General features: G+C 65.0%; 52 protein-coding genes and 2 pseudogenes (1 of these 54 cut by a window edge). 23 read left to right on the top strand and 31 right to left on the bottom strand.

Annotation, left to right across the window (positions count from 1 at the left end):
* The 5 genes from H5V43_RS17100 to H5V43_RS17120 all read right to left on the bottom strand — a co-directional run.
* Positions 1–448 carry the 5' portion of an ATPase domain-containing protein gene (locus H5V43_RS17100; protein ID WP_025548727.1) on the bottom strand. 1043 nt of this gene lie to the left of the window's left edge, so 448 of the gene's 1491 nt are visible here — the first part of the coding sequence; the start codon lies at positions 446–448; the stop codon falls past the left edge of the window.
* A gap of 104 nt (positions 449–552) precedes the next feature.
* On the bottom strand, positions 553–750 hold the full coding sequence (locus H5V43_RS17105) for a hypothetical protein (RefSeq protein ID WP_025548725.1): 198 nt from the start codon (positions 748–750) through the stop codon (positions 553–555).
* 56 nt (positions 751–806) lie between these two features.
* Positions 807–1517 carry a Crp/Fnr family transcriptional regulator gene (locus H5V43_RS17110; RefSeq protein ID WP_025548724.1) on the bottom strand — a complete coding sequence of 237 codons (711 nt, stop codon included), beginning with the start codon at positions 1515–1517 and terminating at the stop codon, positions 807–809.
* Between the two features lie 150 nt (positions 1518–1667).
* Positions 1668–2570 (bottom strand): NAD(P)H-hydrate dehydratase, encoded by a 903-nt coding sequence (locus tag H5V43_RS17115; RefSeq protein ID WP_025548722.1) that lies wholly within the window; start codon positions 2568–2570, stop codon positions 1668–1670.
* Entirely contained in the window at positions 2567–3331 is a 765-nt protein-coding gene (locus tag H5V43_RS17120; RefSeq protein WP_025548721.1) for a histidine phosphatase family protein, read from the bottom strand. Before H5V43_RS17120 ends, H5V43_RS17115 begins: the two co-directional genes overlap by 4 nt.
* A 138-nt stretch (positions 3332–3469) precedes the next feature.
* On the opposite strand from H5V43_RS17120, the gene H5V43_RS17125 reads away from it, so the two are divergent.
* On the top strand, positions 3470–3949 hold the full coding sequence (locus H5V43_RS17125) for a pyridoxamine 5'-phosphate oxidase family protein (RefSeq protein WP_025548719.1): 480 nt from the start codon (positions 3470–3472) through the stop codon (positions 3947–3949).
* Between the two features lie 128 nt (positions 3950–4077).
* Positions 4078–4731, top strand: coding sequence for an HAD-IA family hydrolase (locus tag H5V43_RS17130; RefSeq protein WP_244968700.1), 654 nt, complete (start codon positions 4078–4080; stop codon positions 4729–4731).
* Between the two features lie 52 nt (positions 4732–4783).
* On the opposite strand, the gene H5V43_RS17135 is transcribed toward H5V43_RS17130, so the two are convergent.
* The 4 genes from H5V43_RS17135 to H5V43_RS17150 form a co-directional block, all read right to left on the bottom strand.
* Positions 4784–6325 carry a carboxylesterase/lipase family protein gene (locus H5V43_RS17135; protein WP_025548715.1) on the bottom strand — a complete coding sequence of 514 codons (1542 nt, stop codon included), beginning with the start codon at positions 6323–6325 and terminating at the stop codon, positions 4784–4786.
* Between the two features lie 58 nt (positions 6326–6383).
* A complete protein-coding gene (locus tag H5V43_RS17140) occupies positions 6384–9290 on the bottom strand; it encodes a TonB-dependent receptor domain-containing protein (protein WP_193666855.1) in 2907 nt (968 codons plus the stop codon).
* A gap of 321 nt (positions 9291–9611) precedes the next feature.
* A complete protein-coding gene (locus H5V43_RS17145) occupies positions 9612–9929 on the bottom strand; it encodes a hypothetical protein (protein ID WP_025548714.1) in 318 nt (105 codons plus the stop codon).
* A 65-nt stretch (positions 9930–9994) separates the two neighbouring features.
* Entirely contained in the window at positions 9995–10693 is a 699-nt protein-coding gene (locus tag H5V43_RS17150) for a pirin family protein (RefSeq protein WP_025548712.1), read from the bottom strand.
* A gap of 123 nt (positions 10694–10816) precedes the next feature.
* Between H5V43_RS17150 and H5V43_RS17155 the strand changes: the two genes are divergently transcribed.
* Positions 10817–11746 carry a LysR family transcriptional regulator gene (locus tag H5V43_RS17155; protein WP_025548711.1) on the top strand — a complete coding sequence of 310 codons (930 nt, stop codon included), beginning with the start codon at positions 10817–10819 and terminating at the stop codon, positions 11744–11746.
* On the opposite strand, the gene H5V43_RS17160 is transcribed toward H5V43_RS17155, so the two are convergent.
* The 5 genes from H5V43_RS17160 to H5V43_RS17180 all read right to left on the bottom strand — a co-directional run bounded on the left by H5V43_RS17160 (position 11747) and on the right by H5V43_RS17180 (position 16266).
* The gene (locus H5V43_RS17160) at positions 11747–12442 is read right to left on the bottom strand and encodes a YoaK family protein (protein ID WP_140043183.1); all 696 of its coding nucleotides are present in this window, start codon (positions 12440–12442) and stop codon (positions 11747–11749) included.
* Positions 12443–12506: 64 nt separating this feature from the next.
* Complete coding sequence (locus H5V43_RS17165; protein ID WP_025548709.1) at positions 12507–14432, bottom strand: amidohydrolase; 1926 nt, start codon at positions 14430–14432, stop codon at positions 12507–12509.
* Positions 14429–14659 (bottom strand): DUF1427 family protein, encoded by a 231-nt coding sequence (locus tag H5V43_RS17170; RefSeq protein WP_025548708.1) that lies wholly within the window; start codon positions 14657–14659, stop codon positions 14429–14431. The genes H5V43_RS17165 and H5V43_RS17170 overlap by 4 nt, the downstream gene beginning before the upstream one ends.
* Before the next feature lie 20 nt (positions 14660–14679).
* Positions 14680–15519 (bottom strand): alpha/beta fold hydrolase, encoded by an 840-nt coding sequence (locus H5V43_RS17175; protein ID WP_193666856.1) that lies wholly within the window; start codon positions 15517–15519, stop codon positions 14680–14682.
* A gap of 87 nt (positions 15520–15606) precedes the next feature.
* Positions 15607–16266, bottom strand: coding sequence for a hydrolase (locus tag H5V43_RS17180; protein ID WP_025548706.1), 660 nt, complete (start codon positions 16264–16266; stop codon positions 15607–15609).
* Between the two features lie 283 nt (positions 16267–16549).
* On the opposite strand from H5V43_RS17180, the gene H5V43_RS17185 reads away from it, so the two are divergent.
* The 8 genes from H5V43_RS17185 (at position 16550) to H5V43_RS17220 (ending at position 25978) form a co-directional block, all read left to right on the top strand.
* The gene (locus H5V43_RS17185) at positions 16550–17275 is read left to right on the top strand and encodes a GntR family transcriptional regulator (protein ID WP_103001103.1); all 726 of its coding nucleotides are present in this window, start codon (positions 16550–16552) and stop codon (positions 17273–17275) included.
* A gap of 159 nt (positions 17276–17434) precedes the next feature.
* Positions 17435–18805, top strand: coding sequence for an amidohydrolase family protein (locus H5V43_RS17190; RefSeq protein ID WP_025548704.1), 1371 nt, complete (start codon positions 17435–17437; stop codon positions 18803–18805).
* The gene (locus tag H5V43_RS17195) at positions 18802–20124 is read left to right on the top strand and encodes an MFS transporter (RefSeq protein WP_025548703.1); all 1323 of its coding nucleotides are present in this window, start codon (positions 18802–18804) and stop codon (positions 20122–20124) included. The genes H5V43_RS17190 and H5V43_RS17195 overlap by 4 nt, the downstream gene beginning before the upstream one ends.
* Before the next feature lie 85 nt (positions 20125–20209).
* Positions 20210–20608 carry a c-type cytochrome gene (locus H5V43_RS17200; protein WP_025548701.1) on the top strand — a complete coding sequence of 133 codons (399 nt, stop codon included), beginning with the start codon at positions 20210–20212 and terminating at the stop codon, positions 20606–20608.
* A complete protein-coding gene (locus H5V43_RS17205; protein ID WP_025548700.1) occupies positions 20605–21840 on the top strand; it encodes an iron-containing alcohol dehydrogenase in 1236 nt (411 codons plus the stop codon). The genes H5V43_RS17200 and H5V43_RS17205 overlap by 4 nt, the downstream gene beginning before the upstream one ends.
* Before the next feature lie 20 nt (positions 21841–21860).
* A complete protein-coding gene (locus H5V43_RS17210; protein WP_025548699.1) occupies positions 21861–23345 on the top strand; it encodes an NAD-dependent succinate-semialdehyde dehydrogenase in 1485 nt (494 codons plus the stop codon).
* Positions 23346–23398: 53 nt separating this feature from the next.
* The gene (locus H5V43_RS17215; RefSeq protein WP_044660931.1) at positions 23399–25468 is read left to right on the top strand and encodes an outer membrane protein assembly factor BamB family protein; all 2070 of its coding nucleotides are present in this window, start codon (positions 23399–23401) and stop codon (positions 25466–25468) included.
* A 33-nt stretch (positions 25469–25501) separates the two neighbouring features.
* Complete coding sequence (locus tag H5V43_RS17220) at positions 25502–25978, top strand: c-type cytochrome (protein WP_025548698.1); 477 nt, start codon at positions 25502–25504, stop codon at positions 25976–25978.
* Between the two features lie 33 nt (positions 25979–26011).
* Here H5V43_RS17220 and H5V43_RS17225 read toward each other — a convergent pair whose 3' ends face one another.
* Both H5V43_RS17225 and H5V43_RS17230 read right to left on the bottom strand, forming a co-directional pair.
* Positions 26012–26794, bottom strand: coding sequence for an enoyl-CoA hydratase (locus H5V43_RS17225; RefSeq protein WP_025548697.1), 783 nt, complete (start codon positions 26792–26794; stop codon positions 26012–26014).
* Positions 26791–27978 carry a CaiB/BaiF CoA transferase family protein gene (locus tag H5V43_RS17230; protein ID WP_025548695.1) on the bottom strand — a complete coding sequence of 396 codons (1188 nt, stop codon included), beginning with the start codon at positions 27976–27978 and terminating at the stop codon, positions 26791–26793. The genes H5V43_RS17225 and H5V43_RS17230 overlap by 4 nt, the downstream gene beginning before the upstream one ends.
* Before the next feature lie 147 nt (positions 27979–28125).
* Here H5V43_RS17230 and H5V43_RS17235 point away from each other — a divergent pair, with 147 nt between their 5' ends.
* Complete coding sequence (locus H5V43_RS17235) at positions 28126–30051, top strand: pyrroloquinoline quinone-dependent dehydrogenase (protein ID WP_193666857.1); 1926 nt, start codon at positions 28126–28128, stop codon at positions 30049–30051.
* Between the two features lie 9 nt (positions 30052–30060).
* A complete protein-coding gene (locus H5V43_RS17240) occupies positions 30061–30390 on the top strand; it encodes a c-type cytochrome (RefSeq protein WP_025548694.1) in 330 nt (109 codons plus the stop codon).
* Positions 30391–30435: 45 nt separating this feature from the next.
* Here the strand turns inward: H5V43_RS17240 and H5V43_RS17245 are convergent, their stop codons facing one another.
* On the bottom strand, positions 30436–31452 hold the full coding sequence (locus H5V43_RS17245; RefSeq protein ID WP_025548693.1) for an SMP-30/gluconolactonase/LRE family protein: 1017 nt from the start codon (positions 31450–31452) through the stop codon (positions 30436–30438).
* A 58-nt stretch (positions 31453–31510) separates the two neighbouring features.
* Positions 31511–32425 (bottom strand): cupin domain-containing protein, encoded by a 915-nt coding sequence (locus H5V43_RS17250; RefSeq protein WP_244968701.1) that lies wholly within the window; start codon positions 32423–32425, stop codon positions 31511–31513.
* Positions 32426–32533: 108 nt separating this feature from the next.
* Between H5V43_RS17250 and H5V43_RS17255 the strand changes: the two genes are divergently transcribed.
* Positions 32534–33859 carry an MFS transporter gene (locus H5V43_RS17255; RefSeq protein WP_244309871.1) on the top strand — a complete coding sequence of 442 codons (1326 nt, stop codon included), beginning with the start codon at positions 32534–32536 and terminating at the stop codon, positions 33857–33859.
* On the opposite strand, the gene H5V43_RS17260 is transcribed toward H5V43_RS17255, so the two are convergent.
* Positions 33837–34298 carry a hypothetical protein gene (locus H5V43_RS17260; protein WP_025548688.1) on the bottom strand — a complete coding sequence of 154 codons (462 nt, stop codon included), beginning with the start codon at positions 34296–34298 and terminating at the stop codon, positions 33837–33839. The two genes, H5V43_RS17255 and H5V43_RS17260, sit on opposite strands and share 23 nt — an antisense overlap.
* Before the next feature lie 104 nt (positions 34299–34402).
* On the opposite strand from H5V43_RS17260, the gene H5V43_RS17265 reads away from it, so the two are divergent.
* Complete coding sequence (locus tag H5V43_RS17265; RefSeq protein ID WP_193666858.1) at positions 34403–35359, top strand: cupin domain-containing protein; 957 nt, start codon at positions 34403–34405, stop codon at positions 35357–35359.
* Positions 35360–35472: 113 nt separating this feature from the next.
* Positions 35473–38439, top strand: a complete 2967-nt coding sequence (locus tag H5V43_RS17270) for a TonB-dependent receptor domain-containing protein (protein ID WP_061937418.1) — start codon at positions 35473–35475, stop codon at positions 38437–38439.
* 77 nt (positions 38440–38516) lie between these two features.
* Here the strand turns inward: H5V43_RS17270 and H5V43_RS17275 are convergent, their stop codons facing one another.
* Together H5V43_RS17275 and H5V43_RS17280 are read right to left on the bottom strand one after the other, a co-directional pair.
* Complete coding sequence (locus tag H5V43_RS17275; RefSeq protein ID WP_025550669.1) at positions 38517–38927, bottom strand: VOC family protein; 411 nt, start codon at positions 38925–38927, stop codon at positions 38517–38519.
* Positions 38928–38932: 5 nt separating this feature from the next.
* On the bottom strand, positions 38933–39532 hold the full coding sequence (locus H5V43_RS17280) for a pyridoxamine 5'-phosphate oxidase family protein (RefSeq protein WP_025550667.1): 600 nt from the start codon (positions 39530–39532) through the stop codon (positions 38933–38935).
* Positions 39533–39608: 76 nt separating this feature from the next.
* Here H5V43_RS17280 and H5V43_RS17285 point away from each other — a divergent pair, with 76 nt between their 5' ends.
* Positions 39609–40502, top strand: a complete 894-nt coding sequence (locus H5V43_RS17285) for a LysR family transcriptional regulator (protein WP_025550665.1) — start codon at positions 39609–39611, stop codon at positions 40500–40502.
* A 122-nt stretch (positions 40503–40624) separates the two neighbouring features.
* Here the strand turns inward: H5V43_RS17285 and H5V43_RS17290 are convergent, their stop codons facing one another.
* Positions 40625–41674, bottom strand: a complete 1050-nt coding sequence (locus H5V43_RS17290; protein ID WP_025550663.1) for an NADP(H)-dependent aldo-keto reductase — start codon at positions 41672–41674, stop codon at positions 40625–40627.
* Positions 41675–41821: 147 nt separating this feature from the next.
* A pseudogene (locus tag H5V43_RS17295) lies at positions 41822–42425 on the bottom strand (transposase); the annotation flags it as partial.
* 258 nt (positions 42426–42683) lie between these two features.
* Here H5V43_RS17295 and pabB point away from each other — a divergent pair.
* Positions 42684–43898, top strand: coding sequence for an aminodeoxychorismate synthase component I (gene pabB, locus H5V43_RS17300; RefSeq protein WP_244968702.1), 1215 nt, complete (start codon positions 42684–42686; stop codon positions 43896–43898).
* A gap of 8 nt (positions 43899–43906) precedes the next feature.
* On the opposite strand, the gene H5V43_RS17305 is transcribed toward pabB, so the two are convergent.
* Entirely contained in the window at positions 43907–44050 is a 144-nt protein-coding gene (locus H5V43_RS17305; RefSeq protein WP_193666859.1) for a hypothetical protein, read from the bottom strand.
* Between the two features lie 60 nt (positions 44051–44110).
* A complete protein-coding gene (ribB, locus tag H5V43_RS17310) occupies positions 44111–45232 on the bottom strand; it encodes a 3,4-dihydroxy-2-butanone-4-phosphate synthase (protein ID WP_037483489.1) in 1122 nt (373 codons plus the stop codon).
* Between the two features lie 439 nt (positions 45233–45671).
* Here ribB and leuC point away from each other — a divergent pair, with 439 nt between their 5' ends.
* The 3 genes from leuC (at position 45672) to H5V43_RS17325 (ending at position 48930) form a co-directional block, all read left to right on the top strand.
* Positions 45672–47066 carry a 3-isopropylmalate dehydratase large subunit gene (gene leuC / locus H5V43_RS17315; RefSeq protein WP_025550659.1) on the top strand — a complete coding sequence of 465 codons (1395 nt, stop codon included), beginning with the start codon at positions 45672–45674 and terminating at the stop codon, positions 47064–47066.
* On the top strand, positions 47066–47683 hold the full coding sequence (gene leuD, locus H5V43_RS17320; RefSeq protein WP_025550657.1) for a 3-isopropylmalate dehydratase small subunit: 618 nt from the start codon (positions 47066–47068) through the stop codon (positions 47681–47683). Before leuC ends, leuD begins: the two co-directional genes overlap by 1 nt.
* A 263-nt stretch (positions 47684–47946) precedes the next feature.
* Positions 47947–48930, top strand: coding sequence for an alpha/beta hydrolase (locus H5V43_RS17325; RefSeq protein ID WP_025550656.1), 984 nt, complete (start codon positions 47947–47949; stop codon positions 48928–48930).
* Positions 48931–48972: 42 nt separating this feature from the next.
* Here H5V43_RS17325 and H5V43_RS17330 read toward each other — a convergent pair whose 3' ends face one another.
* From H5V43_RS17330 to H5V43_RS17340, 3 genes are all read right to left on the bottom strand, one after another.
* Positions 48973–49980, bottom strand: a complete 1008-nt coding sequence (locus tag H5V43_RS17330) for an LLM class flavin-dependent oxidoreductase (RefSeq protein WP_025550654.1) — start codon at positions 49978–49980, stop codon at positions 48973–48975.
* A gap of 89 nt (positions 49981–50069) precedes the next feature.
* Entirely contained in the window at positions 50070–50819 is a 750-nt protein-coding gene (locus H5V43_RS17335) for an SDR family NAD(P)-dependent oxidoreductase (RefSeq protein ID WP_025550652.1), read from the bottom strand.
* A 22-nt stretch (positions 50820–50841) separates the two neighbouring features.
* Positions 50842–51834: an isopenicillin N synthase family dioxygenase gene (locus H5V43_RS17340; RefSeq protein ID WP_162195983.1), complete on the bottom strand. Its 993-nt coding sequence runs from the start codon at positions 51832–51834 to the stop codon at positions 50842–50844.
* 271 nt (positions 51835–52105) lie between these two features.
* Here H5V43_RS17340 and H5V43_RS17345 point away from each other — a divergent pair, with 271 nt between their 5' ends.
* On the top strand, positions 52106–52549 hold the full coding sequence (locus H5V43_RS17345; protein ID WP_025550649.1) for a MarR family winged helix-turn-helix transcriptional regulator: 444 nt from the start codon (positions 52106–52108) through the stop codon (positions 52547–52549).
* A gap of 352 nt (positions 52550–52901) precedes the next feature.
* Positions 52902–55136, top strand: coding sequence for a TonB-dependent receptor (locus tag H5V43_RS17350; RefSeq protein ID WP_157846872.1), 2235 nt, complete (start codon positions 52902–52904; stop codon positions 55134–55136).
* An 86-nt stretch (positions 55137–55222) separates the two neighbouring features.
* Here H5V43_RS17350 and H5V43_RS17355 read toward each other — a convergent pair whose 3' ends face one another.
* The 3 genes and pseudogenes from H5V43_RS17355 to H5V43_RS23945 form a co-directional block, all read right to left on the bottom strand.
* Positions 55223–56170, bottom strand: coding sequence for a 2-hydroxyacid dehydrogenase (locus tag H5V43_RS17355; protein WP_306303102.1), 948 nt, complete (start codon positions 56168–56170; stop codon positions 55223–55225).
* A 66-nt stretch (positions 56171–56236) separates the two neighbouring features.
* On the bottom strand, positions 56237–56788 hold the full coding sequence (locus tag H5V43_RS23690; RefSeq protein WP_025550643.1) for a LysR substrate-binding domain-containing protein: 552 nt from the start codon (positions 56786–56788) through the stop codon (positions 56237–56239).
* Between the two features lie 204 nt (positions 56789–56992).
* Positions 56993–57190 (bottom strand): annotated as a pseudogene (locus H5V43_RS23945) (LysR family transcriptional regulator); the annotation flags it as partial.
* Between the last annotated feature and the right edge of the window lie 134 nt (positions 57191–57324).

A 57324-nucleotide genomic window follows, 5' to 3' on the forward strand; every position in this document is an offset into this window, starting at 1 on the left:
GGTAGCGCAGCGAGCTTTGCGCCAGGAGGCGGATTTCAGACAGGCTGTCCAGCACCACCCGGTCCGGCCGGACCCGCTCGAACGCATCGAAGATGCGGCGGGTGGTCTCGCCCAGTTCCAGGTCGGACGAATAGAGCAGGCTTTGCTGCTGCTGCTCGTCCAGCAGGCTTTCGGGCGGCACCAGTTCGAACAGGTCCACCCCCTCCAGGGTCCAGCCATGCGATGCCGCGCTCTCGCGCATCTCGTCCTCGGTTTCGGACAGGGTGATGTAGAGGCAGCGTTCGCCGCGCCGAGCGCCCTCGATCAGGAACTGCATCGCGATGGTGGTCTTGCCCGTGCCCGGACTGCCCTCCAGCAGGAAGACCCGGCCGCGGGTCAGCCCGCCGGAGAGAATGTCGTCAAGGCCATCCACGCCCGCCAGGGCCTGTTCGGTCGAATAGGTCTCCACGTCATCTCCTTTCAGGACAGGAGCATCGGCGATTACCATGGGAAGCGGCCGCCCTGAATGCGTCGCAGATTGATTTCGATCAAGTCAAGCCTGTAAGACGCGCGTCACGAGCCGGACGCGCCTGTCTCCCTGTCGTCGATCTGTTGCCGCGCCTCCGACGCCGCCCTGATGAGTTCGTTCGCCGTCTCTTCCGCGGCATCCGGCGTCATGCTGATGGCGACCCCGTCCGGGCCGTCGAGCATCACCTGTCCTTCCTCTGCATAGGCCTTGCCGGATTCATCGAAAACGCCGTCTCGGGGCATGGACCATCCTCTTCCGTTCATGTGCGAAGGACGCTCCGCAGGCGGATGCGGTTCCCTCAGCCGCCGATGAACAGGTAGGAGGGATCGTAATCGCATAGCCGCCGCAGCGCGGCGAGATCGGAAATGGTGACCCTGCCGCGCTGGACCTGGAGCAGTTCCCGTTCCCGGAGTTCCCGCAACATGCGATTGATGTGCACCGACGTCATGCCGCACGCCTCGCCCAGATCGGCCTGGGTCAGCGGCAGCGCGAACCGGCTGCCGTCGCTCAGCCCCACGGCGCGCAGCTTCGCCTCGATCTCGCAGAAGAAATGCGCGATCCGCGCGACGGCGTCGAGCCGGCCGAGGCGGAATATCCATTCCCGGTGCATGGCGGCGTCCAGCAGCGTGCTGAACCACAGCAGCTTCGTCAGATTGGGCCGCTGGGCCAGCAGGCCGTCCAGCGCCTCATGCGGGACCATGGCGATCTTGGAAGCGCTGAGGGTCGCGACATCATGGTCCAGCCGCCCCAGCGGATAGCCGTGGAGGTCGACGAAATCGCCGGGGACGTGGACGGCGACGAGCTGGCGCAGGCCGTTGCGGTCGTCCATGTAGCGGCAGATGAACCCTTCCATCAGGTAAGTGCTGCATGCGATCGGTTCGCCCGCATGGGCGAGGAGCTGGCGCGCATGGGTCTTGCGGACTTGGCTGACGCTGGCCTCCAGCGCCGCGAGATCCTGATCCGACAATTGCTCGCGGCGACGATTGCGGAGGAAGTCGGCAAAGATCATCGGCGGCATGTCTCCCCAGGGCATGGAGGCCCGGCCAATGGCTTATCAGCAGGGCCTGCCGGCGGCCAGCCTCTTCTCTCCGGCCTTTGGTCCCATGGCCCGGCCGGGATGAGGCGGGACGAGGGCAGCGAAGCGAAGTCCGCTTCCGTCTCACCCATCCTGCGGCGCGGTCATCGTCTCATCCAGCAGGCGGGGGACGATGGCGGCGAGTTCGCGCGCCAGGAAACCGATCCTGCCGATCTCTTCCGACAGGGCCCGTCCCGCCGCGCCGTGCAGCCAGCAGCCCCAGGCGGCGGCGCGGAACGGATCGGCCCCACGCGCCAGCAGGCCGCCGATGATGCCCGCCAGAACATCGCCCGATCCCGCCGTGGCCAGGCCTACGCAGCCCCCGTCGAAGCGGAGCAGCCGGCCGGACGGATCGGCCAATATGCTTTCCTGCCCCTTGAGCAGGATGACCGACCGGAAGCGGCCGGCCATGTCGGCTGCGACGCCTTCGGGATCGGCTGCGACGGCGGCTTCATCCATCCCCGCGAAGATCGCCATCTCCCCGCGATGGGGCGTCATGATCACGCGGCCCTCATGGCTGGCGATGACGGCGGCCAGGTCGCGGGCGGAGGTCAGCGCCGCCGCATCCAGCACGACGCCGAGGCCATGGCGCGGGGACGCGAGCAGGCGCGCCACCAGCGTGTCGGTGCGGTCGCTGACGCTCATCCCTGGTCCCAGGACCATGGCGTCGCATCGTCCGACATGCGCCTCCAGCATGGCCACGGCCTGGGCGGCGATCTCGCCATTGCGGTCGGACGGCAGCGCCAGCATCGACGCCTCGGGCACCAGCACGCCCAGCGCGGTCGCGACCGACTGGACCGTCGCCAGCTGCACCTTGCCGGCCCCCGCCCTGAGCGCCGCCTCGCCCGTCAGGCGCAGGGCGCCGGGGACGAATTCGGCGCCGCCGATCACAACCACGCGGCCGCGCTCATTCTTGTCCGATGCGTCCGCGAGCCCCGGCAGCGGATGGTCGCGCAGCCAGCGGCGGTCGATCCGTGGCGGGCTCATCCGCGCGCTCCCGCAATGGCGTCGGGCGCCTTGGTGACGGGCGTGCGGTCCTCCTCCATCGGCGCGGTGACATTGTAGCGCTGAAGGACCAGCCGGCCGTCGCGGCCCGCATCCGCCTCCAGCCGATAATCGGTCACGGCGCAGTTCGCGACATCCCCTCTAGCGTCGATGGCGAGAATCTCGGTTTCCGTGAGGCTCTCCAATATATAGCGCATGCACAGCACCACGACCTGATGGCTGAAGATCATCACCCGCCGCCCGGCATAGTGGAGCGAGATGGTGTCCATCACCGACCGCAGGCGAAGGATGACGTCGCACCAGCTCTCCCCGCCGGGCGGGCGATGATAGAATTTCCCCAGCAGGCGGCGGAATTCGGCCTGATCGGGGAAGATGTTGCGGATGCCGCCGGTGGTGAGGCCGTCCAATATGCCGAACTCCTTTTCGCGAAGCCGCTCGTCGAAGCAGATCGGCTCCTCCCCCGCCGCGCCGCCATGGTCGCGGAAGAGCCGGGCGGTCTGGCAGGCGCGCAAATAGGGAGAGGACAGCAGCACATCCGGACGGCAATCTTCTGGCTGCCGCGCGAACCAGCGGCCGAGCGAAGCGGCCTGTTCCCGCCCCAGATCGCTCAGCGGCACGTCGGCATCGCGGATGGACAGGGCGATGCGGTCGGCCGCCGCTTCATGGGCGGCGTCCCGCGCGACATTGCCGGCGCTCTGGCCATGGCGCGCGATGATCAATTGGGCGGGCCAGCGGATCGTCATCTGACTTCTTCTCCTTCCCTTCTTCCCTGCATCGGGGGGACAACGCCCGGGCGGCGGATCGGCTTCATCCCGCCGCGCGGGCGGACCCTTCGCGCCCGCCATTCGTATAGTCCGTTCCAAAATCGGGAGATGATGATCATGAGCGATGCGCATAAGCTGAAGGAACATCTGTGGGATCGCATGTCGGACAGCCCCTTCATGATGCTGGGCCTGACCGGCAGCGGGCAGCATAGCGAGCCGCTGACCGTCCAGTTGGACAAGGACCAGGTGGATACGCTGTGGTTCTTCGTGGGCAAGGACAACCGTCTGGCCGGCGGCGGCGCGGCGATGGGCCAGTTCGTTTCCAAGGGGCACGATTTCTTCGCCTGTTTCGCCGGTCGCGCGCGCATCGACAATGATCCGGCGATGATCGACAAGCTGTGGTCGACGACGGTCGAAGCCTGGTTCCCGGGCGGCAGGTCGGACCCCAATCTGGCCCTGCTGCGCTTCGACATCGACGAGGCGGAATTGTGGGAGGCGGACGTGTCGCTGACCGGAAAGCTCAAGATGCTGTTCGGCGGCAGGATACGTCCGAGCGAGGAGGGCAGCCACGCCAGGGTCGAGACGACGGCGAAGTGACCTGGCGATCCGGCGGCGAGCCGCCGGATCGAAACGGGCGTGCGTTTCGCGGCGGTCCTGTGTAGGAGGCGGTCGGGGGGCGGATGCCGGTCCGCCCGCATGGTCTTTTCGCAAGGATGGCGGTGCCGATGGAACACAGGTCCGTGGATGCGGTGCTGCTCGACATGGACGGCACGATCCTGAACTCCATCAAGGTGGCGGAACGGGTCTGGGGCGAATGGGCGCTGCGCCATGGACTGGATGTCGAGGCTTTCCTGCCGACCGTCCATGGCGTGCAGTCGGTGGAGACGATCGGGCGGCTGGGCCTGCCCGGCGTCGATCCGGTGGCGGAGGCGGCGCTCGTCACCCAGGCGGAGATCGATACGGTCGACGGGATCGAGGCGATCGAGGGCGCGGCGGCGTTTCTCGCGGCGCTGGCCGATTGCCGCTGGGCCGTCGTCACCTCAGCACCGCGGCAGCTTGCGCTGCGCCGCATCCAGGCCGCTGGGCTGCCCGTTCCGCCGCTGCTGATCGCGGCGGAGGATGTGGAACGCGGCAAGCCCGCCCCGGACTGCTTCCATCTGGCGGCCAAACGTCTGGGAACGACGGCGGACCGCTGTCTGGTGATCGAGGATTCGGTGGCGGGGATCATGGCGGCGGAGCGTGCGGGCGCAAGCATCCTGGTCGTCACCGCGACCCATCACCGGCCGATGGAGACCCCGCATCCCGCCATTGTCGACTATCGCGGCCTTGGCGCGGTTCCTGCCACCGGCGGGTCCGTCCGCATCGGACCCATCGGCTGAGGCCAGGAGGACGCTGCGTCAGATCGGACGACGCGCCATCGTCTTCCTTCGCTCAGGGCAGGGTCTGGCCGGTGCGGTCGGCCCAGAGTCGCCACCAATAGGCGATCTGCCCCGCCCGGAAATTAGGGGCGACGGCGGTCCTGCGGTCGATCAGCAGCGGGCCGCGATGAGGGCCTTCATATTCCGTCCAGCGCGGCAGAGCCCTGTTGCCCGACCCAAGGCCGTTGGGGTCGCCGTCCTTGATGAAATTCGCCCAATAATCCTGCATCATCGCGGCCAGACGCGCATTTTCGGCGCCCTGCGACGCCTTGGCCGCGCCCAGCGTATAGCCGAAATCGGCGCAATGCGGCGCGCCCGCCGCCTTGCCGCGCTCGGCGGGGGGGACATAGGCGAAATGATAGGACCAGCTTGGCTGCCAGCGCGCCGCGAGAGCCGCCGTCGCGGTCGCCGCCGCGGTGAAGATGAAGTCGGTCTGCACCTGCCGCAGCAGTTCCGCCGGGGGCAGCCTGCCCTGCGGATCATAGACCTTCCGCACCGCCGCCATGTCGATGCCGAAGCGGTCCTTCAGCACCCTTTCGTCAAAGCCCATCAGGCCGAAGATGCTCGCTTCATTGCTGGTGGAGCCGGCGATATAGGGGACGCGGGCGATATGCCCCCTGGCGAAGGCGATGGCGGTTTCCTCCGGGATCATCTCGCCGTCGACCACCGCGCCGAAATTGGGGGGGCCGGGATCGGCCGCCATGACCGCCGCCGGATCGAGCCTGCGCAGGGCGGCGATGGCCTCCTTGCCCTCGCCGGTGACGCCCGCGCGCCCGGCGAAGGCGACCCCCTCCCGCTCCGCCTGCGCCTGCGGACGGGTCGCATTGTTGATGCCGCCGCCGCTATGCGCGCTGGCGCGGGCGAACAGGCCGCGCGATCGGGGCGAGGCGACCAGCGCGTTGATGCTGGAGCCGCCCGCCGAGCAGCCCATGATCGTGACCTTGTCCGGATCGCCGCCGAAGCGCGCGATATTGTCGCGCACCCAGTTCAGACCGGCGACCTGGTCCATCAGCCAGTAATTGCCGGTCGGCGCCCCCGGCTGCTCCGCGCGCAGGCCGGGGTGCGAGAAGAAGCCGAGCCGCCCCAGCCGATAGTTGAGCGACACCACCAATATGCCGCGCCTGTTATAGACCCGGGCGGCATCGTCGAACAGTTCCGCGCCCGAACCCACGAAGAAGGCGCCGCCATGGATCAGCACCAGGACCGGCATCCTGCCCTCGAACGAGGGGGTGGCGACATTGATCGACAGGCAGTCCTCGCTTTGCGGAGCGCCGCGTTCATGGGGGGTCTCGGGCTGCGGGCAGATCGGGCCGAAGCGGGAGGCGTCGCGAGGGGTGGTCCAGGGGGCGGCCGGGCGCGGCGGCGTCCAGCGATGGTCGCCGCCGGTCGTCCGGGCGAAGGGGATGCCCTTGAAGACGCCGCCTTCGCCCTGCGCCACGCCGCGCACGGGTCCGGATGCGGTCGCCACCACCGGACCTGCCGGAGCCGCCGCGACCAGGCTGCCGCCGACCAGCGAAAGGCAGGCGGCGCCCGCCAGAAATGCTGCTGCCTTCACCCCATCTCTCCCCAGGAAGGGCAGGCGGCGTCCCTTCGGTGCGCCGCCTGCCCCGTGATCAGAATTTGAACCGGACGCCGGCGGTGAACGCCCGTCCCACCGTATCATAGGTGGAGATGATCGTCGGCAGGTTCACACCCGGAATATCGGCGGCCACCAGCGGCGGATCGCGGTCGAACAGATTGTTGATCGTGATGAACGGCTCCAGGCTGCCGCCCCAGCCCTCGATCTTCTGGCTGATGGTGAGGTCGGTGTACCAGACCGAAGGCGCCTTCGCCCCGGAATAATTGTTGTTCGGTTCGCGCGATCCGACCTTCACCGGACCGGTATATTGTTCGGAGACGAAGATGGTGAGCCCGCCGTCGCTGACATAGTTGAGGTTCAGCGTGCCGCGCCATTTCGGCCGGGCGATGGGACCATTGTTGATGCCGTAGCCCGCGGAGTCATAGGCGGGGACCGCCGCGCTCTGCTGCGTCACATATTTGTCGAGCCAGCTGACATAGGCGCGGGCGCTGAAATTGCCGTTGCCAAGGCGCGTCGCATAGCTGGCGTCGATGTCGATGCCCGCCGTTTCCAGCCTGGCGATATTGGCGGCCGCGATGCGGACCAGGCTGGGGAAGGCGGTCGGGCTTGGCCGGGTGATCAGCGCGCATTCGGGCGCGGAGGCATTGGCGACGCAGTTCTGCACGATCCGCGTGGTGTCGAGCGTGCCGATGGCGCCGTCGATCTTCAGGTTGAAATAGTCTGCCGACAGGCTGAAGCCGGGCAGGAAGCGCGGCGTCAGCACGAAACCGAAGGTCCTGGTCTTCGCCTTTTCCGGATCGAGCAGGCGGTTGCCGCCCGACACGGTGGAGACGTTGCCGCTCTGGCCCGACACCGGATCGGTCAGCAGCCCGATGCCGCTCTGGTCGCCCGCGAACAGGTCGAACAAGGTGGGCGCACGGATGTCGCGGGAGATGGTGCCGCGCAGCAATATGTCCTGTACCGGCTTCCAGGTGAGGCCGACCTTCCACGTTTCGACCTGGCCCGACGTGCTGTAGTCGGTGATGCGGCCCGCGCCGTTCAGTTCCAGCGAGTTGAGGAAGGGCATGTCCTTGACGATCGGCAGGTTGATTTCACCGAAGGCTTCCTTGACCGTCACGCTGCCCTGCGCCTGGCCCACATTGGTCAGCCAGTAGAAGAGAGAGGTCGAGGACACGCCGCGCAGGCCGGCGAAATATTCGCTGCGTTCAGCGGCGGTGTCGAGCCGCGAGGGGTCGCTGTTGCTGGTGAGGTCCAGCGACTGCTTGCGCCATTCGCCGCCGACCACGATGTCCACCGGACCGCCCGGCAGTTCGAAGGGCGAACCCTGGAACTGCAGCGCGGCGGCGTCATGCTTGATCCGCGCGTCATAGGACATGGTGCCGGTCGCATAATCATAGCCCGGCTGGTTGGTATAGGCGTCGCCGGTCAGGAAGATGTTGAGCGGCTGGCATCCGGCGAAGCGCGCCCGGATGACGGGATCGGCGCTCAGCGTCGGGCGGCAGACGATATTGCCGTTGGTGTCGCGCACGGCGTCCAGCGCGGCATAGGCCTTCTGATAGTCGTAGAGGCCATGCTGGTCGACGCTGTGCCTGGAACTGCCATGGGTATAGTTGACCGACCATTTCCAGCCGTCGCCCAGATTGCCTTCGAGGCCCGCCGTCGCCATCCAGAAATCGGTGCGTTCCTGGGTGAAGGGCTTTTTCGCGCTGTCGCCCGAATATTTGCCGATGTTGAACTGCTGGCCGGGGGTCAGCGCCGCCTCGATCCGGGCGGGGATGAAGGGGTTGCCCTGGAAGACGGGGGCGTTCTGCGTGCCGACCCAGGCATTGGACTGGCTGATATAGCTGAGTTCGCTGCGGGTGAAATTGCCCTGCACGAAGAAATTGATGTCGTCCGTCACATCGTAGCTGAACCGGCCGAAGGTCTGGTAGGTGCGCAGCGGCGCGACCGCATGGACGTCCGACGGGATGACGAAGCCGTCGCCGCCGATGTTGAACGCCGCCGTTCCGGTCGGCGTGCCGTTGTCGAAGGGCCGGATCGTGCCGTCGCCGTTGATCTGGTAATTGGCGAAGGGGCCGTCCAGTATCTTGCCGTTGTCGCTGGCGAAGATCAGGTGGATATTGTCCTGAAGGATGCGTGGATTGGCGTTGGAACCCGGCGTCGCGCTGCTGCCGGGCACGCTGCCGACATAGACATAGTTGGAATTGCCGCCCTTGCGGTCGGATCGCAGCATGCCGTCATTATTATAATATTCGCCCGACAGCAGCAGGTGGCCGCGCCCGCCGAACAGGTCCATGCCGCCGGCCAGGCTGATGCGCTGATTGCCATTGTCCCCGCGCTGCGACACGCCGGCCTGGACGCTGCCGGTGAGGCCGGTGAACTTGCGGTTGAGGACGAAGTTGACGACGCCCGCCACGGCGTCCGACCCATAAGCGGCCGATGCGCCCGCCGTCACGATGTCGACGCGCTGGAGCAGGGCGTTGGGGATGACATTGGTGTCGACCGTGCCCTGATAGGTGGTGGGCGGCACGCGCATGCCGTCGAACAGGATCAGCGTGCGGTTGCCGCCGACGCCGCGCAGGTTGAGGACATTGCCATGGCTGGCGCTGTTGGCGAAGTTGTGGGAACTGCGCGAGGGGCTGGAACTGTTCTGGAACTGCGGCAGCTTGTTGAGCGCATCGGGCACGTTGGTGGGCGTCGCCTTGACCAGATCCTCCGTCGTGGCGACCGTCACGGGGGTGGGCGCGGTATAGCCGTCGCGCACGATGCGGGATCCGGTGACGATGATGTCGCTGGTGCCGGCGTCCGTGCCGGCGTCGGCCGGGTCTTCCGACCGGACCTGGGCGCCGTCGACCTGGGGAGCGGTCTGCGCCATGGCCGGAGCGACAAGTGCCAGCAAGCTCACACTGACGCATGTGGCGGACGCAACGGACAGCTTCATCCCAAGTCTCCTCTCGCTGGAAGGGTTTGTTATTCAAATATATACTGTGATGCATAATTCGCTAGAAGCATAAAAAGTGCATGTCAATGCATTTTTCGCAAGCGGTCGCGCCGGGTGTCCGCCGCCATGCGGGCGGCGTCGTCGCGGCGTGACAGGGCAGGGAGTTTCGCCGGTGCATCGCAGGATCGGCCTGAAGGGCAGCCGCAACGGCTTCGTCGCGGCCACCCCTTTCATCTGGAGGCCGCGTTGTGTCTCTATCGCTCGGACGCGCTTTTCATCGCCGGTTCGACCGCGCTCCCGCTGTGGGCCGTCGCGACGAAATCAGGCGCCCAGGAGCGCCAGCGCATCGATCTGCCGCCGGGAAAAGCCTCTTTCGTAAAGGGCTGGCATGTGCCGTTCGGCAATCTGCCGCGTGCGGCCGGTCTCGCACAGGAAATCGCGCAGGGGCAGAAGATCGGCGGGCGGCGTGCGGGCGGCCCGGGGCGCGCCGATGATCGCGTTCAGCGCATGGGAAAGGCGCGCGCGCAGCGGTCCGGCGGGCGCCGGATCGCCGCAGCCGCAATCGGCCACCGCGATCAGGGCAGCCTTCACATCGCGCCATTCGGCGGGGCTGAGCTCGGGCGGGGCGATATTCAGCATGGCCGTCCTCCTCATGCGCAGGGTGAAGGGACACGGCCTTTGGGCCGCGTCCGCTCCTGCTTTCGTTATGCCGCGTCCACCAGGACGATCTCGCTGTCCTCGATCGCGGTGACGCGGATCACGTCCATGTCGCTGATCGCCGCGCCGTCGCGGGCGTTGACGCGCACGTCGTCGATCCGGATCGCGCCGGTCGCCGGCACCAGATAGGCCTTGCGGTCGCGGCCGATCGGATATTCCGCGCTCTCCCCGGCCTTCAGCGTCGCCGCCACCACCCGCGCATCGGTGCGGATCGGCAGGGCGTCATTGTCATTGTCGTAGCCGGAGGCAAGGGTGACGAACTGACCGGCGCGGTCGCCCTTGGGGAAGGGCCGGGCGCCCCAGCTCGGCGCTTCGCCGTCGCGGGTGGGCAGAATCCAGATCTGGAAGATCCGGGTCGTCACATCCTCCAGATTATATTCCGAATGGCGGATGCCGGTGCCCGCGCTCATCACCTGGACGTCGCCGGCCTCTGTCCGGCCCTTGTTGCCCAGGCTGTCCTGATGCGTGATCGCGCCTTCGCGGACATAGGTGATGATTTCCATGTCGCGGTGCGGGTGCGGCGGAAAGCCCGTCTGGGGCGCGATGGTGTCGTCGTTCCAGACGCGCAGATTGCCCCAGTGCATGCGGGCGGGATCGTGATAGCCGGCGAAGGAAAAATGATGCTTGGCATCGAGCCAGCCGTGATTGGCGCCGCCGAGGCTGTCGAAGGGACGCAGTTCGATCATGTCTTGTCTCCTCATCGGGCGGGGGCCGGAAATGGCCTTGCCCTGTTGAACATCTCTTTACAGGCGTGCGGCTTTCCCGTTCAGTGGGATAAATTGCATCGAACCGTTCGAGGAAATGGAACAGTGAACAATCCGGGCATGCCGACCTTCGACCAGCTGCGCATCTTCCTGACGATCGTGGACAGCGGCAGTTTCGCGGCGGCGGGGCGCAGGCTGAACCGCGCCGTGTCCGTCATCAGCTATGGCATCGCCAATCTGGAGGCGCAGCTTGGCCTGACGCTGTTCGACCGGGAGGGGACGCGTAAACCGCAACTCACCGTCGCGGGCCGCGCCCTGCTGGCGGAGGCGCGCAGCATCGCCGACGGCGTCGACGGCCTGCGCGCGAAGGTGAAGGGGCTGCTCGACGGGCTGGAGGCGGAGGTCGACCTGGCGGTCGACGTGATGCTGCCGTCGGAGCGCCTGGGCCGCGTGCTGCGCGCCTTCGCCCGCGAATTCCCGACGGTCCAGCTTCGCCTGCATGCCGAGGCGCTGGGCGCGATCACCGCGATGGTGCTGGACCGCGCGGCGGTGGTCGGCATATCCGGGCCGTTGTCCGCAGGGGTCGAGGGGATCGAGAGCCGGACGGCGGGAGCGGTGGCGATGGTGCCGGTCGCCGCGCCCGATCATCCGCTGGGACGGATGGAGGCCATCGCGCCGGGCGCCGGGCGCGACCATATACAGCTGGTGCTGACGGACCGTTCGCGATTCACGGAGGGGCGGGATTATTCGGTGCGCAGTCCCAAGACCTGGCGCCTCGCCGACCTCAGCGCCAAGCATGCGCTGCTGCGGGAAGGCATCGGATGGGGCAATATGCCGCTGCCGATGATCGAGCCGGATCTGGTCGCAGGGACGTTGGTGCGGCTCGCCATGCCCGACCATGACGGGGGCATGTACCGTTTCTCCGCCATCTGGCGGCGCGACACGCCGCCGGGGCCGGCCGCCTCCTGGCTGCTCGATCAGTTCGTGGCGCTGGGCGCGCTGGACCGGGATGTGGAGGGCATGGGCGACATCTGATCAGGCGGGCGCCTTGGCGTCCGGGTGCAGCGCGCAGGCGGCGGTGCCGAAGAGGACCAGCGCGCCCGAGAGGATCAGCGGCGCGACGAGACCGGCGCGATTGACCAGCAGGGCCCCGATGGCCGCGCCCAGCAGGATGGCGGCGACGCCGCCGATGCGGCGGCCGCGATTGGGGCTGCTGCCGCCCGCCAGCGCGGAATCCGCCGCCAGCCCGGTGAGCGTGAGGGTGAGAACCGTGGTGGTGAGGTCCGGCACCTTGAGCTGGCGCACGGTCGCGTTGCGGAAGCCCATGGCAAGGCCGGTCAGCGCGATGATCGCATAGAGCGCGCTGCCGGGCGACTGGCTGGCGATGTCGAAGCCGGTGGCGACGCCCGCCGCGATCCAGAGCAGCACAGCCTCTGCCAGCGCGGCCACCATCAGCCAGCGGCGCAACGGCAGCCCGACATGATGCCTGCCCACGCGCCCCGCCACCAGCGCCCCGATCAGGAAGGCGGCGATGGCGGCCAGATAGGAGAGCGCGTGGAACCCCGGCGTACCCACGGCGGCGAAGCCCAGGAAGACGATGTTGCCGGTCATATTGGCGGTGAACACCTTGCCCAGGCCCAGCACGCTGATCGCGTCGACCAGGCCTGTGGTGACGGAGAGCAGGAGGAGCAGCCAGGGCAGCGGCGCGGCGGGGCCGTTGGGAGCGGTCATGATGTCCTCGAATCGCTTGGCTGTTAAAGGGGGCTGGGCGCGTTTATCCGGTCGGCAGGCGAAATCACACTGCCCAGCAGCCGCAGCCGAGCGCGCCCCAGAAGCTCTGGACATCGGCGGCGGGAACCGATGCGCCCAGCGCCGCTGCATGGTCATGACCGTGGACGGCGCAGGCGGAATGGCAACCGCAGGCCGACGCCATCTTCCTGGCCGTCGCATCCTTCCGATAATGGCCGCCGAAGGTCGCGACCGGCGACCAGTCGGGCATCGCTTTGGGCGCGGCCGGGGCAAGCGGGCCATAATCGCCCTCGCCATAGACGATCCTGCCGCCCAGCACGGTCAGCACCGACCGCAAATGGGCGATCTCATCCTCCGGCACGGTGAAATAATCGTCGGACAGCAGCGCCAGGTCGGCCAGTTGCCCGGCCTTGATCTGTCCCTTCTTGCCGACTTCATTGGAAAACCATGTGTTCTTCTCCGTCCACAGCCGTAACGCCGTCTCGCGGTCCAGCCGGTTGCGCACCGGATAAAGCGTCAGCCCGCCGACCGTCTTCGACGTCACCAGCCAGGACAGCGACACCCAGGGATTGTAGCTGGCGACGCGGGTCGCGTCGGTGCCCGCGCCGACCGGCAGGCCCGCCGCCATCATGCGCTTGATCGGCGGCGTGGCCTCTGCGGCTTTCGCGCCGTAGCGGTCCACGAAATATTCGCCCTGGAACGCCATGCGGTGCTGCACGGCGATGCCGCCGCCCAGCGCCGCGATCCGGTCTATATTGCGGTCGCCGATCGTTTCGGCATGGTCGAAGAACCAGTTGAGGCCCTGCAGCGGAATATCCCTGTTCACCTTCTCGAACACGTCGAGCGCGCGGCCGATGGTCTGGTCGTAGGTGGCGTGCAGGCGCCAGGGCCAGCGGCGTTCGGCCAGCAGGCGGATGACAGGTTCCAGATCGCCTTCCATTTCCGGCGGCATGTCCGGGCGGGCGACGCGGAAATCCTCGAAATCCGCGGCCGAATAGACCAGCATCTCGCCCGCGCCGTTGTGGCGGTAGCTGTCGTCGCCGTCGCCGGGCCTGATCTTCGTCGACCAGTTGGCGAAGTCCCTGAGCTCCTCCTTCGGTTTCTGGGTGAAGAGGTTATAGGCGATGCGCAGGGTGAGATCGCCGTCCCTGTGCAGCTTCTCCACGATCTCATAATCGTCGGGATAGTTTTGCGAGCCGCCGCCCGCGTCTATCACGCTGGTGACGCCCAGCGAATTCAGTTCCCGCATGAAATGCCGGGTCGAATTGAGCTGATATTCGGGCGGCAGCTTCGGGCCCTTCGCCAGCGTGGCGTAGAGGATGGTCGCATTGGGCTGCGCCAGCAAAAGGCCGGTCGGATTGCCCTGCGCGTCGCGGACGATCTCGCCGCCCGGCGGATTGGGCGTATCCTTCGCATAGCCCACCGCCCGCAGCGCCGCCGCGTTCAGCAACGCGCGGTCATAGAGATGGAGGATGAAGACCGGCGTGTCGGGCGCCGCGGCGTTGATCTCTTCAAGGGTCGGCAGGCGCTTTTCCGCGAACTGATGCTCGGTGAAGCCGCCGACGACGCGCACCCATTGCGGCGGCGGCGTGATTTCCGCCTGGCGCTTCAGCATCGCCATGGCGTCGGCCAATGTCGGAACGCCTTCCCAGCGCAATTCCATATTATAGTTGAGGCCGCCCCGGATGACATGGATGTGGCTGTCGATCAGGCCGGGGATGAGGCGGCGGCCTCCGGCGTCGATGACCTGCGCATCGGGGGAGGCGGCGGCGCGGACTTCGCCTTCGCCGCCGACGGACAGGAATGTGCCGTCGCGGATCGCCACGGCCTGCGCGACCGGATTTTCCCGGTCCAGCGTCGTGACTCTGGCATTGATGATGATGACGTCCCTGGCGGTCATGGCGAAGCTTTCCGTGGCGGTGAACAGGGTGGTGGCGCCGGCGCCGGCAAGCGCCCGGCGGCGGGTGATCACTGCTCCTGCTCCGGCTTTGGCGGCAGGGCGGCGGCGCTTTGCTGCGCGGGGGTGAAAGGCTTGCCGCGCAACAGGCTGCCGGCGACGGGCACGACCCGTTCGCCGGCGAGGATGCCTGCCAGCCCGACCAGCGCGATGACCGGCGGGGCTGGGGAACGGACCCCAAGCAGGCTGTAGACGATGCCGACCAGCAGCCCGGCGCCCAGCGAGAATATATAGGCTTTCATGGGTCCGTTCCTTCGCTGCGTCAGGCCTTGATGAACGCCAGAATGTCGGCGTTGAGGACATCGGCGTTCACCGTCAGCATGCCGTGCGAATAGCCCTCATAGATTTTCAGCGTGGCGTTCGGCAGGATTTCGGCCTGGAGCAGGCCTGCATTCCTGTAGGGCACGACCTGATCGTCGTCGCCGTGCAGGACGAGCGTGGGGACGGTGATCGCCTTCAGATCGTCGGTCTGGTCGGTTTCGGAAAAGGCCTTGATCCCTTCATAATGGGCGAGCGCGCTGCCCATCATCCCCTGCCGCCACCAATTGTCGACGACGGCGGGCTTCACCTCCGCCCCTTCGCGGTTGAAGCCGTAGAAGGGGCCGGCCGCAACTTCATGGAAGAATTGCGCGCGGTTGGCGGCAAGGCCCGCGCGCAGCCCGTCGAACACATCGATCGGCAGGCCGCCGGGATAGCGGTCCGTCTTCACCATGATCGGCGGCACGGCGCTGACCAGCACCGCCCTGGCGACGCGCTCTTCGGGCAGGCCGTGACGGGCGACATAGGCGGCCACTTCGCCGCCGCCGGTCGAATGGCCGATGTGGATGGCGTCGCGCAGATCGAGATGCCGGGCCACGGCGGCCGCGTCGCCGGCATAATGGGCCATGTCATGGCCGGAATCGACCTGTTGCGAGCGGCCATGGCCACGCCGGTCATGGGCGATGACGCGATAGCCCTGGGCAAGGAAGAACAGCATCTGCGTGTCCCAGTCGTCGGCGGAAAGCGGCCAGCCATGATGGAACATGATCGGCTGGGCGTCCTTGCTGCCCCAATCCTTGTAGAAGATGTCGACGCCGTCCGGGGTGGTGACGAAATTGCTCATCGGGAAATCCTTTCATCGCTCTGGCTTGGGGGTGCGGGAGAAGGGGCAGCCGGGCCAAAAGGGCGGCCCGGCTGTGGGGAGGGGGGATCAGTGGCCGCCTTCGGAGGCGCCGAACATGGCGCTGGCATAAGTGATGCCCAGTCCATAGGCGCCGCCCCACTGGCGGGCGATGCCGGTGGTAAGCGCATAGGTTTCGGCGCGCGCCCAGTCGCGTTGCAGTTCGAGCAGATATTGCAGCGCCGTGATCGGGCGCGCGCCCGCCTGGATCATGCGTTCCACGGCGCGGTCATGGGCTTCCTCGGAAATGTCGCCGCTGGCGTCGGTGATGACATAGACCTCGAAACCCTGTTCGAGTGCGGAGAGCACCGGGCCGACGATGCAGACGCTGGTCCACAGTCCGGCGATGACCAGGCGGTCCTTGCCGATGCGGTTCACCTCCTCGATCACGGCGGCGTCTTCCCAACTGTTCATGCTGGTGCGGTCGATCATCGGCTGGTCGCCAAAGGCGTCGGCGATCTCGCTGAACATCGGGCCGGAAAAGCTCTTCTCCGCAACGGTGGTGAGGATGGTGGGGACGTGGAAGCCGGCCGCGGCATTGGAGACCAGGGCGGCATTGTTGCGCAATATTTCGGGCGCGATCGACTTGGTGGCGAAGGCCATCTGCGACTGGAAGTCGATCAGGATCAGGGCGTGGTCGTCGGGCGACAGCAGCGCATCGGCGGGGGTCGGAATGGCGGTGATCGACATGGCGGGTCTCCTTCCTTGAAAGTGCAGGGGCCCGTCGTTCGGGCTGATGTCGGTCTACTTTCCCTCGCTTCTGCGAAACAGGCGCATAAAATCTACCTATTCGTTCCAAATTCTGGAAAAGCGAAGCGGCCGGCTGGCCCAATGGAGCATAATCGATATTGCACCTTCATTGTAGCAGGGCGGTTACGGATCGTCGCGCCGGCCCTGTCTCCTGCAAGATGGCCATCGCCATTGCGACGAAAATATCCTATATGTTCCGCATCTGACCTTATAAGCGGCATCCATGTCCGACCTTCACAACATGTCACAGCCCGCGGGCGCCCTTGGTTCCTCGGCACGCGCCGCCTCCGGACCGACGCTGGTGGAGCGTGCCTATGAGCATCTTCTCTCCATGCTGATGACGGTGAAGATCGCGCCGGGGGAACGCATTCCCATCGATACCGTCGCGCGCCAGCTCGGCATCTCGCAGACGCCGATTCGCGAGGCGCTGAGCCAGCTGGAGGCGGAGAAGCTGGTCTACAAGACCACCAATGTCGGCTACCGCGCCAGCCCGCAGATGACGCCGGAGGAGGTGCACGACCTTTATACGCTGCGCCTGCTGATCGAACCCTATGCCGCCGCCCGTGCAGCCGAGCAGATCGACGATGAGACGCTTTCCGTCCTGCAGTCGATCCAGGCCGACATGGACGCCGTGGTCGAGCGCGACGAGCAGGCCTATGCCCGTTTCGCGGAGGCGGATGCGCAGCTCCACCGGCTGATCGCGAAGGGCAGCGGGAACCGCCTGATCGAGGAGACGATCGAGCGGCTGCACGCGCATCTCCAGATCTTCCGATCGCTCTACCAGAACAGCGCCCAGCCCAATGCGCCCGAAGTGGCCGCGCGGGAGCATCAGGCGATCATCGCCGCCCTGCTGGCGCATGATCCCGTCGCGGCCGAGCAGTCGGTGCGCGACCATCTCACCTGTTCGCAGCAGCGGATGGACCGGGCGAACGGCACGTCTCGACGCTGATCGCGCGACCCCCGAGGGGGGGAGGCATCACGTGTCGGCCGAACGTTCAACGACGTGGGAAAGCCCCTTGACGGGCCCGCGGCAACCACCTACCACGGTCGCACAGGATCATATAGGATATGAAATAGATCCTGGAGAGGATGGGTAATGCGGTCAGCCATGAAAGCCGGTTTTTCACTTGTCAGCCTGACGGTCGCGATGCTTGCCGGACTTCCGGCGGCGGCGCTGGCCGAAACCAGGGTGCTGCGCGACTTCACGCTGATCGACGGCACCGGCAAGGCGCCGGCGGCGAACCAGGCGCTGGTCATGACGGATGGGCGGATCGACTGGGTCGGGCCGTCCGCGAAGCTGAAGGCGCCGGCCGGGGCGAAGGTCGAAAGGCTGAAGGGCAAATATCTGATGCCCGGCCTGATCGACAGCCATGTCCATCTGGGGCTGGTCGACGGCATCACCCAGGACCTGCAATATCAGACGGCTGAGAATATCGAGAAGCAGCTTCGCATCTACGCCGCCTATGGCGTCACCACCGTCCAGACGCTGGGGACGGAGAAGGACCTGATCTTCCCGATCCAGCAGAGGCGCAAGGGGCCCACGGCGATGTCGCGGGTCTATACCGTCGGGCAGGGCGTGGTCTTCAAGGGCAGCTATGGCGGCGTCCCCGGCCTCGACCAGTCGGTCGCCACGGCGGAAGAGGCGCGGGCGATGGTGGACAAGGAGGCGTCGAAGGGCGCAGACCTCATCAAGCTGTGGGTCGACGACGAATTCGGCATGCTGGAGGAACGCATGCCGCCCCGGATCAGCAGCGCCGTGATCGACCAGGCGCACAAGGACGGGAAGAAGACCGTCGCCCACATCTTCTATTATTCCAACGCCGCCGAACTGACGCGGGAAGGGGTGGACGCCTTCGCCCATTCCGTGCGCGACCGCGCCGTGGACGACGCGCTGCTCGGCCAGATGAAGGCGAAGGGCGTGTGGCAGATGGCCGCGACGCTGAGCCGCGAGGCGTCCTTCACCTACAGGACGCTGCCCTTCCTGGACGATCCCTTCTTCGCGCGGGGGGTGACGCCCGCCGTGCTGAAGGAACTGGCCAGTCCGGAGCGGGCGGCGAAGCTGGGCGCGGCGCCCAATTTCCCCAAATATGCGCCGACCCTGCAATATGCGATGGACAATTTCGCGCGGGAGGCGAAGGCGGGCATCCGCTACGGCATGGGCACGGACAGCGGCCCGACGGCGCGCTTTCCCGGCTATTTCGCGCATTGGGAACTGGAACTGATGGTGAAGGCCGGGGTGACGCCGATGCAGGCGATCACGGCCGCGACCAGCGCCAATGCGGAGTTCATGGGCGCCAGGGACATCGGCACCGTCGCGCCGGGCAAATGGGCCGACCTGCTGGTGCTGGACCGCGATCCCACGGCGGACATCCGCAACACCCGCGCCATCGACGCCGTCTATATCGCCGGCAACAAGGTGCCGACCATCTGGCAGACCTGCACCGGCCGCGCGGCCGATGCCTGCGGGCCCCGCCCGTGACCGGCGAGGCAAGCGTCGCAGAACCGCGCGACGCGGCCGCCGGAGCCGGGGCGGCGCGCCCGACGCGGGCGCGCCATGTCGTGCTCTGGCTGACGGTGCTCGCCTATCTCATCACCTATATGGATCGCGTCGTGATCGCCACGGCGGCCCCGGTGATCGAGAAGGAATATGGCTTCTCGCCGGTGACGATGGGCTGGATCTTCGCGTCCTTCTCCATCGCCTATGCGCTGTTCCAGATTCCGGGGGGCTGGCTGGGCGACCGGTTCGGGCCGCGCCGGGCGCTGACCGGCGTGGTGCTCTGGTGGTCGACCTTCACCGCCGCGACGGCGCTGACCTGGTCGGCCGGGTCGATGATGGTGTGCCGCTTCCTCTTCGGCATGGGGGAGGCGGGGGCCTTTCCCATCGCCACCCGGTCGCTCTCGCGCTGGATGCTGCCGTCGGAACGGGGCTGGGCGCAGGGCCTGACCCATGCGGGGGCGCGGCTGGGCGGGGCGGTGACCCCGGTGTTCGTCGCGCTGCTCATCGTCCAGTTCGGCTGGCGCATGCCCTTCATGGCCTTCGCGCTGGTCGGCATCGGCTGGGCGGCCCTGTGGTTCTTCTACTATCGCGACACGCCGCGCGAGCATCCTTCGGTCAACAGCGCCGAACTGGCGATGATCGAGGGCGCGCTGGGCGCGGGCCGGGCGCGGGTGAGCGTGCCATGGCGGCACCTGCTGGCCAATTCGCAGCTCTGGGTGCTGTCGGCCATGTATTTCTGCTACGCCTATTGCATCAACATCTTCCTGACCTGGTTCCCCAAATATCTGCACGATGCGCGCGGGTTCGACATCGCCATGATGGGCCTGTTCGCCAGCCTGCCGCTGATGGCGGGCGTGGTGGGCGACCTGATGGGCGGATGGGCGTCCGACCTGTTGGTGAAGCGCGGCGCGGGGCTGAAGATGGCGCGCCGCTCGGTCGCGGTGGTCGGCTTCCTGACGGCCGCGGCGATGATCCCGCTGGCGGCCGCCATGGACGGGCATGTGGCGAGCATCCTCTGCTTCTGCATCGCGCTGTTCGGGCTGGAGTTGACGGTCGGCGTATCCTGGGCGGTGACGCTCGACATTGGCGGCGAATATGCGGGCTCGGTATCGGCGGTCATGAACACGCTCGGCAACAGCGGCGCGGCGGTCGCGGCGGCGGTCACCGGCTATATCGTCAGCATGAGCGGCTGGTTCGCCGCCTTCGCGGTCCTCTCCGTCCTCTGCCTGATCGCGGCGGCGCTGTTCCTGCGCATCGACGCCTCGCGGAAGCTGCGTGACGGGCAGGGGGCCGAGGCGTGATGCCATCGCCGGAAATCATCCGCAGCGCCCCGGCGCTTCGGTTCGGACATCGCGCGCATGGCGCGCACGACAGGAGGTTGTTTAGGTGAAGACTTGGATATTCGCTGTGGGCATCGGCGCGGTCATCGCCGGCACGGCGGTCGCCGCCCCCGCGCCGAAGGGAAATGCCGCGCATGGGCAGCAGCTTTTCGCGCGCTGCGCCGCGTGCCACAAGGTCGGGCCGAACCCGGCGCGCTCCATGGGACCTTCGCTGAACGGCGTCGTCGGCCGCGTGGCGGGCAGTCAAGGCGGCTATGGCTATTCGCCCGCGATGAAGGCGTCGGGCATCAGATGGGACGAGGCCAGCATCGACAAGCTGCTGCAAGGTCCGGCGAAGCTGGTTCCGGGCACCAAGATGATCTTCCCCGGCATGGCCGCCGCGCAGGATCGCGCCGACATCATCGCCTATCTGAAACAATATGGCGCGGATGGTGGCAAGAAGTGAGCGACCTCCCTCCCGCCTTCGGCGCGCTGCGCCTGCCCCGCTCCGTCCTGTTCGGACGCGGGCAGCGCCACGCGCTCGGCTCCGCCGCCGGCAAGCTGGGCAAGCGCGCCCTGCTCTGCACCGACGAACGGCAGGCCGCCCAGCCTGAATTCCACGCCATGGTCGCGGACCTCCAGGCCCATGGGCTGGAGGTCCGGGTCTTCGACCGGACGATCCCCGACCTGCCGATCGGATCGATCAACGCCTGTGTCGAGGAGATGCGCGGCTTCGCCCCCGATCTGGTGGTCGGCATCGGCGGCGGCAGTTCGATGGACATGGCCAAGGTCGTCGCCGTGCTGCTGACCCATGGCGGCGACATCCGGTCCTATTATGGCGAATTCGCCGTGCCCGGCCCGGTCATGCCGCTGATCGCCATGCCGACTACGGCGGGCACCGGATCGGAAGTGACGCCGGTCGCGGTGGTGTCCGACGACGAGCGCGGGGTGAAGGTCGGCATCGCCAGCCCGCATCTGATCCCGCTGGTCGCGATCTGCGATCCGGAACTGACCGCCACCTGCCCGCCTGCCCTGACCGCCTGTTCCGGCGCCGATGCGCTGACCCATGCGGTGGAGGCCTATACGACGCTGGCGCGCCCCGCCGACCCGATGCTGACGCAGGATCATGTGTTCGTGGGCAAGAACCTGCTGTCGGATCATTTCGCGCGGCTGGCGGTCGACAACATCTTCCGCTTCCTGGAGCGGGCCTATCGCGACGGCAGCGACATGGAAGCGCGCGAAGGGCTGATGCTGGCGGCGCTGGCGGCGGGCTGCGCCTTCGGTACGGCGGGTACGGCGGCGGCGCATGCGCTGCAATATCCGGTCGGCAACCTGACGCACACCGCGCATGGCGACGGGGTGGCGACGCTGCTGCCCTATGTCATGCAGTTCAACCGGCCCTTCTGCGCCCCCGCCTTCGCCGAACTGGCGCGGACGGTGGGGCTGTCCGATGCGGCGGAAGAGGACATGTCGCAGGCGTTCATCGATGCGGTCGCGGACCTGCTTGGCCGCGTCAACATTCCACCCTCGCTCGCGGCGCTGGGGCTGAAGGCCGACCAGCAGGACTTCGTGGCGGAAAACGCCCTGAACGCCGCCCGGCTGGTCAAGAACAATCCCCGTCCCCTCGATCTCCCGGCGATGCAGAGCATCACCCGCGCCGCCTTTTCCGGCGAGCGGGCGGCGCTCAAGTCCGCCTGACTTCTCGAACAAGGTTTCCCATGACGACGCAAAGCTATAGCTGCACGACGACCGACGGCCATGCCGGTCCCTTCGCCATCCCGACCGACCTGCTGATCGGGGAGGCGTGGGTGCCCGCCGCCAGCGGCAAGCGCATCGACATCCTCAATCCCGCGACGGAGGCGGTGTTGACCTCCGTCGCGGACGCAAGCCCGGCCGAGGGCATCGCCGCTGTCGACGCCGCCGCAGCAGCAGCGGCGGACTGGGCCGCGACCCCGCCGCGCAAGCGCGCCGACATATTGCTCGCCTGCTTCCATGCGATGATGGCGGAGCAGGAATGGCTGGCGCAGCTCATATCGCTGGAAAATGGCAAGGCGCTGCCCGACGCGCGGGGGGAGGTGGCCTATGCCGCCGAATTCTTCCGCTGGTATGCGGAGGAGGCGGTGCGCATCAACGGGGAGCTGGCCGTCTCGCCGTCCGGCGCCAACCGCATCATGGTGCAATATCAGCCCATCGGCATCGCCCTGCTGATCACGCCCTGGAACTTCCCGGCGGCGATGGCGACGCGCAAGATCGCCCCGGCGCTGGCGGCGGGATGCACCTGCATCCTGAAACCGGCCGAGGAAACGCCGCTGACGGCGCTCGCCGTGGCGGAGATCATGCGCCGGGCGGGCGTGCCCGCGGGCGTGGTCAATGTCGTCAACAGCAGCGATCCGGGCCCGCTGTGCAGCGGCATCCTGCACGACCCGCGCGTGCGCAAGCTGTCCTTCACCGGATCGACCGAGGTCGGCCGCATCCTGCTGCGCCAGGCGGCGGACCAGGTCATCAGCTCCTCCATGGAACTGGGCGGCAACGCGCCCTTCCTAGTGCTGGACGATGCCGACATCGAAGAGGCGATCGAGGGCGCGATGGTCGCCAAGATGCGCAATGCGGGGGAAGCGTGCACGGCGGCCAACCGCTTCTATGTCCAGCGCGGCATCCATGACGCCTTCGTCGCGAAGCTGGCAGAGCGCATGGGCGCGATGAAGATGGGCCCCGGCACGGAAAGCGCGACCCAGTGCGGCGCGATGATCAACCGGCAGGCGATCGACAAGATCGAGCATCTGGTGGCGGATGCCGTGGCGCGCGGCGCAGAGGTCAGGCTGGGCGGCAGGACGCCGGAGGGCGCGGGCTTCTTCTACCCGCCCTCGGTGATCGCGAACGTCCAGCCGGGGTCGGAGATATTGACGACGGAAGTGTTCGGCCCGGTCGCGGCGGTGATCCCGTTCGACGATCCGGCGGAGGCGGTGGCGCTGGCCAATGCGACCGAATATGGCCTGGCCGCCTATGTCTATACCGCCGACCTCAAGCGGGGGCTGCAACTGGCCGAGCGGATCGAGGCCGGCATGGTGGCGGTCAATCGCGGCCTGGTGTCGGACGCCGCGGCGCCCTTCGGCGGCGTCAAGCAGAGCGGCCTCGGGCGGGAGGGCGGACATCACGGCCTGCTCGAATATTGCGAGGCGAAATATATCGCGGTGAGCTGGTAAGCCGCAGCCGGTCGACGGCACGGAAAAGAGAGAGGGAAGGGGCCGAAAGCGCGATGTTCAAGATGACCCGACGCAGGCTGTTGGGCGGGACGGTCGCCGTCGCCGCAAGCATCGGCACGGCCCCGATGCGGCGCGCCATGGCGCAGGATCTGCCCGGCGGGCCGGACACCGAATGGCGCCATTATGCCGCCGATCAGGCCAATACGCGCTATTCGCCGCTCGACCAGATCAACGCCGATAATTTCAGCGATCTTCAGGTGGCCTGGAGCTTCAAGACGGACATATTGGGGGCGCGCAAGGAATATCAGTTCGAACCGACGCCGCTGCTGGTCAAGGGACGGCTGTTCCTGACCGCCGGGTCGCGCCGCGACTGCGTCTGCATCGACGCGGCGACGGGCGAACTGCTCTGGATGTTCCGCAAGGACGAGGGGCAGCGCGCGCTCAATTCCCCGCGCCAGCTTTCGGGCCATGGTTGCTCCTATTGGACCGACGGCAAGCAGGAGCGCATCCTGTTCGTGACCATCGGCTATCAGCTCGTCTCGCTGGATGCGGCGACCGGCATCCCCGATCCGGCCTTTGGCGTGAACGGCGTGGTCGATCTCAAGAAGGATTTCGATCAGGAGATCGATCCGGAAACCGCCGATGTCGGGCTGCACGCGACGCCGCTCGTCGCCCGCGACACGGTGGTGGTGGGCGCGGCGCATACGGCGGGCGACGTGCCGGCGGTGCGCAAGAATGTGAAGGGCTATGTGCGCGGCTTCGACGTGCGCACCGGCAAGCGCAAGTGGATATTCCACACCATCCCGAAAAAGGGCGAATATGGCTATGACAGCTGGCTGAACGGCGACGCCGACGAAGCCGGCAATGGCGGCGTCTGGGCGGAAATGTCCGCCGACGAGGAACTGGGGCTGGTCTATGTGCCGGTGGAGCTGCCCACCGGCGACGAGATGGGCATGTTCCGGCGCGGCAACGCCCTGTTCGGGGAATCGCTGGTCGCGCTGGACCTGGAGACGGGCGTGCGGCGCTGGCATTATCAGCTCGTCCATCACGGCCTGTGGGACCGGGACATCCCCTGCGCGCCGATCCTGTGCGACATTCCGGTGAACGGCAGGACGGTGAAGGCGCTGGCGCAGCCGACCAAGCAGTGCTTCCTCTATGTGCTGGACCGCACCAACGGCCAGCCGATCTGGCCCATTGTCGAGCGGCCGGTGGAGGCGGGCGACGTGCCGGGCGAATGGTATGCCAAGACCCAGCCATTCCCGACCAAGCCCCCCGCCTATGACGTGCAGGGCGTCGGCATCGACGACCTCATCGACTTCACGCCGGAACTGCGCGCGCAGGCGGTGGAACTGGTGAAGCAGTACAAGATCGGGCCGCTCTACACGCCGCCCGTGGTCAGCAAGCCCGGCCGCTGGGGTACCATATCCGCGCCCGGCATCCAGGGCGGGACCAACTGGCCGGGCGGCTGCTACGATCCGGAAAGCCATACCGTCTTCGTCTATTCGAAGACCCAGCCCTCCGTGATCGGCATCATCCCGAACGAAGACCCCAGCGTCTCCGAATTTCCGCATGTGCACGGCATTGCCGGGTCCGAAGTGCGACCGCAGGTGGCGATGGGCGCGGCGGCGCCGACGCCCTTCATGCGGCCCCCGGCGGCGAAGCCCGGTTCGGGGCCGCCGCCCGGTTTCCTGACCGTGCAGGGCCTGCCGCTGCTCAAGCCCCCCTATGGCCGCATCACCGCCATCGACCTTGGCAAGGGCGACCTCAAATGGCAGGTCGCCCATGGCGAGACGCCGGACAATGTCCGCAACCACCCGGCGCTCAAGGGCCTGAAGATTCCCCGCACCGGCCGGGCCGGCAATCTGGGGCCTCTGTGCACCAAGAGCCTGGTGATCTGCGGCGAGGCGGGCTTCTACACCAATGAATATGGCATCCGGGGCGCGATGCTGCGCGCCTATGACAAGGCCACGGGCGAGGAGAAGGGCGCGGTCTACATGCCCGCGCCGCAGAGCGGATCGCCCATGACCTATATGCTGAACAACCGCCAATATATCGTCGTTGCCATTGGCGGCGGCAATTACAGCGCCGAACTGGTGGCGTTCCGACTTCCAGGAATGGCTTAATGGCAGGAATGGCTTGATGGCAGGAGTGGCTCGATGGGCAAGGTGACGCGGGGATATTGGCTGGCGGGCGCGCTGCTGCTTGCGGGCGGCGCGGTCGTGACGCGCGCGCAGGCGCCCGAGCGCCATGTCTGGACCGGGGTCTATACGAAGGATCAGGCCGAGCGCGGCAAGGCCGCCTATGCGGAGAATTGCGCGGCCTGCCATGGCGAAACGCTGGCCGGGATCGACGTCGCGCCCGCTCTGGTCGGGCCGACCTTCCTCAACAACTGGAACAACACGTCCGCCGGCGATCTGTTTGCGCGCATCCAGACGACCATGCCGCTCAACGCGCCGGGCAGCCTGGGCGGGCGGAAGGTCGCGGACATCGAAGCCTATATGTTCGAAGCCAACGGCTTTCCCGCCGGCGACCTGGCGCTGCCGCCCAATGCGGCGCTGATGCCCAATGTCAGGATCGTGGCGCAAAGGCCCGAACCGGCCAAGCCCGCGCCGGAATGCAAATGCGGTAAATGACGGCCGGGCGGCGTCCCGCCGCCCGCTTCCCCATCAGGCGCCGGTCCAGTCCGGCACTTTCTTCGTGCGCGCCAGGAAATCGGACACGCCCCGCCGGAAATCGGCGCTGCCATAGACCTCCGCAATCAGATCCTCGACATCGGGCAAAGCCCCGAAGGCCATGCGCCGGATCGTCTCCTTCGTCGCGCGGGTGGTGAGCGGCGCATTTTCGGCGGCCCGCCGCGCCAGCGCGTCGGCCTCCGCGTCCAGCGTCTCCCGCTCCACGATCCGCAGCAGGAAACCGCTGGCGAGCAGCTCCTCCGCCGTCAGCATCTCGCCCAGCAGCACCATGCGCTTCGCCCGTTGCACGCCGACCGCCGCGCCGATCCGAGCGACGCTGGCGGCGGAGAGGCAGTTGCCTATGGTGCGGCCAATGGGAGAGCCGAAGCGCGCATCGCGGGTCGCGATCCGGAAATCGCAGGCGGAGGAGATGTTGATGCCGCCGCCCACGGCCCAACCCTCCACGACCGCGATGGTGGTGCAGGGTATGGCGTCGACCGCGCCCATGCATTCGTCGATGTCGCGCTCATAATCGACGCCCTGCCGGCCGGTCGTATAATCCGCGAATTTGGAAATGTCGGTGCCGGATATGAACGCCTTCCCCCCGACGCCGCGGAACACCGCGACGCGGATGGAGGGGTCGGCCGCTATGTCCCGCGCCGCGTCGCGCAGGTCGTGCCACATCGCGCCGGTCAGCGCATTATGGGCGGCGGGATTGTCGAAGCGGATATGGGCCTGATTGCCCCGCTTCTCGTAAATGAGGCGCGCCTCGCTCATTTCGCGGCTTCCCGCTGCGGGGCGAGCAGGCCCTTTTCCACCAGTTCCTGCCGGATCAGGTCGCTATGTTCGTTGAGCAGCGGCGGGGGCAGGCGGACCTCCTGCGGCGTGCCGCGCATCTTCACCGGGAAGCCCAGCGCCTTGAATTCGCCCTCCACCGGATGGGGCACCTGCATCACCATCTCCCGCGCGACGGCCTGTTCGCTGGTCACCGCCTCGCCATAGTCGAGGATCGGCGCGGCGGGAACGCCCGCCGCCAGCAGGGCGTCGATCCATTCCTGCCGCGTGCGGGTGAGGAAGGTGGGCGCAAGATCATCGATCAGCGCGAGCCGGTTGACGACGCGTGCGGCGTTGCTGGAATAGCGCGGATCGTCCTGAAGCTCCGGACGCCCGAGGACGTCGAGGAAGGTCAGCCACAGTCCCTGATTGGCCGCGCCGATGACGAACCAGCCGTCCGACGCCTGCATCGCCTGATAGGGGGCGGACATGCGGTTCGCCGAACCGATGGGCGTGGGCGACTTGCCCGTGCCCCAAAGCTCCGTCGTCTCCCAGATCGAAAGGCCCAGCGCCGCTTCCAGCAGGGAGGCGTCGATATATTGGCCCTGCCCGCTCTTTTCCCGGCCGATAATGGCGGAGAGGATGGCATAGGCCGAGAAAAGACCGGCGCCCAGATCGGCCACAGCGATGCTGTTCTTCGCCGGTTCCATGCCGGGAAAGCCGTTGGAGCTCAAAATGCCCGACATGGCCTGCGCGATCAGGTCGAAGCCGGGACGCTGCGCCCATGGGCCGGTCTGGCCGAAGCCGGAAATGCTGGCGTAGACGAGGCGCGGATTGATCTTCGCCAGCGTGTCATAGTCGATGCCCAGCCGCGCCGCGACGCCGGGGCGGGCATTTTCCACCAGCACGTCGGCGCTCTTCACCAGCGCATAGAGCACTTCGCGATCGGCATCGTCCTTCAGGTTGAGGGCGATGCTGCGCTTGTTGCGGTTGAGCGCGAGGAAACCGGGGCTGTCCTCCCCCTTCAGGCGGAAGCCCATCGAATGCCGGGTCGAATCGCCCGTGACCGGGGGTTCGATCTTGATGACGTCGGCGCCCATGTCGCCCAGCAGCATGCAGCAGAACGGGCCTGCCATGACCTGCGAAATGTCGAGTACCCTGATGCCCGCCAATGGCAGCGTCGCCATATTCCTTCTCCCTTATGCGCCATACGGGGGCGCCGATTTTCCCGTGCAGATCATATTGTATATGATTTAACCCTCTGCTAGCATTACTAAGACAAAAGAACAACCGGGCTTGTCGACCAAAGGTCAAACCCCGCCTTCAGGAGAGGCATGTCGTTGAAAATCACATCTTCGTTTCGCCGGTCCATCGCACTGGCTTCCCTGATTTCCGTTGCCACCGGCGCTTTGCACGGCGCAGCCACGGCGGCGCCGTCCGCCGATGCGGACTGGGCCGCCTATGGCCGCGATCCCGGCGGCGCGCGCCATTCGCCCCTCAGGCAGATCACGACCGCCAATGTGGGCACGCTGCGGCAGGCCTGGGTATATCATATGCGCCCGCCCGGCGTGACCGCCGATGCGGGACCGATGCCGGACGGCATGCGCGCCAAGTTCGCCACCGGATTCTCAGCGTCGGAGGCGACGCCGCTGGTGGTCGACGGCGTCATGTATCTCGCCACGCCCTATAATCGCGTCGTCGCGCTGGACGCCGCCACGGGGAAGGAACGCTGGGCCTATACGCTGGCGAACAAGGACCAGCCCTCGACTCGCGGCGTCGCCTATTGGCCCGGAGCCAGGGGGAACGGCGCGCGCATCTTCTTCGGCACCCGGTCCGGCAAGCTGATCGCGCTCGATGCCGCGACCGGCCAGCCTGCCGCCGCTTTCGGGGAAGCGGGAATCGTCAACATGAAGACGCCCGAGGTGATGAACGGCCTGCGCGCCGCGCCGCTGGGCATGAGCAGCCCGCCCGCCATCTACAAGGACCTGGTGATCACCGGATCGCGGGTGCAGGAGATGCCGGTCAAGGGCGCGGCGGGCGATGTGCGCGCCTGGGACGCGCGCACGGGCAAGCTGGTCTGGACCTTCCACACCATCCCGCAGACGGGGGAGAAGGGCGCGGACAGTTGGGAGGGCGACAGCGCGAAGGCGCGATCGGGCACCAATGTCTGGACCTTCGTGCAGGTCGATGAAAAGCGCGGCATCGCCTATCTGCCGGTCGGCGCGCCGACCTTCGACCGCTGGGGCGCTGACCGAAAGGGCGCCAATCTCTATTCCAACTCGGTGGTCGCGGTGGACGCGGCGACCGGCAAATATCTCTGGCATTTCCAGACCGTGCATCACGACATCTGGGACCTTGACCTGCCGACGCTGACGCTGGTCGACATCAAGCGCGGCGGGCGGGTCACGCCCGCGCTGGTGGCGATGAACAAGACGGCGATCATGTTCATCCTTGACCGCGTGACCGGCAAGCCGCTGTTCGACGTGCGCGAAGTGCCGGTGCCGACCGAGACCGACGTGCCGGGCGAGCAGCCCTGGCCGACCCAGCCCATGCCGGTCGCGCCGCCGCCGCTTACCCGCCTGTCCTATAATGCCGAGGACATATTGGATGTCACGCCGGAGCTGAAGGCCCGGTGCGAGGCGCTGGTCAAGAAGCTGAACATCACCCCCAGCAAGCCGTTCCAGCCGCTGCGCGCCGACAGCGCGATCAATTTCTTTCCCGGCAGCCTGGGAGGCGTGGACTGGGGCGGGGGCGCGTTCGACCCCGATCTGGGCCTCTACGTCATCAACCTCAACGAACTCGCCAGCCCCCAGCAGTTGGAGCAGCAGCCCGACGGAAGCTGGGGCATGAAGGGCGGCTACGCCTATTTCGCGGACATGGAAACCGGCTTCCCCTGTCACAAGCCGCCATGGGGCGAGCTGGTGGCCGTAGATGTCGCCAAGGGCACGGTGGCGTGGCGCCGGCCCTTGGGCGACACCGGCCATCCCGCGCTCAAGGATGCGGGGATCACCAGCGCAGGCGGGCCGTTCACGACATCGGGCGGGCTGACCTTCATCGGCGCGACCAAGGACCAGCGCTTCCGCGCGTTCGAAACGAAGACGGGCAAGCTGCTCTGGACGGCGGAACTGCCCGGTTCCAGCTACGGAACGCCGATGACCTATGCCGTGGGGAAACGGCAGATGGTCGCCGTCGTGGCGACAGGGGGCTTCGCCTTTTCACCGGCCACCAGCGACGAGGTGGTGGCCTATACGCTTCCTTGAGGACATGACATGCGTAAAGTCGGACTGATGATCATGGCCCTGACCCTGCCCCTGATCGGTGCGGGGGCATTGGCCCAGCAGGCGCCTGCGACCGTAGCCGTGGCGACGCCGCCGCCCGGCCCTGGCCTGGACCTGATCAACGAACGCTGCGGTTTCTGCCACACGACCGGGCAGGTTTTCCAGAAGCGGCGGAGCGAGGCGGAATGGGCGGCGACCGTGCAGGGCATGGCGGATCGCGGGGCCGAGGTCTCGCCGGAGGAGGTCAAGACGATCACGGCCTATCTGGCGAAAAATTATGCTCCCGCGCCCGGTGCCGGGCCGGGCGCGGGCGGCCGTTAAACGCGGTTCGGCCCAAGCGGGCGGCGCGTCGCCGCCCGCTGCCCTTCATTGACCCCCGGCGTAGAGCGGCAGCATTCCCTTCACCTTGCTGCGCAGGCGATAGATGCTGGTGCTGCCGGTGATATAGACCATGTGCCCATCCTCCGCGAAGGCGAGATTGGCCGCGGTTTCCGGCAGCCTGATCTGCCCCAGCACCTTGCCCTGCGGCGTGACGATGCGGATGCCGCCCGGGCCCGTCATCCAGATATTGCCGGCCGTGTCGACCTTCAGCCCGTCCGGACCGCCGCGACCGCCGGGGAAGCGGATCAGCTCGCGCGGCGCGGACAGGCTGCCGTCCGGGCGCACATCATAGGCGCGAATATACATTTCGGGGCCGTAATTGCCGACATAGAGGGTCTTGAAATCGGGGGAGAAACCGATGCCGTTGGGCAGCGTCATGTCGGTGATGACCGGCGTCAGCCTGCCGTCGGCATAGCGGAACACGGCGTTGAAGGGCAGTTCCTTGGCCGGGTCCTTGTCCATGCCGTTGAACAGGCCGAAGGGCGGATCGGTGAACCAGAGCGCGCCGCTCTTGTCGTAGACGAGGTCGTTGGGGCTGTTCAGCCGCTTGCCCTGATATTCCGACAGGAAGGGTTGCAGGCTGCCGTCCTTGCCGACCCTGACGATGCGGCGAGCGCCCATCTGCGTCATCAGCACCGTGCCGTCGGGGGCGGGGGCCATGCCGTTGGAGCCGATGCTGGCGCCCGCCGGGGGATTGGGCAGGCCGCCTGAATTGGCCACCAGTTCCTCCACCTTTCCATCCGGGCTGACGGCCCGCATCCTGTCCCCGGTGACGTCGGAGAACCAGAGCCGGCCCTCATGCCATAGCGGCCCCTCCGTAAAGCCGAAGCCGGTCGCCACCCGCTCGATCGGCGTGCCCGGCGCTATGATCGCGTCGAGCGCCGGGTCCAGCCGCTCGAAGGATGGCGCGGCGGCCGGTGCGGCGGGTTCCTGCGCCAGCAATGGCGCGGTCAGGGGGCAGAGCGCAGCGGCAAGCAGGGCGGCGCGAAGGCGGGATGACATGGCTTTGGTTCCTTCTTGGATGATCGAAAAGGAGGGACGCGGGAGGATCGGCGCGATGTTACCGCCGCGGTTGCATGCGCGCTTCGGCTTCGGCGCGGTAGCGGGCCTTCGCCGCCAGATCGCGCGCCACGCCGATCACCATCAGTTCGAGCGGCTGCGCCCCCGTCTGGCGGATCGCCCGCGCCTCGCCAAGGTCGACGGGCACGGCGTCGCCCGCGCTGATCGGTGCGGTTTCCCCGTCCAGCGTTACTTCGCCCGTGCCGGAGATCACATAATAGACCTCGCTCATATCCGCCTGCACCCGGCGGCCGAGCGCCGCATTTGCGGGCAGCAGGACATGATCGACATAGGACCAGGGCGTCGAAAAGACCGCCGGTCCCAGCGCGCGGCGAAAGAGGACGCCGCCGGTCGCATCGGGCAGGGCGGCCGCCGCCGGCTTCAGGAGGCCGCGGTCCAGCCGCATGCTGATGAACTGCGGCACGGGATCGAGCGTCGCATCGGTGCGCGGGTCGCCCAGATCGAAATTGTCATAGCTCTTGGTCATGCCGACATTGATGTTCAGCCATTGCAGCGGCCTGTCGGTCGGATTGTAGATGCCATGGGCGTGCCCCTTGCGGTCGGGCACGCCTGCAGGCCCGGCCAGGCGCGAGGTGCGGCCGTCGATGGTGAACTCCGCCTCGCCGTCGAGGATGATGAACATCTCCTCGCAATCATTGTGGAAATGCTGGCCGATGCCGCTTTTCGGCGCGATCGTCCCGCGATGGACGAAGATGAGGTTGGTGCTAAGCGCATTGGCGCCGAGCAGCGGCCCGAACTTCATCGATCCCGCACCGCCATGGACGCCGTTCGCAACCCGCATTTTGTCCGGATCGCTGTGGCCGATGCGTTGCGCCAGCGGCGGCGCGGCCTGCGCCATGGCCGTTCCGCCAAAGGCCATCAGCGCTGCGACCAGCGCCGTGCGCGGCGTGCCCATGCCCATCTTCCCCTCTCCAATGCTTGCTCTTGCCTGCTTATGCCGACATACATCATCTTATTACGAATCATATAGTATATTGTTTGACGCAGAAGCCAAGCGGGAGGGATGGTTATGAATGGAGCCGCGCGGTCCAGGGTCAGGCTGGGCCTGATCTTCCTGTTGTTCATCATCAGCGCGATCGCTTTTCTCGACCGCACCAACATCTCCGTCGCGGGGGTGGAGATGCGGAAGGAATATGCCATCGACCAGGTGCAGCTGGGCTGGGTCTTCAGCGCCTTCCTGATCGGCTATGCGCTGTTCCAGGTGCCGGCGGGCTGGCTGGCCGCGCGTTACGGTCCCCGCATCGTGCTGACCGGCGCGCTGCTCTGGTGGGGCGTGTTCACCGCGGCGACGGCGCTCATCCATCCGGAGGGCAGCGCCGCGCTGCTGCTGCTGGCGCTGACCCGCTTCGCGCTCGGCATCGGCGAGTCGGTCGTCTATCCGTGCGGCAACCAGTTCCTGTCGCGCTGGATACCGGCGCAGGAGCGCGGCAAGGCGAACGGGTGGATCTTCGCCGGGGTGGGCGCCGGCTCCGGCATCACGCCGCCGCTGATCACCGCGATCATCCTGTGGGGCGGCTGGCGCGCATCCTTCTATGCCTGCGCGGCAATGGGCCTTGCCGCCGCCGCGGTCTGGTTCTGGCTCGCGCGGGACCGGCCGCAGGAGCACCCGTCGGTGAACGCGGCCGAACTCGCGCATATCGAGGCGGGCCTGCCCCCGGCCAAAACGGCGTCGGCCGGACCCATTCCCTGGGGCGCCATATTTTCCAGCCGCAATGTCTGGGGCCTGTTCGTCAGCTATTTCGCCTTCGGCTATGTGATCTGGATCTTCTTCAGCTGGTTCTTCATCTATCTTGCCGAAGCGCGGCACCTGGATGTCAAATCCAGCGCTGTCTTCTCCATGCTGCCCTTCCTGTGCATGACCTTCGGCTGCCTGTTGGGCGGGGTCATCAACGACCGGGTGTCGGCGCGCTACGGCCTTTATTGGGGACGCTCCGGGCTGGGCGTGCTCTCCTTCGTGCTGACCGGCCTGTTCCTCGCCAGCGGATCGATGGTGGACAATGCGCCGCTTGCGGTGCTGATCCTGGCCGGGGGGGCAGGGGCGATCTACCTCTCGCAAAGCTCCTTCTGGTCGGTGACGGCGGACATAGCGGGCCCGCATAGCGGCGTCGTGTCCGGCTTCATGAACATGGGGTGCCAGATCGGCGGGGCGCTGACCTCCACCCTGACGCCGATGATCGCCGCGCAATTCGGCTGGACCGCCGCCTTCATCGCGGGGGCCGGCGTGGTGCTGGCGGGCGTGCTCGCCTGGGTGATCGTGGACCCGAACCGGCTGCTGGAGCAGCCGGCCGGGGAAGGCGCCCGGACGCCTATTGGCGGCGCGACAGCCTGACGGTGAAGGGCTTGCGCCCTTCCATGTCGAAGAAGGTGGTGCCGAACGGCGTGCGGCGGACATGGATCACCGCCCCGACCGGCGGCGGGGGCGCGACGGTCGTCGTGTCGTAGGCGGTGCCGTCCTCCAGCTCCAGCCGGTGATAGCCGTGCCGCAGCGGGATCGCCGCCTTCAAGCGGCTGTCGAAATCCGTGCGGCTCTTGAGGGCGTCGCGACGGTCCTGATAGCTGTTGATCGCAGCCGCCGATGCCGCGGCGGGCGGCGCGGGGACGGGAATCGGGCGGCTGTCCTGCGCGGCCCGGCCAGACCGGCGATCGTAGCAGGCCAGGCGTTCCGACGGGTCGTCCAGACGCGCGCAGCCATCTTCCTGCGCCAGCGCGACACATTGCGGAAACAACGCAATCCCGCCGATCACGGCCAGTTTCCAGATGTGTTTCACGCCCTTCTCCTCTTTTCATGTCATAATTTGTTTGACTAATGCTCTAACATCATATCCTATATGATCAAATGCAAGACGCAAAAGTCTGCTCAAGGGGAGGATTGATGGCAATCATAAAGGCCGCATTCTATCTGTGTTCGCCCGCCCTGCTCATCCTGGGGGCGTCGGCCCAGACATCTGCGCCGGCACCGTCTGCGCCGCCCGCCCGCCCGCCCATGGAAAATGCCTGGTCGCCCAAGCGGACGCCGCCGCGCGCCTATGACGCGCCCAATCGTCCCTGGTGGAAGCTCGCCGACATCCTTGCCGCGCACAAGGGCCAGAAAAGCTGGACGCACGCCATCGTCCGCAACCGCGATCTGGAGGCGGACTGGCACCAGATGGCGGCCGGGCAGCGCACCGAACCGCTGATGTATGCCGACAATGCGACCGCCCTCATCGTCTGGGGCGGGCAGCTTCGGGTCAGCATCAAGGGGCAGGAACCCTTCGTCGCGGTCAAGGGCGGAGAGGTCAATATTCCCTTCCGCCTGCCTTTCACCCTGGAAAGCGTGGGCGACGAGCCGGCGCTGTGGCTGGAGGTGCACGGCGCGGGCGACGTGCCGCTCTATCCCGCCGCGACCAGGCCGGACAAGCCCAGGGACGTGCCGGGCTTCACCTATGTGAAGGCCGCGTTGATGGGCGGCGACGGGCATTATGGCGCCGCCGACCGGCCTTATCTCGATTATTACAAGGATGTGGTGACCGGCGGGCAAAGAGCCGGCGCCTTCATCGCCGGCGATCATCTGTTCGTGAACAATATTCGCGGAAAGGGCATCAAGACTCCGCCGACCAGCGATCTTGGCCATTTCCACTTCGGCTATGATGAATTCTGGTTCATCATGGAAGGCAATGTCGATTACCAGATCGAAGGCGTGCCGTTCTTCACCGCGTCGCCCGGCGACGTCGTGACCGCCGCCCAGGGCCGGTGGCATCGCGCCAGCTTCGGCGGGCAGCCGGGGCAGATGGCCACGCGCGTCGCGATCAACCCTTATCCCCGCGGCTTGCACAGCTTCCAGTCGCACTAAACCGCGCCCCTCGGGGCCATCGCCAATACCCCGGAATCCGGAGACTTTCAGCCTCCGGACAGCCATAAACTCACATAAAAATCCTATAGTATATGATAATGAGGGAGAGAGCCATGTTGGGAGAATATCTGCCTGCACGATTGAACAGTTCGCTGATCGCGATCGCGGCGGCGATGGTGGCCGGCCAGCCCGTGCTGGCCCAGGACAATGCGACGATCGCGCCGCCGCCCCAGAACAGCCAGTCGGTAACGGACAGCGACATCGTCGTCACCGGTTCCGCCATCCGGGGCGTGGCGCCCGTCGGGTCCAACCTGATTTCGGTGGGCCAGGATACGATCGAGAAGACCGCGCCCGTCAACGTGTCGCAACTCGTCAACACCGTGCCGTCCATTTCCACGGCCGGTTCGGTCGCGCAGGGCGAGAATGCCTATTCCTATTATTCGCCGCAGATCCACAGCCTTGCGGGATCGTCGTCCAACACCACGCTGGTGATCCTGGACGGCCTGCGCCTGCCCGGCGGCGGCACGCAGTTCGCCCAGACCGACCCCAACATCATCCCGGTCAGCGCGATCCAGCGGGTCGAGGTGCTGGCCGACGGCGCGTCGTCCGTCTACGGGTCGGACGCGGTCGCGGGCGTGGTCAACTTCATCACCCGGCGGACCTTCGACGGGTTCGAGGCGAATGCGCAGGCGGGCTTTGCCGACAGCTATCACAATACCAACTTCAACTTCATCTGGGGCAAGAAGTGGGACACGGGCGGCGTCTATGTCGCGGGCTCCTATTCCGACCAGTCGGAACTGAAGAACAGGGACCGCCGCTTTTCCAGCCTGGGCGATTATCGTCCGGTCGGCGGCACCAACACCAACAGCTATCAGTGCAGCCCCGCGACGATCATCGCGCCGGGGGTCAGCGGCGTCTTCCTTTCGCCTGGCGCGACGACGACAGTTCCCAATATTCAGGCGAACGCGCCCTGCAACAATTCGGTCTACGCCAATCTTCTGCCTTCGCAGTTCCGCGCGAATGCGATGATCAAGGTCACGAACGATTTTTCGGACAAGTTCACCGTCACCGCGATGATGAACTATAACCGCCAGGAAACGCATAATGCGTCCGGACCCGGCGGCCTGACCAACGCCACCGTATTCGGTCCCGGATCGGGCCGGGGCGGCCAGATCAACCCCTTCTACCAGGCGCCCGCGGGCGCGCCCGGCGCCACGCAGCAGACGGTCACATGGCTCGCCCTGCTGCCCGACGCGGATTATGGCGAACAGGAATCGCAGTCGGATTCGATCTATTCGACCGCCGTCGCGGAATATCATGTCAATGACGACTGGACGCTGACCTTCAGCGACGCCTTCGGCTGGAACCGCTCGGCGCTCAACACCGTCAACGGCTTCTGTTCCGCCTGCGCCCTGCTGGCGCTGAACGGCACCGCGCAGTTGAGCGGCAGCACCACGGCGACCGACATTCCGGGCCAGAACGTCATCGCGCTCAACCTGCCGCTGACGGCGGCGAACGCGCTGGACGTCTGGCGGCCCTTCGACGGCACCAACCGGACTTCCGAAGCGGTCATCCGCTCGCTCTATCGCAACAATAGCGAAAATACGAACTACAACACCTTCAACCAGATGAAGCTCGACCTCAACGGGTCGCTGTTCAATCTTCCCGCGGGCAAGCTCAAGATCGCGGTCGGCGGCGAATATCTCTGGTATGAACAGACCCAGAAGATCACGGGATCCAACAATACCGGCCCGACCACGACCGGTTCGAACTTCCGCGTCTATAACTACAAGCGCGACGTGAAGTCGCTTTACGCCGAACTCTATATTCCGGTCGTTTCACCGGATATGGGCATTCCGCTGGTCCACAGTTTCGACCTCAGCATCTCCGGCCGTTACGACAGCTATAGCGACGTCGGATCGACCACCAATCCGAAGTTCGCCGCGAACTGGGAGCCGGTGGAGGGCGTCAAGCTGCGCGGCAACTATTCCCGCGCCTTCGTGGCGCCGCCGACCGCAGTGATCGGCGATCCGACGCAGGGCTATCTCTACGCATCCGGCAGCGTCGGCGTGAACGGCACGCAGATCGCCGTGCCCATCGCCAACTATCCCGATGTGGCGAACATCCCCGGCGTGCAGTGCAATGCGACCACCTGCACCATCGGCACGCCGGCGATCCAGGGCATGCGGCGCCAGCTGGGCGGCGGCTTTTCCAACATGACCCCGCAAAAGGGCCGCAGCTGGTCGGCGGGCATCGACCTGGCGCCGCGCTTCCTGCCCGGCTTCACCGCCGCCTTCACCTATTTCCACAACAAGTTCATCGGCGGCGTTTCCTCCCCCAGCCCCAGCGCCATCGTGAACTCGGCGGGGCTGCGCAACCTGCTGACCATCTGTCCGCAGACCTGTTCGCAGGCGCAGATCGACGAGTTCGCCAATATCGCCAATGGCGCGACGGTGTCGGGCGCGATCCCGCCGCAGGTCTATTTCCTGATCGACCAGAGCAGCCGCAATGCGCTCAACCTGACGGTGGAGGGGATCGACGGGCAGTTCAACTATCGCACGGAGATCGGTGAACTGGGCAGCTTCGTGATCGGCACGGGCTTCACCTACTTCACGAAGTTCCGGCAGAATTTCGGCGGCGGTACGGACTTCAGCATCCTCAACACTTCCGGTTACAACACCACCTTCCCGTCGGTCCGGTTCAAGAACCGCGCACAACTGGGCTGGGCCAAGGATGGACTGTCCGCCGATCTGTTCTGGAACCATACAGGTTCCTACCGCAACTGGATCAGCACGACGGTGGAGCCGATCATCGTCAATTCGATCGGCAACCCGATCGGCGGCGGCGACAAGGTCAAGGCCAACGATACGTTCGACCTGCACCTGCAATATGAATTCCAGGGTGAAAGCTTCGCCCGGGGATGGCAGATCTATGTCGACGCCCAGAACATCTTCGACAAGAACCCGCCCTTCTACAACGGCAACACCAACGGCATATTGGGCGGCGCATGGGGCTATAACGGCTTCGTGTCGAACCCGATCGGGCGCATGGTTTCGGTGGGCCTGCGCATCCGCATGTAATCCCTTCGCCGGGTCGCACGGAAAGGGCTCCGGAGCATGCATGCTCCGGAGCCCTTTTCACATCAGAGGATGGCGGTTCAGGAAAAGGGCGTGGCGAATTCCAGGCGGATGCCCCCGGGAATGAAGACCAGGAAGTGCCGGGTGGCCGATCCGGCGCGGATCGGGCCGGGCGGGGCGTCGACCACCACCTCCGGATGGGCGCGCACCTTCTCCCACGCGGTGTCCAGCGCTGCATCGTCGGCCACCGCGAGCGAGAGATGGTGCAGCCCGATATTGGCCCGCCGGTCGAAGGCCCGGGCGCTCAGCGGATCGGCGGCGCGCCAGAGGGTGAGGAGGATTGCGCCGTCCGACAGGAAGATAGAGGGATAATCGGGAACGCCGCCCACCTCGTCGAAGCCGAGCACGCCGCAGAAGAAGGCCCGCGCCTGGTCGAGATCGGGCACCGTCAGCCCGACATGATGGACGCCGCGCGTGAGTTTGTCTTTCATGATTTCTATCCTTCCAGTTCGGCAATGCGTGCGCGAAGCCGGTCGAGCTCGTCCACCAGGGGCGCGGTGAGGCGCTCGATCTCCTTCTGCGTGAAGCGCGGGGTGATATGTTGCGGACAGTTCCAGTCGAAGCCCACGACATCGATCAGGAAGGCGCGCTCAGGTTCGGCGCCATAGCCGGGCGTCATCAGCGCCGCGATGGTCGCCGGATCGTCGCTGCCATGGGCATGGCCGATCAGCTTCAGGCGGCGGCGGTTGGGATAGTCCATCAGGAACAGGGACACCCGGTCGTCGGCGGCGAGGTTCGCGGCCGAGAGATATTGGCGGTTGCCACGATAATCGGCAAAGCCGATCCGGTTGTCCCCGATCCGCCGCAGGAAGCCGGCCGGGCCGCCGCGATGCTGGACGTAAGGCCAGCCATCCTCGCTGACGCTGGCCATGTAGAAGCTGTCGCGGGCGGCGATGAAGTCCGCCTCCCGGTCGGTGAGCATGTCGGCCGCGCCCGCATTCGCCTCCATGCGCGCATAGGAAGCGCGCGAACCGGCGGCTTCCTGCATGGCGCGTGCGCCGTTGCCAAACATGGTGTGGAGATAGACCTGTGCCATGCCGGACAAGCTAAGCCATTGCGCGCTGCATGATAATGGCCGATGATTGGCTTTCACTGTTTCAGTTCGGGGAATAATGGATCGCTTCGATGCCCTGTCCGCCTTCGTCGCGGTGGCCGACCAGCGCGGCTTCGCCGCGGCAGCGCGCAAGCTGGGCATGTCCCCGCCCGCCGTCACCCGTGCCGTCGCCGCGCTGGAGCGGCATCTGGGCGTGACGCTGTTCCACCGCTCCACCCGCGCGGTGTCGCTGACGGACGAAGGTGCGGCCTTTCTGGACCGGGCGCGGCGGATCATGTCCGACCTGCGGGAGGCCGAGCAGATCGTCATGGGCGGCCGGTCGGCGCCGCGCGGCCAGCTTTACGTGACCGCTCCGGTGATGTTCGGGCGACTGCATGTGCTGCCTGCCATCGGCGCGCTGCTGGCGGCTCATGACGGGCTGAGCGCGCGCATGATGCTGATCGACCGCAATGTCCGCATCGTCGAGGAAGGGATCGACGTGGCCGTGCGGATCGGGCCGCTGGCCGACAGCGCGCTGCGGGTGATGAGCATCGGATCGGTGCGGCAGACCATCGTGGCCAGCCCCGCCTATCTGGTTGCGCATGGCGTTCCGGCGACGCCGGCCGATCTGGCCGGCCATCGCTGCATCGTCGGCAGCGGCATCAGGATCGGCGCCGCCTGGCGTTTCGGCGGGAAGGCGGAAAGCACGGTCGAGGTCGCTCCCCGCCTGACCGTCAATACGATCGACGGCACGATCGCGGCGGCCGAGGCTGGGGTGGGAGTGGCCAATGTCCTGAGCTACCAGGCGGCGGAGGCGGTCGCGGCCGGGCGGCTCGTCCGGCTGCTGGAGGACCACGCGCCGCCGCCCGTGCCGGTGAGCCTGCTCTACGACGCCGGGCGCGCGGCAATGCCCGCTGTGCGGCTGTTCCTGGAGGCGATGCGCGAGCGGGCGCGGCAGGGGGCGTGGGACTGATGGCGGGAAACGCCTGACCGGAATCGCTCCTGCCGCGCCCGGCTTGGGGTATTTTGCATCGATACGGTGATCGCGCGCGCCGCCACCACGCATTCAAAAAGGATCGCCGCCGATCCCCGCGATCAGGGGCAGGGATCGGGCAGTTCGCGATGGATCGCTTCGATGGCGGCCAGCGCATCTGCATCCAGGCGGACGTCGACGCTGGCGAGGTCCATCTTGAGCTGCTCCAGCGATGTGGCGCCGATGATCGTCGACGTGACGAAGGGCCGGCTGTTGACGAAGGCCAGCGCCAGTTGCGCCGGGGGCAGGCCATGGGCCTGTGCGACGGCGACATAGCGCGCGCTGGCGGTCGGCTGTCCGGGCAGGTCGTACCGCACGAACTGGCGGCTCACGTCCCTGCGCGAACCCGCGGGAATGCGGCCGCCCAGATATTTTCCCGTCAGATTGCCGCCGGCCAGAGGGGAATAGGCGAGCAGCGACACCTGTTCGCGCAGCGCATATTCCGACAACCCATGTTCGAAGGTGCGGTTGAGCAGATTATAGGCATTCTGGATCGATGCGACGCGCGGCCATTCCTTCTCACGCGACAGGCGCAGATATTCGGACACGCCCCAGGGGGTTTCGTTGGAGACGCCGAAATGGCGGATCTTTCCTGCCCGCACCAGGTCGGCCAGCGCGCCCAGCGTTTCCTCTATGGGCACGGTGTCGGGCGTATCGTCCAGTCGCGTGAGGCCGCGAGCGCCGAAGGACGGCACCGGCCTGTCGGGCCAGTGCACCTGGTAAAGATCGATATAGTCGGTGCGCAGCCGGCGCAGGCTGTCCTCCACCGCCTGTTCGACATTGCGCCGGTCGAGCCGGTTGTTGCCGCCGCGAAATTCCCGCACGGCGTCGCGGGTGGGACCTGCGATCTTGGTGGCGACTATGACGTCGTCCCGCCGCTTCCGGCCCGCGATCCAGTTGCCGATATAGGTTTCGGTCAGGAACTGCGTCTCGCGGGATACGGGCGTCACCGGATAGGCCTCCGCCGTGTCGATGAAGTTGACGCCGTGGCCCACCGCGTGGTCGAGCTGCTCATGCGCCTCCGCCTCGCTGTTCTGCGAGCCCCATGTCATGGTGCCGAGGCAGATCAGGCTGACCTCGATCCCGGTGCGTCCCAATGTGCGATATTCCATTCCGTATCCCTATATGAAGCTGGCCTCCGCCCATTCTCCTTAGACGCTGGAGGCGGCAGGACACTCAAGATAATTTCATAAAGCGTTGAGCAAGCCTGTTTTCACGGTCGCCGGAGCCCAGCGGAACTTTGCCCATCTCACCTCACAGTAGCGCTTCTCGTCGGTGAACCGCACGGCCAGTTCACATGGTGATAGCTCGCTATAATTCGCGCCATCTCGAGGATCTGATCCTGGATGTTGTCGCTGATGCTGTTCCACACCGGCTTGTCGCCTATGGTCGATCTTGCAACGCCCTCGAGATAACGTCGTACCAGCGATAGAACGTCCGCGGGCGATGCCGAGCTGGTCCAACGTGCGTTTGGTGGGCAGGTGCGAATGCTCGACAATCCGGATGATCTCGAGCTTTTCCGATGCGGAATACCTCATTCGTCGTCGCCCCCATCGGCGATCATGCTTTTTTAGCAAGCGGTTTTTCAGCGTGAGGTCCGCCACGCATTCCTTCAGAGCGCAGGCTTCGCGGCGTAGGTCCTGCACCTCTCCAGTGGCTACCGATCGGGCGGTGTCGCCGGCCAGACGTCGCTTGCCCGCTTCCATGAACTTCTTCGACCAGGTGTAATACAGGGTCTGCGCGGAGCCTTTCTTGTGGCACAGCTCGGCAATGCTGTCTCGCCACGCAGGCCATCCAGCACGATGCGGATATTGTCTTCGGCTGAAAAATGCCGACGGGTCTGCCGCGGATGTCCTTCACCACCCGCCAGCAGGGGCCTTCATCTTCGTTCCTTCGTCATTATGACGAAGCCCCAACCCTCCCTAATTCACAACCCCGAATCTTTGCCATTGGTGCTGACGGCGGACACTGAGGCGGGTGCCGACCCTGGTGATCAGTTAGGCTGCCCTTGCGTTGCAGGCCGAAGTGGCTGCGGCATTTGTTTTCTCTCGTTATTGCCTGTCTCGCGGGAATAGCCAAACTATTGGCAGAACGCGAAGCGGGCCTTATGGGAGCGGGAACGTGCCTCCCCTCATCCCCCCTTCGCCCGAAGCCTTCGTGCTGCTCGACGACGCCCGCCCTGTCGCGGGAGCGCATGCGCGGCTCTATCGCGACCTAGTCGGAGTCGTCGAGGCGATAGAACCGAAGGACATCCGGCCGGCGCTTAAGCGATTGAAGGAAGGGCGGGCGCATGGCCTTCACGCGGCGGGCTACATCAGCTACGAGGCGGGTCTGGCGCTGGAACCTAAGCTCGCGGGCTTGGTCCCCGCAATTGCCGACGGCCCGCTGCTCTGGTTCGGCCTGTTCCGCTCGGTTGATGAGCTGGCGGCGGAGGATGTCCCGTTGCTGCTGCCGGACCCGGGGGGCGTATCGGTCGGCACGGTTCGACCGGGCATCGGGCGCGATGCTTATGATAACGCCATCGATCGCACGCTCGCGCTGATCCGCGCGGGCGACATCTATCAGGCGAATATCACCTTCCGCGCGCGAGTGGCGGTGGCGGGCGAACCGCTCGCCGCCTATGCCGCGATCCGGTCGCGCGCCGCAATGGGGCATGGCGCCGTCGTCCGCCACGGCGGGCGCCATATCCTTAGCTTCTCGCCGGAAAGCTTCTTCACACTCGACGGCGATATGCTGAGCGCCCGCCCGATGAAGGGCACTGCGCGCCGCCACGCCGATCCAGATGCCGACGACCGCGCCGTTGCCGCGCTTGTCGCTGATCCTAAGCAGCGGGCGGAAAATCTGATGATCGTCGACTTGTTACGCAACGACCTGTCGCGCGTGTGCCGGGCAGGCAGCGTAACTGTGCCGCGCCTCTTCGCCGTCGAGCGCTATCCGACCGTTCACCAGATGGTATCGGACGTGACCGGGCGCCTGTTGCCGGGGTACGATGCCGTCGACGTGCTGGCGGCGCTGTTTCCGTGCGGGTCGGTGACGGGCGCGCCTAAGATCAGGGCGATGGAAGTGATCGCCGCCATCGAAGGGGCTTCGCGCGGGATCTACACAGGCAGCATCGGCAGCATCGATCCCGATGGTAACGCGCGCTTCAACGTCGCCATCCGCACGCTTTCATTCACCGCGGGGCAGGACGAGGCGACGCTCGGTCTGGGGTCGGGTATCGTCGCGGATTCGTGGCCCGCGGACGAATGGGCCGAATGTCTCGATAAGGCGCGGTTTTTGGGCGAAAGCGAGGTTACGGCCAGCGGGAACGGCAGCGTTCCAGCGCGGTCGTCATGATTGCGCCATCAGCAAGCGACGCGGCCCATTGCCGCGCTTTGCAGATCCTGCCGGGTATCAATCGCGTTGGGCGGGCGGCCTTCGCAGAAGGCGCGCGTGAGGGCGTCTTCGAGCGGCGCAGCGGAAACAGGCCTGCCGATCTTCATCCACATAGCTAAAGTTGTCGCTCATTTCCTGGCTGCCGATGATCGATGGCGTGCCTTTGCGCTGAGTCACAGGGCCTGCTGTCCCACAATGGAGAGCCCATAGCCCTCCAGCCCGATCAGGGTGTGCTGGGAGTTGGTGAGGAGTATCATGTCGTGAATGCCTAGTTCGGCGAGCACCTGAGCGCCCATGCCATAATCGCGCAAGGTCTCCATTTCGACCTGGCCGTTATGCTCGCCCAGAATGCTGCTGAGATCGCGCGGCTCCGGCATTGTTATGATGACCACCACACCTCTGCCCTTGTCGGCGATGAGATCCATCGCGCGGCCGAGCAGCCCCTCGCGTTCATTCACTTCGCCGAGCATGTCCCGAAAGATGGATGCGCTGTGCATTCGCACCAGCGTGGGCTCTGCCGGATCGAGCCTGCCCTTAATAAGCGCTAAGGTTTCGGTGCCGGTCGCCTTGTTGAAGAAGACCTTGGCGGTCCATTCGCCGCCCCACCGACTAAAGAAGCGAGCTTCCGCATGCATTTCGACAAGATGATCGTGACGGCGGCGATAGGCGATAAGATCGCGGATCGTGCCGATCTTCAAGTTATGCGCCTTGGTGAACTGGACGAGATCGTCCAGCCGTGCCATCGTGCCGTCATCCTTCATAATCTCGCAGATGACGCCTGAGGAATTAAGGCCGGCGAGCCGAGATACGTCCACGGCCGCTTCGGTATGGCCGGCGCGCACGAGCACTCCGCCGTTGCGCGCGACGAGCGGGAAGATATGCCCCGGGGTTACGATATGTTCGCTACCCCTAGATCCATCGATCGCTACGGCGATGGTTCGTGCGCGATCCGCCGCGGAGATTCCGGTGGTGACACCGTCTCGCGCTTCGATCGAGACGGTGAAGGCTGTTTCATGCCGAGTACCGTTATTCCGGCTCATGAGATCAAGGCCCAATTCGTCCACGCGATCTTTGGTGAGAGCCAGGCAGATCAGACCACGCCCATATCTTGCCATGAAATTGATCGCATCGGGCGTGGCCATCTGCGCCGGGATGACGAGATCAGCCTTATTCTCGCGATCTTCATCGTCGACGAGAATGAACATCCGGCCATTGCGGGCTTCTTCGATTATCTCTTCCGGAGAGGAGAGAAATGATTGGCGAAGATGGGTCACGAGGCTGCGATTTGGACTCACGACCGAACTGCTCCAATGCGGCTAGATATGGCGACCACATATGCCATCGTGAGCGCGTGGTTCCGGATCGCATATTTTGATCCGGCCTATCAGCTGAAATGATTTCGCAGGCACTTTGCTGCGAAATAAGGTCCTCTCGCAATGCATTAAAAGTGAAGGCAGGGTTTTGCAAAGCACAATAGCGGCTCGGTTTTACTTGTGCCAAGAATCGGATCATCGGCTGTGTCGCCCCCATGAAGGCATATACGGTTTGCATGTGCTATGGGGCGGATGCGCTTGGTTTTTTAGGATTGTGGATGACTTCTGGAGCAATGTCATCGGCGGAAGCTGGGACTGCAAGCTGTAGGTTTCACTTCGTCGAACCTGATCCGGCTTCCTTAACGTGGGACCTGGTCAGCTGTGCGAGCCATTTAAATCCTCTCCACTATAGGACCCCGCGATGAGCGTCCCTCGTACTTTGTATCAGAAGATCTGGGATGCGCACGCGGTGGTGCCGCTCAATGATGCCGAATGGCTTCTCTTCATCGACCGTCATCTCGTGAACGAAGTGACCAGTCCACAGGCATTCGAAGGTCTTGCCGCCGCCGGACGTGCGGTTAGAAGGCCGGATCTGACGATGGCCGTTGCCGATCACAATGTTCCGACCGAAGCGCGCGACCGGCCTATCGAGGATCCGGATAGCCGGAGGCAGGTCGAGGCGCTGGAACGCAATGTCGAGCGCTTCGGTATTCCGTATGTACCGCTGCTCAGCCGCATGCAGGGGATCGTGCATGTTGTGGGACCGGAACTCGGGCTGACGTTGCCGGGTCTCACTATCGTTTGCGGCGACAGTCACACGGCCACCCACGGGGCGTTCGGCGCGCTTGCCTTCGGCATTGGCACGTCCGAAGCCGAACACGTGCTGGCGACGCAGACGCTGATCCAGAAGCCATCGAAGAACATGCTCGTACGGGTGTCTGGAAGCCTGGGCACCGGCGTCACGGCGAAAGATCTCGTGCTGCGGATCATCGGCGAGATCGGAACCGCCGGCGGCACGGGACATGTCATCGAATATACCGGCGAAGCCATCGAGGCGCTCGACATGGCAGGCCGGATGACGGTTTGCAACATGTCAATCGAGGCGGGCGCGCGGGCCGGCCTGATCGCGCCTGACGAAAAGACCTTCGCGTATCTTCGCGGCCGTAAGTTCGCGCCGCAAGGGGCGGATTTCGACGCGGCCGTCCCTGGCTGGCTGGCATTGCGCTCCGACGAAGGGGCCACTTACGACCGGGTCGTGGAACTGGATGCCGCGACGGTCGAACCGATGGTGACCTGGGGCACGAACCCCGAAGCGGTGACGACGATCGCGGGCCGGGTGCCCGATCGCATCGACGCTGGCGCGGAGGCGCTCGGCCGGATGGTCGATTACATGGGCCTGGCGCCCGGCCAGCCACTGCGCGACTTGCCGATCGACGTGGCGTTCATCGGAAGCTGTACCAACGCGCGGATCGAGGATCTGCGGGCCGCCGCCGCAATCGCGAAGGGCCGGCAAGTGGCGCAGGGCGTGCGCGCGCTGGTCGTTCCTGGATCGGGCATGGTCAAGGCCCAGGCCGAAGATGAAGGTATAGACCGCATTTTCATGGATGCGGGTTTCGAATGGCGCGAGGCGGGGTGCTCCATGTGCCTCGGCATGAACCCGGACAAGCTGCTGCCCGGACAGCGCTGCGCATCGACATCCAATCGCAATTTCGAAGGTAGGCAGGGCCAGGGTGGGCGGACTCATCTGATGTCGCCAGCAATGGTCGCGGCTGCCGCAATCGCCGGACGGATCGTCGATGCCAGGGAATTTGCCTGATGCGCCGCTTCACCAAGCTTTCCGGGATAGCCGCGGGCATTTCGGAAGAGAATATCGATACGGACAAGATTTTCGCCGGACGCTTTTTGAAGGTCATCGAGCGGGCGGGGTTGGGGCGTTTCCTGTTTCATGGCCTCCGTTTCGATGACGAAGGGCGGGAACGAGCGGACTTCATCCTCAATCGCGAACCATGGCGCTCTGCAGTGATCTTGATCGCGCTCGATAACTTCGGTTGCGGCTCCTCAAGGGAACATGCCCCCTGGTCGCTCGCCGATTTCGGGATCAAGGCATTGATCGCGCCGAGCTTCGCGGACATCTTCGAAAACAACTGCTATAAGAATGGTATCCTGCCAATGACGTTGCCTGGCGCAGTTGTCGAACGGTTGCTTGCCGAAGTGTCCGATCCGTCGAGTGCGACTATGACCGTCGATCTGGAGAGCCAGGAAATCATATCGGGTACCGGCGAGCGGATTGCGTTCGATATCGCGCCCGAAAAGAAGCGGCAGCTGCAACTCGGCCTGGACGAAATCGACGAAAGCGAGCGACTGCTCGACCAGATTCTCGCGTTTGAGAAAAGCGCTACCTATGTGAGGACGCCGATCCCGCCATGGTTCTGATCGAGTGAGCTGTTCCGCACCCCGCAAGCATCCGCGTTTCCCGCGTTGCTCGGGATCATGCGCCGCACCCCCGCGTTATGAGCGGCGCACAGGACGCCGGCATCGCACGGCGGGGTGCGCGCGAACCGCGCCCGGTCCTGTCAGTCGAGATGGCTGGCTTGAGCCATTGGCAAGGCCTTCGCGGTTGTTCCTCCATCGCCTGAACGGCACTGTACCGTCGGGAGAATTAAGGCTTCCGGCCCCTATCCAGATGGAGCAACATAATGGCGTTTACCGCGAGCCCCGAAGGGCACGTCGAACAGATCGGAACCACTGCTGGCGGCGAAATGGCTGCGGACATCGCGGCGCTCGGCCCGGTTTTCAGCTCCTGCGCCGTCGGCCGCGATATGGCCACCCCGCAAGGGCTTCGCTCCTACGAAGACGAGCTGGTGCGGACAGTATGGACGCGCGGCCCGACTGTTCCGCATGTGATGGATCTGTCGATCGATCTGCCCGGTCGCAGTCTGCCGGTTCGCGTATACCGGCCGGACGTGACCGGCGGGGAGGAACTCCCCGCGATTATCTGGTTCCATGGCGGCGGCCTGCTCATGGGCGGTCTGGAGTCCGACGACATGGTTTGCCGGGCCATCGCCAAGGCCGTGCACTGCGTGATCTATAACGTTGACTACCGCCTGGCTCCCGAACATCCCTATCCGGCTGCCCATGACGACGCCATGCTTGCCTGCCGGGCAATCATGAACGACCCTCCTGGCGGTCCGGTAGATCGATCGCGTATAGTCATTGCGGGGTATAGCGGGGGCGGATGTATTTCGGCGGCGGCCTGTCACGCGGCGGTATCGGAGGGCTGGGGACAGCCGGTCGGCCAGATTCTGCTCGTGCCCCTGATCGACTTCACCGCGCATTACTCGGCCGCCAAGCGTAGCGAAGCCGATGCCCGCAATTCCAGCATATATGTAAACAGCTATTTCCAGGATCCCGCGACTGACCGCGCCGATCCGCGGATATCCCCGCTGTGGGCTGACGACTTTTCGAAACTGCCGCCGACTTTCATCCTGACCGGGGAACTTGATCCCCGGCGGACCGAGGCCGAAGTCTACGCACGCCACCTGCAATCCGCTGGTGTCCCGGTACAGATCGCGATGGCCTTTGGCATGCCGCACCTTTTTCTGCACCTGAGCGACAAGGTGGCGAACGCGAAGGTCGCACTGGATCGGACGATCGTCGCCCTGCGCCACCTGTTAGCATAAGGCGGAAAGGGGGCGCTGCCACCTGCGTGGTGGCAGCGGCCTTCAATCGCGAATGCGGGGGATGACGTCAGCGATGAAACGGTCGATCCCTTCGTTCATCGGGTAGGAACGAAGCATGAGCAGGTCGACGCCGATTTCTTCGAACGCCTTGATCCGTTCGGCCACTAATTCGGCCGTCCCTACCAAACCCGCGCCCAAGGCGCTGGCGAAAATCCAGTTCACTTGGCCCGACTTGCCATATTCCTCGATCTCGTCCGCGCGCGCGTTCGCTTCCGCTTCCGTATTGGCGAGAATGAAGTTGGGGTTTAGGGCGATTTGGATATCGCGGCCGTAGGACCGGGCGCGCTCCTTCATTTCCGCGATCGACCTTTCGAGCATCCGTAAGTTGGCTTCGAAATTGCGATAGCCCGGTTCGTAAGCGGCGAACCAGCAATGGCAGGTTCGCGCGATAATGTCGCAACCTTTTTCGGAACGGCTCGCGGCATAAAGCGGCGGCGGCGTCTGGATGGTCTGCGTGGGAAGCAGGCCTTCCTTGCAGTTGAAGAATTCGCCTTCAAAGGTGAACGGCTTGCCGGTCCACAGGCCCTGCACCACCTGGATGAACTCATCCATCCGGCGATAGCGGGCATCGCCGCTTTCGAGCCAGCTGCCGTTCCCGTACAGCGCGAACTCCTCTTCCCACCATCCATTGACAATGTTGAGCGCGAAGCGGCCGCCGCTGATCCGGTCCATTGTCGCGCCCATCTTGGCGACGACCTGCGGATTAATGATGCCGGGATGGATCGCGGGCATAGTCACGATCTTGCTGGTCCGCGCCGCCAGCGCGGTCGCGAGGATCCAAGATTCCAGGTCAGGCCCGAGATAGCGTTCGGCGACCAAGGAGATGTCGAAGCCGCCCCTCTCCCCCTTCTGCAACATGTCGAGCGCATATTCGAACGAAGCATCGGGAACGGCTGGGCCACCACGCTCGTCAAGGCCAGCGATGGCGGCTGAAAATTCGGCGTCCGCACGGATTGTATGCGGCAGCGGTGTCCAGATTCCCAGTTTCATTTCCACTCCTTCTAGCGCTTGGCACCGTGAAGCGGCGCCTACCCATCACCATCGGTAAATACAAATTAATGTCAATAATATTGACTAAATTAATGCATCACATCGCCGCCGTTCGGCGACAGGCAGGCGCCGACGTAGAACGACCCGCCAGGACCGGCGAGCAGCACCGCTGTCGCGCCCAGTTCTTCCGGCGTTCCGCATCGCTGCAGCGGGAGGCGTTCGCTGATCGCCGCGCGTTTGTCCTCGGGCGCGGCGAGGAAGCGTTCGGTCAGAATCGGCCCGGGGGCGATCGCATTGACGAGGACACCATGCGGAGCGCCTTCTCGCGCGAGCGAGCGGGTCAGGCCGATTAACGCCGCCTTCGCCGCCGCATACAGCGTCATCGCGCCTTCACCCCGTAAACCCAGTTGCGAGGCGATATTGATAATGCGCCCGGATCCCCGCGCCAGCATGTCGTCGAACACCGCGTGGGTTGCGAAAACAGTGGCGCGGAAATTCAGGTTCATCACTTGGTCGTAGGTGTCTCTGGTCAGCGCCGTGAATGGCATGACGATGCTGCCGCCGGCATTGTTGACGAGAATGTCGGGTGTGCCGAATACGTCCTTCATCTCAACCATGAAGGCATCGAGTTGGTCGAGGTCGCGCAGATCCACTGAACGATGCGCGACCTTGCGCCCTTTCGCGGCGATTTCTGCGGCGGTCTGATCGGCGCGATCGTCGTCGAGGTGGCAGAAGGCGATATTCGCGCCTTCGCCCGCTAGCGCCAGAGCGATTGCCCGCCCGATCCCACGGGAGCCACCGGTGATTACCGCCGTTCTGCCTGCCAGCTGTCCGGCCATGCCAGTCTGTTGCATCGAAGCTTTACCCCTTCAGCCGTTCGTCGTCGCGGGTGTAATCGCTCTGAAGGAATTCAGAGAGGAAGTCCTGATGGCTGATCGGCGCATAGCGCAGCGGATGATCCGGCGAATAGCACGTCGGCACGACCTCTATGGTGATATCGTTGTCCGGCGAAAAGAACAGCGGCATGGCATACCGCTCGCTCATCGAACGAACCACGCGATGCGGGGTCGATAGGAAGCGGTCGTTGGTCCAGCGCTTGAGGATATCGCCGCCGTTGACCACAAACGATCCCGGCACGTAGGGGGCTTCGATCCAGTCCGCGCCTTCGGGGCGGACCTGCAGGCCCGAAACCTTATTGGCGGGCAGCAGGGTCAGGAAACTGCGGTCGGTATGCGGGTGAATGCCCCAACTGTCGGCCAGCTCCGCCTCGGACTGAGCCGGGAAGTAATGCGATATCCGCATGCTGCCGCCCGCACGGTCGAAGAACGGATCGAAATATGTCTCAGGCAGGTCGAGCGCCAGTGCGTAGAGCCGGACCATGTCGGTGGCCAGTTCGTACATCGTCTGGTAGTATTTCAGCAGCGCATCCTTGAACCCCGGCAGGTTGCTGGGCCACTGGTTGATGCCATAATCCTCGCGCGCCATGTTGAACGCTTCCACGAAGTTCTTCGCCCGTTCGCTTTTCTCGGCCGTGACCGGATCGACTTTCGCGCGGTAATGGATGTAGCCACGTTGCTTGGCGAGCAGCGGAGTCGAGTCGGGGCCTCCGGTGCCGACCTTCACCGCCATCTTGTCTTCGAGCGGCTGGTCGAAGAACCGCTCGGCCTGCGAATATGCCTCGTCGATGATCGACCAGTCGACCCCATGTCCGACGAGGAAGAAGAAGCCGACCTTTTCCATCGCGTTGCGAAGCTGTCGGGCGGCCATTTGTTTGCCGTCTGGATCACCGGATACGAAACCCGACATGTCGACGGTGGGGATTTCGGAAACTTGTGCTGAGTTGGAATCGGTCACGGAGCAGTACCTCGGCTGGGACAGCGCGCCCGGTCGGAGATGGTTTTCATCTGGTCTTGTGCGCGCTGGTGCTAGTGCTCGGAGGGTAGCGCCGCAATGCAATTCTGTCAACATAATTGACAAAATTGCATAACGACGACCCGGTGCAGCTGATGCCTATCGCGCAACGCTGTCTTCAATCTCAACGAACCTTCGATCGATTCCCAGCCTGTTTACACCTTGACGACGCTCGCCACCGTGCGCCACACCAGCAACTGTGCAGACCCCTTCGATGATGTTGAGCCTGTTGCAGGCATTTTATTGGTTCGATGAAGGCCTGCAGGCCAACATCACCGCGCGTGGATGGGAGAAACGGACCCGCGCGCAGTCGTTGGCGTTGGCGAACATCGCCGCCGGCGTGCATCGTTCATCGCAGCTGGCGCGCAATCTGGGTGTGTCCCGCCAAGCGATGAGCCAGATGATCCAGCAGCTCGAAGGCATGGGATTGATAAACGTCTCCGCCGATCCGTCCGATGGGCGCGCGCAGATCATCACTTTCACCGAAGACTCGACCGCCCGGCAAGACGCCGCGCTGGACGTCATGGAGGCGCTGGAGAAGGCGTTGGGAGAACGTTTGGGGGCTGAACTCGTCACGGCGTTGCGTGAGGCGCTCAGCAAGGATTGGGGTGCGCCGCCAGTCTTCGATACGAAACGAGAAGAGGACGCAGCCTTCTGATTCGGCAATCTTCGTCGAGTCGCCGATAGTGGATCAGTCTCTTCATACATGTTGTTTTTGCGCCACATTGCAGGGATGGCGTGATCGCGAACCGACCGAAAGCCCTAATTTTTCCAGCATCAACCGCATAATGACAAGTTACTTGACAATGTCGTGAGCTCGACGAATTATTTGCGTGTCGAGCGGCGACCTCGCTGCTTGTCTTCGATGCAGTTGTTGAGCGGTCCGTACGGGGGGGTCGCCAAGCCGGGTGCAAGATGGGAGAGGGTTTTCGACCCTTCCTGACGCGCTGCCCCGGGACACGACGCAATCGATATCCGGAGGCACCCGAGGGTTATCGAGGGGAATTCAGTTGAAGCAGGTATTTGTCATGACAACAGTGAGCTGGCTCGCGCTTGCGTCCGCACCGGCGTTGGCCCAAGCCGATCCGGTCCCGACCGGCTCCGTCGAAACACCCGCCAAAGCCGCCGACGGCGGCCTTGGCGAGATCGTAGTAACCGCGCAAAAGCGTGCCGAAAACCTGCAGAGAGTGCCCATTGCGGTGATCGCTAAAACAGAGGAGCAGCTTACCGGTGCCGGTGTCGTCAGCACCCAGCAGCTTGGCACCATTGCACCGGGGCTGAATGTTCGCACCACGGTCGGCGCTTACCAGCCCTACATCCGCGGCATCGGCACCTCGTCGAGCGTGGTGGAAAACCCGGTCGCCCTTTATATCGACGGTGTCTACCTGCCCCAGCAGCGCGAAGGTGTTCGCGACCTCAACGACATTGCGCAAGTCGCGGTGTTGAAGGGTCCGCAGGGAACCCTGTTCGGCCGTAATTCCACCGGCGGCGTGATCCAGATCACCACCAAGGAACCGTCAGACACGTTCGGCACCGATATCCGGCTGCGCTATCAGAACTACGAAACTGTGCATGCCGATGCCTATCTGACGGGCCCAATTGCCGAAGGCATCAAATTCAGCGCCTCGGCCGCATACACCACGCAGGGGCAGGGCTGGGGGACCAACTTTTCGACTGGCAACGATACGTACAAGCTTGACCACCAATTCGACGCGCGCGCCAAGCTGCTGATCGAGCCAGGCCCGAACACCAGCTTTTTGCTGATCGGCGACTATATGGACCGGGCCCAGCACGCCTTTGCGCTGCAACCCTATCCTGGCACTACGCTGTCGGTACAGGGCAGGACAACGCCAAGCGGTCAGCTGTTGTCCTTCGGCCCGGTCAATACCGTGTACGACACCTATTCGGGGCTCGATCCTTCGCTCAGCTACAAAGGCGGCGGTGTCAGCCTGACGGCGACGCAGAATTTCGATTTCGCCAAGCTGATCTCGATCTCGTCCTATCGCGACGGCAACGGCACCTACAACTTCGACACCGCGAGCGTGTCGCCGGTGGTGCTGTCGAGCCAGGCCTACGACCAGCCAAGCACGTCGTATTCGCAGGAACTGCAGCTGGTTTCGAACTCCAGCGGACCGCTGAAGTGGGCAACCGGCGCGTTCTATTTCCACTATTCGAACGCCAACCTCGACAGCCTGCGGGTGCGCGTCTCACCGATCACATCGCCGGGCGTATCGCTGTCGCAGGGTAAGGAAGTGACCGAATCGATTGCGCCGTTCGCGCAGGTCGACTGGGAGATTTTCCCGAATACCACGCTGACGGGCGGTCTGCGCTACACCTGGGAAAAGCGCAGCCTTACCGGATCGATCAACCGGTCTACTTCGCTGACCAATCCGGTCTTCGGGCCGGCGACGACGCCGCGTTCACAATCGACTGAAAAGCTGACCTACCGCATCGCGCTTAGCCAGCAATTCACCCCGCGAATCTTGGGTTACGCGTCATTCAACACCGGCTTCAAGAGCGGTGGTTATAACATCAATTCGCCGACGACCGACGGCTACCTGCCGGAAACGCTCAATGCCTACGAAGTCGGTGTCAAGTCGGAACTGTTCGACCGCTCGATGCGCTTCAACGTGGCGGGTTTCTACTATGACTACAAGAATATCCAGGTCACTCAGCTCTTCCCTGGCGGTTCGATCGTCACCAACGGGGCTCAAGCGGAAGTCTACGGCGTCGACGTGGACGCGTCGGTCAAGGTCGCGACCGGGCTTGAGCTCACAGGGGCAATGGAATGGCTCCACGCGAAATTCACTGATTATAAGAACGCGCCGTACAACACCTATTTCGTTAATCCCGGCACGATCGTAGGCAACAACAATGCCGTGATCGGAACCGGCGACGCGACCGGCAACCGCCTGCCGCTTTCTCAGAAGTTCACTGCGTCGGGCTCGCTCGATTACGACTTCGAAACTTCGATTGGCGCGATGCACTTCAACTTAACCGGTAACTACAACGGCGCTTACTTCTTCGAAGCCGACAATTATCTGCGCCAGCCGGCCTATGTCCTGCTGAACTCATCCTTGCGCTGGACGTCGCCGGACGACAAACTTAGCTTCACGGTGTTTGGCCGTAATCTGTTAGACAAGAAGGTCATCACCTATGCCGCGACGGTCAACGGCCTGGGTTATCCCGTGGGCTACGGATCCGAACCGCGAGTCTATGGCGTGACGCTGGGCTATAAATATTAGCTGATTTCCGTTCCGCATATTGGCTTATGGGGTATGGCGCTGGCAGGTGCCGCCGCTTGCGACACCTGCTCACGAAGGGCCTACTTTCAGGCGACCCGGTTTGGCGGAGCTTCGCCACGCAGGAACGCTTCGATATTGCGCGTTGCCTGAAACCCCATAGCCGTGCGGGCTTCGATCGTCGCGCTGCCCATGTGCGGCAGGAAGACGGAACGTTCTGATCGCAGAAGACGCGGATTGACCGTGGGCTCGCGTTCATAGACATCCAGCGCGGCCGCGCCGATCACGCCCTCTTCCAGCGCATGCGCCAAAGCCGCCTCATCGACCACGGGACCGCGCGCGGTGTTCACCAATATGCTGTGCGGCTTCATGACGCTGAGGATATTCGCATCGATAAGGTGATGCGTCGCCTGCCCACCTGGGACATGTAGCGAGAGAACATCCGAACTTGCGGCCAATTCGGCCAGGGTATCCACGCGCTCGGCGACCAGCCGCCCGGGGTTGTCGGCCACAAATGGCCTACGGCTATAATAGCGCACATTCATGCCGAGCGCCTGTGCTTTCAGGCCGAAGCACTGTGCGATCCGTCCGAATCCGACGAGGCCCAGCGTTCGTCCGGCAAGCCCCATCCCCATCATGTGCGTCGGGCGCCACCCTGCCCACTGGCCCGAACGCAGCTCGCGCTCGCCTTCTCCTCCGCGCCGCGCGGCGGTGAGCATGAGCAGCAGGGCGAGTTCCGCTGTCGCTTCGGTCAGAGCGTCGGGCGTGTTCGTTACCATGATGCCGAGCGCCTGTGCCGCCGCCAAGTCGATATGGTCGACGCCCGTGCCGAAATTGGCGATAAGTTTGACCGTTCGCTCCGCCATTGCGAGAAGCTCGGCATCGAACCGATCCGTAATCGTTGCGAGAATAATATCGTGATTGCACATGGCGGCTTCCAGCTCCGCTCGATTCAGGCCGCTGTCATCAGGGCTTAGGCGCGCTCCAAGCTGCTTGCGCAGATAATCCTCGACTGCGTCCGGCAGCCGCTGTGTCACCAATATGCGTGATCGTAAGCTTGGGAAAGCCATGCGTTGTCCTGTTCTTCGACTTGGATGGATGGTTCAGGGCCTTGAGATTTCGCCCCGTAACCAGTTAACGAATGCGTTGACTTGTGGGTTGGTCGCTTCTTTGGGCGTGACAATGTAATACGGCATTGCAATTTCTAGGGAGCACGGGAGTGGCGCGATCAACCGGCCAGCGGCAAGATCGTCCTCCACGAACTTTCTGGCGGCGATACCGATGCCAAGGCCTTGCATGGCCGCGTCGGATACCGCGTCGAGCGAATCGAAATATGTGCAGGTCTTGCCAAAGCAGGCATCCAGACCCACGCTGCGACCCCACTTCACCCAGAAATTCTCCAGATCAGGATGCCCCGTCGGACATAGCAAGTTGTACTGCGCGACATCCTGGGGATGAACCGGCGGAGGATGGCCGTTGACAAGAGCGGGGTGACACACGGGCAAAACTTCCATAGCGCCGAACTCGAAGGACTCCGTGGCCGGGCTCGGGTTGGGGCCACCTTCTATGGCAACATCGACATCGTTCTTGGCGAAATCCACGAACGCGACGCTATTGGTCGTCAGCGTGATTTGAAAACTGAAATCCTTCAGCATCAACAGACGCCTGTTCAGCCAACGCGCCGGAAATCTTTGAAGCACCCGCAGGCGAATGGGTGCTGCATAACTGTGGGATGTCACTTGTTCCACCGAGGACCGGAATATATCGAGGGCTTTGCTGACCGATCCCAGAAATACCTTCGCATGTTTAGTGAGTGCGATGCGGTTGTCTCTTCTCAGGAACAACTGTATTCCCAGATATGCTTCCAGATTTGCGATGTGCTTACCTACAGCGCCACGCGATATGTATAGTTCGTCGGCTGCCTTTGCAAAGCTCTGGTGCCGGGCAACACTTTCAAACACCCGCAAGGTATTGAGAGGCGGCAGGGACGAGGACCCTCTATCAACCGGAGATACCGTCTCTTGCGACGGACGCCTTCGATAACCATCGTCAGGCACCGCTTTTGAACGCCAAACGGGCTCTTCTGGCGGCGGACACGCGTCCGACCCCGTTATGTGGTGTCGCGGAGCGCGCTGCGTATGGAGATTGTCGAGCGTAGGTCATGCGAATATCCTTTGGCGCAGGCTCCAGA

The organism is Sphingobium fuliginis (assembly GCF_015074805.1).
GTDB classification, from domain to species: Bacteria; Pseudomonadota; Alphaproteobacteria; order Sphingomonadales; family Sphingomonadaceae; genus Sphingobium; species Sphingobium fuliginis.

Coding starts and splice junctions, on each gene's coding strand:
- H5V43_RS17105 (WP_025548725.1), bottom strand. CDS start 750: ATGCCCCGAGACGGCGTTTTCGATGAATCCGGCAAGGCCTATGCAGAG.
- H5V43_RS17110 (WP_025548724.1), bottom strand. CDS start 1,517: ATGATCTTTGCCGACTTCCTCCGCAATCGTCGCCGCGAGCAATTGTCG.
- H5V43_RS17115 (WP_025548722.1), bottom strand. CDS start 2,570: ATGAGCCCGCCACGGATCGACCGCCGCTGGCTGCGCGACCATCCGCTG.
- H5V43_RS17120 (WP_025548721.1), bottom strand. CDS start 3,331: ATGACGATCCGCTGGCCCGCCCAATTGATCATCGCGCGCCATGGCCAG.
- H5V43_RS17125 (WP_025548719.1), top strand. CDS start 3,470: ATGAGCGATGCGCATAAGCTGAAGGAACATCTGTGGGATCGCATGTCG.
- H5V43_RS17130 (WP_244968700.1), top strand. CDS start 4,078: ATGGAACACAGGTCCGTGGATGCGGTGCTGCTCGACATGGACGGCACG.
- H5V43_RS17140 (WP_193666855.1), bottom strand. CDS start 9,290: ATGAAGCTGTCCGTTGCGTCCGCCACATGCGTCAGTGTGAGCTTGCTG.
- H5V43_RS17145 (WP_025548714.1), bottom strand. CDS start 9,929: ATGCTGAATATCGCCCCGCCCGAGCTCAGCCCCGCCGAATGGCGCGAT.
- H5V43_RS17150 (WP_025548712.1), bottom strand. CDS start 10,693: ATGATCGAACTGCGTCCCTTCGACAGCCTCGGCGGCGCCAATCACGGC.
- H5V43_RS17160 (WP_140043183.1), bottom strand. CDS start 12,442: ATGACCGCTCCCAACGGCCCCGCCGCGCCGCTGCCCTGGCTGCTCCTC.
- H5V43_RS17170 (WP_025548708.1), bottom strand. CDS start 14,659: ATGAAAGCCTATATATTCTCGCTGGGCGCCGGGCTGCTGGTCGGCATC.
- H5V43_RS17175 (WP_193666856.1), bottom strand. CDS start 15,519: ATGAGCAATTTCGTCACCACCCCGGACGGCGTCGACATCTTCTACAAG.
- H5V43_RS17180 (WP_025548706.1), bottom strand. CDS start 16,266: ATGTCGATCACCGCCATTCCGACCCCCGCCGATGCGCTGCTGTCGCCC.
- H5V43_RS17185 (WP_103001103.1), top strand. CDS start 16,550: ATGTCCGACCTTCACAACATGTCACAGCCCGCGGGCGCCCTTGGTTCC.
- H5V43_RS17190 (WP_025548704.1), top strand. CDS start 17,435: ATGAAAGCCGGTTTTTCACTTGTCAGCCTGACGGTCGCGATGCTTGCC.
- H5V43_RS17210 (WP_025548699.1), top strand. CDS start 21,861: ATGACGACGCAAAGCTATAGCTGCACGACGACCGACGGCCATGCCGGT.
- H5V43_RS17215 (WP_044660931.1), top strand. CDS start 23,399: ATGTTCAAGATGACCCGACGCAGGCTGTTGGGCGGGACGGTCGCCGTC.
- H5V43_RS17220 (WP_025548698.1), top strand. CDS start 25,502: ATGGGCAAGGTGACGCGGGGATATTGGCTGGCGGGCGCGCTGCTGCTT.
- H5V43_RS17225 (WP_025548697.1), bottom strand. CDS start 26,794: ATGAGCGAGGCGCGCCTCATTTACGAGAAGCGGGGCAATCAGGCCCAT.
- H5V43_RS17230 (WP_025548695.1), bottom strand. CDS start 27,978: ATGGCGACGCTGCCATTGGCGGGCATCAGGGTACTCGACATTTCGCAG.
- H5V43_RS17235 (WP_193666857.1), top strand. CDS start 28,126: ATGTCGTTGAAAATCACATCTTCGTTTCGCCGGTCCATCGCACTGGCT.
- H5V43_RS17240 (WP_025548694.1), top strand. CDS start 30,061: ATGCGTAAAGTCGGACTGATGATCATGGCCCTGACCCTGCCCCTGATC.
- H5V43_RS17245 (WP_025548693.1), bottom strand. CDS start 31,452: ATGTCATCCCGCCTTCGCGCCGCCCTGCTTGCCGCTGCGCTCTGCCCC.
- H5V43_RS17250 (WP_244968701.1), bottom strand. CDS start 32,425: ATGGGCACGCCGCGCACGGCGCTGGTCGCAGCGCTGATGGCCTTTGGC.
- H5V43_RS17255 (WP_244309871.1), top strand. CDS start 32,534: ATGGTTATGAATGGAGCCGCGCGGTCCAGGGTCAGGCTGGGCCTGATC.
- H5V43_RS17265 (WP_193666858.1), top strand. CDS start 34,403: ATGGCAATCATAAAGGCCGCATTCTATCTGTGTTCGCCCGCCCTGCTC.
- H5V43_RS17270 (WP_061937418.1), top strand. CDS start 35,473: ATGTTGGGAGAATATCTGCCTGCACGATTGAACAGTTCGCTGATCGCG.
- H5V43_RS17275 (WP_025550669.1), bottom strand. CDS start 38,927: ATGAAAGACAAACTCACGCGCGGCGTCCATCATGTCGGGCTGACGGTG.
- H5V43_RS17280 (WP_025550667.1), bottom strand. CDS start 39,532: ATGGCACAGGTCTATCTCCACACCATGTTTGGCAACGGCGCACGCGCC.
- H5V43_RS17285 (WP_025550665.1), top strand. CDS start 39,609: ATGGATCGCTTCGATGCCCTGTCCGCCTTCGTCGCGGTGGCCGACCAG.
- H5V43_RS17290 (WP_025550663.1), bottom strand. CDS start 41,674: ATGGAATATCGCACATTGGGACGCACCGGGATCGAGGTCAGCCTGATC.
- H5V43_RS17305 (WP_193666859.1), bottom strand. CDS start 44,050: ATGTGGATGAAGATCGGCAGGCCTGTTTCCGCTGCGCCGCTCGAAGAC.
- leuC (WP_025550659.1), top strand. CDS start 45,672: ATGAGCGTCCCTCGTACTTTGTATCAGAAGATCTGGGATGCGCACGCG.
- leuD (WP_025550657.1), top strand. CDS start 47,066: ATGCGCCGCTTCACCAAGCTTTCCGGGATAGCCGCGGGCATTTCGGAA.
- H5V43_RS17325 (WP_025550656.1), top strand. CDS start 47,947: ATGGCGTTTACCGCGAGCCCCGAAGGGCACGTCGAACAGATCGGAACC.
- H5V43_RS17330 (WP_025550654.1), bottom strand. CDS start 49,980: ATGAAACTGGGAATCTGGACACCGCTGCCGCATACAATCCGTGCGGAC.
- H5V43_RS17335 (WP_025550652.1), bottom strand. CDS start 50,819: ATGGCCGGACAGCTGGCAGGCAGAACGGCGGTAATCACCGGTGGCTCC.
- H5V43_RS17345 (WP_025550649.1), top strand. CDS start 52,106: ATGATGTTGAGCCTGTTGCAGGCATTTTATTGGTTCGATGAAGGCCTG.
- H5V43_RS23690 (WP_025550643.1), bottom strand. CDS start 56,788: ATGCTGAAGGATTTCAGTTTTCAAATCACGCTGACGACCAATAGCGTC.